The sequence below is a fragment of the Bifidobacterium intestinale genome (assembly GCF_023656765.1).
GTDB lineage: Bacteria > Actinomycetota > Actinomycetes > Actinomycetales > Bifidobacteriaceae > Bifidobacterium > Bifidobacterium hominis.
The window spans coordinates 57,672-115,342 of record NZ_JAMOKR010000003.1; the positions used below are offsets into that span (position 1 = coordinate 57,672).

General features: G+C 53.7%; 52 protein-coding genes and 1 pseudogene (2 of these 53 cut by a window edge). 16 read left to right on the top strand and 37 right to left on the bottom strand.

What is annotated here, in order from left to right; genetic code table 11:
* The 5 genes from NBH13_RS04925 to NBH13_RS04945 form a co-directional block, all read right to left on the bottom strand.
* A protein-coding gene (locus NBH13_RS04925) for an ABC transporter permease (protein WP_012578329.1) crosses the window boundary here: on the bottom strand, positions 1–736 show its 5' portion. It extends 236 nt beyond the left edge of the window; only the first 736 of its 972 coding nucleotides appear in the window; it begins with the start codon at positions 734–736; the stop codon falls past the left edge of the window.
* A gap of 106 nt (positions 737–842) precedes the next feature.
* Positions 843–2,450: a type 2 periplasmic-binding domain-containing protein gene (locus NBH13_RS04930; protein WP_039199152.1), complete on the bottom strand. Its 1,608-nt coding sequence runs from the start codon at positions 2,448–2,450 to the stop codon at positions 843–845.
* Between the two features lie 616 nt (positions 2,451–3,066).
* Complete coding sequence (gene galK, locus NBH13_RS04935; protein WP_250779158.1) at positions 3,067–4,317, bottom strand: galactokinase; 1,251 nt, start codon at positions 4,315–4,317, stop codon at positions 3,067–3,069.
* 31 nt (positions 4,318–4,348) lie between these two features.
* Positions 4,349–5,599 (bottom strand): galactose-1-phosphate uridylyltransferase, encoded by a 1,251-nt coding sequence (galT, locus tag NBH13_RS04940; RefSeq protein ID WP_022245380.1) that lies wholly within the window; start codon positions 5,597–5,599, stop codon positions 4,349–4,351.
* Between the two features lie 5 nt (positions 5,600–5,604).
* The gene (locus NBH13_RS04945; RefSeq protein ID WP_039199155.1) at positions 5,605–6,408 is read right to left on the bottom strand and encodes a DeoR/GlpR family DNA-binding transcription regulator; all 804 of its coding nucleotides are present in this window, start codon (positions 6,406–6,408) and stop codon (positions 5,605–5,607) included.
* Positions 6,409–6,598: 190 nt separating this feature from the next.
* On the opposite strand from NBH13_RS04945, the gene NBH13_RS04950 reads away from it, so the two are divergent.
* Positions 6,599–7,747 carry a quinone-dependent dihydroorotate dehydrogenase gene (locus NBH13_RS04950; protein WP_099571708.1) on the top strand — a complete coding sequence of 383 codons (1,149 nt, stop codon included), beginning with the start codon at positions 6,599–6,601 and terminating at the stop codon, positions 7,745–7,747.
* A gap of 149 nt (positions 7,748–7,896) precedes the next feature.
* Here NBH13_RS04950 and NBH13_RS04955 read toward each other — a convergent pair whose 3' ends face one another.
* The 12 genes from NBH13_RS04955 to NBH13_RS05010 form a co-directional block, all read right to left on the bottom strand.
* Positions 7,897–9,033: an NADH:flavin oxidoreductase/NADH oxidase gene (locus NBH13_RS04955; protein ID WP_250779159.1), complete on the bottom strand. Its 1,137-nt coding sequence runs from the start codon at positions 9,031–9,033 to the stop codon at positions 7,897–7,899.
* 194 nt (positions 9,034–9,227) lie between these two features.
* A complete protein-coding gene (locus NBH13_RS04960) occupies positions 9,228–11,552 on the bottom strand; it encodes a transglycosylase domain-containing protein (protein WP_099595005.1) in 2,325 nt (774 codons plus the stop codon).
* A 100-nt stretch (positions 11,553–11,652) separates the two neighbouring features.
* The gene (locus NBH13_RS04965) at positions 11,653–12,378 is read right to left on the bottom strand and encodes a Crp/Fnr family transcriptional regulator (RefSeq protein WP_099571711.1); all 726 of its coding nucleotides are present in this window, start codon (positions 12,376–12,378) and stop codon (positions 11,653–11,655) included.
* 173 nt (positions 12,379–12,551) lie between these two features.
* Entirely contained in the window at positions 12,552–13,694 is a 1,143-nt protein-coding gene (locus NBH13_RS04970; protein ID WP_099571712.1) for a lipoate--protein ligase family protein, read from the bottom strand.
* The gene (locus NBH13_RS04975; RefSeq protein WP_099571713.1) at positions 13,694–14,428 is read right to left on the bottom strand and encodes a TM2 domain-containing protein; all 735 of its coding nucleotides are present in this window, start codon (positions 14,426–14,428) and stop codon (positions 13,694–13,696) included. Before NBH13_RS04975 ends, NBH13_RS04970 begins: the two co-directional genes overlap by 1 nt.
* 173 nt (positions 14,429–14,601) lie before the next feature.
* Positions 14,602–15,642, bottom strand: coding sequence for a 3-isopropylmalate dehydrogenase (locus NBH13_RS04980; RefSeq protein WP_003835420.1), 1,041 nt, complete (start codon positions 15,640–15,642; stop codon positions 14,602–14,604).
* A 206-nt stretch (positions 15,643–15,848) separates the two neighbouring features.
* On the bottom strand, positions 15,849–18,299 hold the full coding sequence (locus NBH13_RS04985; protein WP_250779271.1) for a S9 family peptidase: 2,451 nt from the start codon (positions 18,297–18,299) through the stop codon (positions 15,849–15,851).
* 162 nt (positions 18,300–18,461) lie between these two features.
* The gene (locus tag NBH13_RS04990; RefSeq protein WP_250779160.1) at positions 18,462–19,697 is read right to left on the bottom strand and encodes an App1 family protein phosphatidate phosphatase; all 1,236 of its coding nucleotides are present in this window, start codon (positions 19,695–19,697) and stop codon (positions 18,462–18,464) included.
* Positions 19,698–19,832: 135 nt separating this feature from the next.
* Positions 19,833–20,237 (bottom strand): glycine cleavage system protein GcvH, encoded by a 405-nt coding sequence (gcvH, locus tag NBH13_RS04995; protein ID WP_039199161.1) that lies wholly within the window; start codon positions 20,235–20,237, stop codon positions 19,833–19,835.
* Positions 20,238–20,293: 56 nt separating this feature from the next.
* Positions 20,294–21,382 carry an NAD(+) diphosphatase gene (gene nudC, locus NBH13_RS05000; protein WP_250779161.1) on the bottom strand — a complete coding sequence of 363 codons (1,089 nt, stop codon included), beginning with the start codon at positions 21,380–21,382 and terminating at the stop codon, positions 20,294–20,296.
* A 115-nt stretch (positions 21,383–21,497) separates the two neighbouring features.
* On the bottom strand, positions 21,498–22,346 hold the full coding sequence (locus tag NBH13_RS05005) for an alpha/beta fold hydrolase (protein ID WP_250779162.1): 849 nt from the start codon (positions 22,344–22,346) through the stop codon (positions 21,498–21,500).
* A gap of 45 nt (positions 22,347–22,391) precedes the next feature.
* Positions 22,392–23,012, bottom strand: a complete 621-nt coding sequence (locus tag NBH13_RS05010) for an NUDIX hydrolase family protein (protein ID WP_039199164.1) — start codon at positions 23,010–23,012, stop codon at positions 22,392–22,394.
* Positions 23,013–23,202: 190 nt separating this feature from the next.
* On the opposite strand from NBH13_RS05010, the gene trxA reads away from it, so the two are divergent.
* Positions 23,203–23,568, top strand: coding sequence for a thioredoxin (gene trxA / locus NBH13_RS05015; RefSeq protein ID WP_039199165.1), 366 nt, complete (start codon positions 23,203–23,205; stop codon positions 23,566–23,568).
* Between the two features lie 246 nt (positions 23,569–23,814).
* The gene (locus tag NBH13_RS05020) at positions 23,815–24,813 is read left to right on the top strand and encodes a resuscitation-promoting factor (RefSeq protein WP_250779163.1); all 999 of its coding nucleotides are present in this window, start codon (positions 23,815–23,817) and stop codon (positions 24,811–24,813) included.
* 184 nt (positions 24,814–24,997) lie between these two features.
* On the opposite strand, the gene NBH13_RS05025 is transcribed toward NBH13_RS05020, so the two are convergent.
* Positions 24,998–25,498 carry a hypothetical protein gene (locus tag NBH13_RS05025; RefSeq protein WP_003835436.1) on the bottom strand — a complete coding sequence of 167 codons (501 nt, stop codon included), beginning with the start codon at positions 25,496–25,498 and terminating at the stop codon, positions 24,998–25,000.
* A 362-nt stretch (positions 25,499–25,860) separates the two neighbouring features.
* Between NBH13_RS05025 and NBH13_RS05030 the strand changes: the two genes are divergently transcribed.
* From NBH13_RS05030 to NBH13_RS05050, 5 genes are all read left to right on the top strand, one after another.
* Complete coding sequence (locus NBH13_RS05030; protein WP_250779164.1) at positions 25,861–26,247, top strand: hypothetical protein; 387 nt, start codon at positions 25,861–25,863, stop codon at positions 26,245–26,247.
* Entirely contained in the window at positions 26,237–26,437 is a 201-nt protein-coding gene (locus NBH13_RS05035) for a helix-turn-helix transcriptional regulator (protein ID WP_004221231.1), read from the top strand. The genes NBH13_RS05030 and NBH13_RS05035 overlap by 11 nt, the downstream gene beginning before the upstream one ends.
* Before the next feature lie 249 nt (positions 26,438–26,686).
* On the top strand, positions 26,687–27,184 hold the full coding sequence (locus NBH13_RS05040) for a hypothetical protein (protein ID WP_250779165.1): 498 nt from the start codon (positions 26,687–26,689) through the stop codon (positions 27,182–27,184).
* Between the two features lie 126 nt (positions 27,185–27,310).
* Complete coding sequence (locus NBH13_RS05045; protein WP_250779166.1) at positions 27,311–27,844, top strand: arsenate reductase/protein-tyrosine-phosphatase family protein; 534 nt, start codon at positions 27,311–27,313, stop codon at positions 27,842–27,844.
* A gap of 115 nt (positions 27,845–27,959) precedes the next feature.
* Complete coding sequence (locus tag NBH13_RS05050; RefSeq protein ID WP_250779167.1) at positions 27,960–29,459, top strand: tyrosine-protein kinase domain-containing protein; 1,500 nt, start codon at positions 27,960–27,962, stop codon at positions 29,457–29,459.
* Positions 29,460–29,701: 242 nt separating this feature from the next.
* Here NBH13_RS05050 and NBH13_RS05055 read toward each other — a convergent pair whose 3' ends face one another.
* The 4 genes from NBH13_RS05055 to NBH13_RS05070 all read right to left on the bottom strand — a co-directional run bounded on the left by NBH13_RS05055 (position 29,702) and on the right by NBH13_RS05070 (position 35,521).
* Positions 29,702–32,242: a glycoside hydrolase family 31 protein gene (locus NBH13_RS05055; RefSeq protein WP_250779168.1), complete on the bottom strand. Its 2,541-nt coding sequence runs from the start codon at positions 32,240–32,242 to the stop codon at positions 29,702–29,704.
* A gap of 12 nt (positions 32,243–32,254) precedes the next feature.
* Complete coding sequence (locus tag NBH13_RS05060) at positions 32,255–33,076, bottom strand: carbohydrate ABC transporter permease (protein ID WP_004221224.1); 822 nt, start codon at positions 33,074–33,076, stop codon at positions 32,255–32,257.
* Positions 33,073–33,960 carry a carbohydrate ABC transporter permease gene (locus NBH13_RS05065; RefSeq protein ID WP_033501658.1) on the bottom strand — a complete coding sequence of 296 codons (888 nt, stop codon included), beginning with the start codon at positions 33,958–33,960 and terminating at the stop codon, positions 33,073–33,075. Before NBH13_RS05065 ends, NBH13_RS05060 begins: the two co-directional genes overlap by 4 nt.
* A 172-nt stretch (positions 33,961–34,132) precedes the next feature.
* The gene (locus NBH13_RS05070; RefSeq protein ID WP_250779169.1) at positions 34,133–35,521 is read right to left on the bottom strand and encodes an extracellular solute-binding protein; all 1,389 of its coding nucleotides are present in this window, start codon (positions 35,519–35,521) and stop codon (positions 34,133–34,135) included.
* Positions 35,522–35,792: 271 nt separating this feature from the next.
* Here NBH13_RS05070 and NBH13_RS05075 point away from each other — a divergent pair, with 271 nt between their 5' ends.
* A complete protein-coding gene (locus tag NBH13_RS05075; protein ID WP_250779170.1) occupies positions 35,793–36,809 on the top strand; it encodes a LacI family DNA-binding transcriptional regulator in 1,017 nt (338 codons plus the stop codon).
* Positions 36,810–37,120: 311 nt separating this feature from the next.
* On the opposite strand, the gene NBH13_RS05080 is transcribed toward NBH13_RS05075, so the two are convergent.
* The 3 genes from NBH13_RS05080 to NBH13_RS05090 form a co-directional block, all read right to left on the bottom strand.
* Entirely contained in the window at positions 37,121–38,515 is a 1,395-nt protein-coding gene (locus tag NBH13_RS05080; protein WP_250779171.1) for a hypothetical protein, read from the bottom strand.
* 199 nt (positions 38,516–38,714) lie between these two features.
* Positions 38,715–39,206, bottom strand: coding sequence for a type II toxin-antitoxin system death-on-curing family toxin (locus NBH13_RS05085; RefSeq protein ID WP_250779172.1), 492 nt, complete (start codon positions 39,204–39,206; stop codon positions 38,715–38,717).
* Positions 39,199–39,705: a Panacea domain-containing protein gene (locus NBH13_RS05090; RefSeq protein ID WP_134863246.1), complete on the bottom strand. Its 507-nt coding sequence runs from the start codon at positions 39,703–39,705 to the stop codon at positions 39,199–39,201. Before NBH13_RS05090 ends, NBH13_RS05085 begins: the two co-directional genes overlap by 8 nt.
* Before the next feature lie 371 nt (positions 39,706–40,076).
* On the opposite strand from NBH13_RS05090, the pseudogene NBH13_RS05095 reads away from it, so the two are divergent.
* A pseudogene (locus NBH13_RS05095) lies at positions 40,077–40,383 on the top strand (transposase); the annotation flags it as partial.
* A 195-nt stretch (positions 40,384–40,578) separates the two neighbouring features.
* A complete protein-coding gene (locus NBH13_RS05100) occupies positions 40,579–41,055 on the top strand; it encodes a hypothetical protein (protein WP_250779174.1) in 477 nt (158 codons plus the stop codon).
* 222 nt (positions 41,056–41,277) lie between these two features.
* Here the strand turns inward: NBH13_RS05100 and NBH13_RS05105 are convergent, their stop codons facing one another.
* Together NBH13_RS05105 and NBH13_RS05110 are read right to left on the bottom strand one after the other, a co-directional pair.
* Positions 41,278–42,465 (bottom strand): IS30 family transposase, encoded by a 1,188-nt coding sequence (locus NBH13_RS05105; protein ID WP_502801760.1) that lies wholly within the window; start codon positions 42,463–42,465, stop codon positions 41,278–41,280.
* Positions 42,466–42,690: 225 nt separating this feature from the next.
* The gene (locus NBH13_RS05110) at positions 42,691–42,885 is read right to left on the bottom strand and encodes a hypothetical protein (protein WP_250779175.1); all 195 of its coding nucleotides are present in this window, start codon (positions 42,883–42,885) and stop codon (positions 42,691–42,693) included.
* A gap of 315 nt (positions 42,886–43,200) precedes the next feature.
* On the opposite strand from NBH13_RS05110, the gene NBH13_RS05115 reads away from it, so the two are divergent.
* From NBH13_RS05115 to NBH13_RS05130, 4 genes are all read left to right on the top strand, one after another.
* Positions 43,201–43,359 (top strand): hypothetical protein, encoded by a 159-nt coding sequence (locus NBH13_RS05115; RefSeq protein WP_250779176.1) that lies wholly within the window; start codon positions 43,201–43,203, stop codon positions 43,357–43,359.
* Between the two features lie 415 nt (positions 43,360–43,774).
* Entirely contained in the window at positions 43,775–43,969 is a 195-nt protein-coding gene (locus NBH13_RS05120) for a hypothetical protein (protein ID WP_250779177.1), read from the top strand.
* Positions 43,970–44,377: 408 nt separating this feature from the next.
* Positions 44,378–44,674: an acyltransferase family protein gene (locus NBH13_RS05125; RefSeq protein WP_250779178.1), complete on the top strand. Its 297-nt coding sequence runs from the start codon at positions 44,378–44,380 to the stop codon at positions 44,672–44,674.
* A 5-nt stretch (positions 44,675–44,679) separates the two neighbouring features.
* Positions 44,680–45,159 carry a hypothetical protein gene (locus tag NBH13_RS05130; protein WP_250779179.1) on the top strand — a complete coding sequence of 160 codons (480 nt, stop codon included), beginning with the start codon at positions 44,680–44,682 and terminating at the stop codon, positions 45,157–45,159.
* Here the strand turns inward: NBH13_RS05130 and NBH13_RS05135 are convergent.
* Positions 45,109–47,913, bottom strand: coding sequence for a DUF4365 domain-containing protein (locus NBH13_RS05135; protein WP_284703016.1), 2,805 nt, complete (start codon positions 47,911–47,913; stop codon positions 45,109–45,111). The genes NBH13_RS05130 and NBH13_RS05135 overlap by 51 nt on opposite strands.
* Before the next feature lie 604 nt (positions 47,914–48,517).
* Between NBH13_RS05135 and NBH13_RS05140 the strand changes: the two genes are divergently transcribed.
* Positions 48,518–49,669 carry an NAD-dependent epimerase/dehydratase family protein gene (locus NBH13_RS05140; RefSeq protein WP_047379648.1) on the top strand — a complete coding sequence of 384 codons (1,152 nt, stop codon included), beginning with the start codon at positions 48,518–48,520 and terminating at the stop codon, positions 49,667–49,669.
* A gap of 79 nt (positions 49,670–49,748) precedes the next feature.
* Here NBH13_RS05140 and NBH13_RS05145 read toward each other — a convergent pair whose 3' ends face one another.
* The 9 genes from NBH13_RS05145 to NBH13_RS05185 form a co-directional block, all read right to left on the bottom strand.
* Positions 49,749–50,129 carry an acyltransferase gene (locus NBH13_RS05145; protein ID WP_250779181.1) on the bottom strand — a complete coding sequence of 127 codons (381 nt, stop codon included), beginning with the start codon at positions 50,127–50,129 and terminating at the stop codon, positions 49,749–49,751.
* A gap of 147 nt (positions 50,130–50,276) precedes the next feature.
* Entirely contained in the window at positions 50,277–51,722 is a 1,446-nt protein-coding gene (locus NBH13_RS05150) for a lipopolysaccharide biosynthesis protein (RefSeq protein ID WP_250779182.1), read from the bottom strand.
* 15 nt (positions 51,723–51,737) lie between these two features.
* Positions 51,738–52,670, bottom strand: coding sequence for a WaaS/CpsH family glycosyltransferase (locus NBH13_RS05155; RefSeq protein ID WP_250779183.1), 933 nt, complete (start codon positions 52,668–52,670; stop codon positions 51,738–51,740).
* Positions 52,671–53,963, bottom strand: a complete 1,293-nt coding sequence (locus NBH13_RS05160; protein WP_250779184.1) for a hypothetical protein — start codon at positions 53,961–53,963, stop codon at positions 52,671–52,673. It abuts the gene before it with no gap.
* A 68-nt stretch (positions 53,964–54,031) separates the two neighbouring features.
* Positions 54,032–55,117, bottom strand: a complete 1,086-nt coding sequence (locus tag NBH13_RS05165; protein ID WP_250779185.1) for a capsular polysaccharide synthesis protein — start codon at positions 55,115–55,117, stop codon at positions 54,032–54,034.
* A complete protein-coding gene (locus NBH13_RS05170; protein ID WP_250779186.1) occupies positions 55,080–55,589 on the bottom strand; it encodes a serine acetyltransferase in 510 nt (169 codons plus the stop codon). Before NBH13_RS05170 ends, NBH13_RS05165 begins: the two co-directional genes overlap by 38 nt.
* A gap of 34 nt (positions 55,590–55,623) precedes the next feature.
* Positions 55,624–56,454: an NAD-dependent epimerase/dehydratase family protein gene (locus NBH13_RS05175; protein ID WP_008783645.1), complete on the bottom strand. Its 831-nt coding sequence runs from the start codon at positions 56,452–56,454 to the stop codon at positions 55,624–55,626.
* A gap of 27 nt (positions 56,455–56,481) precedes the next feature.
* Entirely contained in the window at positions 56,482–57,546 is a 1,065-nt protein-coding gene (locus NBH13_RS05180; RefSeq protein ID WP_250779187.1) for a glycosyltransferase, read from the bottom strand.
* Between the two features lie 37 nt (positions 57,547–57,583).
* Positions 57,584–57,671: the end of a nucleotide sugar dehydrogenase gene (locus NBH13_RS05185; protein ID WP_250779273.1), read on the bottom strand. 1,145 nt of this gene lie beyond the right edge of the window; 88 of the gene's 1,233 nt are visible here — the last part of the coding sequence; the start codon falls outside the window, past its right edge; its stop codon occupies positions 57,584–57,586.

Here is a 57,671-nt window from a genome sequence, read left to right on the forward strand (position 1 = left end):
TGAGCAGGATCGCACATGTCGGCATGATCGCAGGAATATCGACGTAGCGAATCAACTGCAGACGGCCTGCACCGTCGATCTTCGCCGCCTCGTACAGCGATGTGTTCACACCGGCGAGCGCAGCCAGGTAGATGATGGAGTTCCAACCAACATGCTGCCAGACTTCGGAGATCCAATAGACCGCGGTGATGGCGCTGGTGGAGCCCATCAGTGATTCATCACCGAAGAAGCGACCGAGAATGCCGGTACCAGGAGTCAGGAAGATGTTGAGCATGGAGACGATGACCACCACGGAGATGAAGTGGGGCATGTAGGTGATCGTTTGTACGAAACCCTTGATTTTCTTAGAACCGATCTGATTGATCAGCAGGGCCAGAATAATCGGAAAAATGAAGCCCATGACCAGTGTCCAAAGGGAAATGCGGATGGTGTTGGTCATGATCTCGCCAAACAGCGGGTTGTGGAAGAATTCCAGGAAGTATTTGAAACCGACGAATTTGCCGCCGGTCAGGCCTTTGGTCGGATCGAACTCGCGGAAGGCGAGCTGGATGCCCCACATCGGCACGTAGGAGAACAGTCCCACGAAGAACAATGCCGGAGCGGAAAGAATCCACAACTGCCAGTAGCGACGTAAATGGTCGGCGATGCGATCGAGCAGACCTGGTTTCTTGCGGTCGGGAGCCGCTTCCATCGCCACGGTCCGTGCAGCAACGCCTTGCGATGTTTGTGCACTCATGTTGGTCTCCAATTTAGGATGATTGCTAGGGAACAAAAATGCGGGGTCCGGCGGCAGTCACGGGAGAGAAACGAACCCGTGCGATGGACCCCGCGGTATTACTTGGCTACTTGGTGTACTTGTCGTACCACTTCTGCCAAATCTTGATGTTGGCGTCGAGGCCGAGGGTCGGTTCGGACACCTTTTTCACGTAGGCATCCCATTCCTTGTCGATGCCGCCCTTCTGGACCCACTTCGCGATCTGGTTGTTCGCGTAGTTGGAGATGGCGGTGTTGTTGTTTTGCAGGGTGTTGGAGTCCTCGGTATCCGGGCGCACGTAAATCGGTACGACATCCTTGACGCCGTCGACGCGGTTGCGCGCCTCACGAATGGCCAAATCGGACGCAGTGACCTGGTCGGCGTTGGTGTCGTTGACCATCTTCACGTCATCGCGAATCCAGCCACCGAAGCGGTCCTGCAGGGCGACGGCGCGGGTATCAGGATATTCGGCGTAGGCTTTAGCCTTGTCGATGGTGTACTGGTGGTCGCCGTCATCGGAGACGATATCTGGAATAGAGCCGAAGAATCCAGCCACGGAAAGCTTCTCGCCATACATGGCGTCGATCACCTTGTAGATGGCGTCCTGGTTGGCTGCGTTCGGGTTGACGGTCAGGCCGGAACCGGAGTAGGCCCAGCGGCAGGCGTCCTGGGAATAATCCCACTTGACCTGGGAGTCGGGCGTGGAGGCGTCCTTCTTCAGCGGCGGCAGGGTGACGTACTGGTCGCCAAGCGCGTTGCCGTATTCGGCGTAGTTGGACCAACCGAAGGAGACGCCGGTCAGCGCGGTCTTGCCGTCACTGACGGTCTGCGAAGTGTATTGCGAGGCGTCGCGGGTGAGCACATCCTTCGGGATAAGGCCCTTGGCCATGAGTCCGTGCAGGTAGGAGACGACGTCCTTGAGCGCGTCGGAGGTGTAATAGCTCTTAACCTTGCCGTTGTCCACATAATAGCCCTGTTCGGAAGCGCCACCGCCCATGAAGGAGGTGACCACGCCTTCGGAGTTCATCAGCGCCAGAGGGCTCCACAGGCCGAAGCCGAGGCTGCGGATATTCATCGGCACCTCATCAGCCTTGCCGTTGCCGTTCGGATCCTGGGTCTTGAATGCATCGAGCACGTTCTCGAGCTCGTCCCAAGTGGTCGGCATCTGGAGTCCCAGCTTGTCCAGCCAGGTCTTGTTGATGAACATGTGAGTGCCGGAAACCTCGTAACCCTTGCCGCGGTCGGAGGGCAGCATGGCGATCTTGGTGCCATCGGTAACGTACTTCGCGGCGCCCGGCTGGGCCTTGAGGAACTTCTTGACGTTCGGCATCTTGTCCAGATGCGGCTTGAGATCCTCGAAATAGGTGCTGTACTTGGCCGCATCCACCATGCTGAACAAGCTCAAGCCAATGTCCGGGAATTCACCGGCGGCCATCTTGGCGCTCTTCTGCTGACCCCAAGCGTTGTCGGAGACTTCCTGCCACTTGATGGTGCAATCGCAGGCGGCTTCCAGATCCTTGGTGTACTGGGTGTCCTGCATCGGATGGTCGGTCACGTTGCGACGAACCAGAATATTGACGATTGGCTTGCCGTTCTCGTCTGTGGTGGCCTGCTTGTTGCCGCAGGCGGCAAACGTCGTGACCATAGTCGCGACTGCAGCTATTGATGCCAACAGGCGAACACTTCTTCGTGCCATGATTAGGCTCCTTCTTCCTTGATGTTTCCTCCCCGTACCGATGTAAGACGCACCGGTACGACCCCGTCAGCCACTTGCTTTGTGGTTGTTTCCTTGCGGTGGTTAACACTATAAATCGTTAATCGTTTAATGTCAAACGTTAATCGTTTATCTCAATAGTTAACACTCTCATCGACCAGTCCCCCCAGCGTCGCAAACGTAAACTTCGGCTCTATACTGCCGTTCTTGCAGAACACCGGAATCACCCACATCGCGACACGCCGTTAATCGTATAACGTATCGTTTTCATCAAATACACGTACCGCCCATCCACTGCACGCACAAAAACGTAGCCGAACAGGACGGCCACCAAGTCGACACGTCGCTACTTACGAAAGATGCTCCCCTCCTTCAGGAAGAAGGAGGGGAGCACGAATACGATCACAGACGGCACCAGGCCAAACACGTAGCCGCACCGGGAGCCGGGATGAAGCATTCGGCATCGTACCTGCTGGTCATCACCGTGGGATACGCTGTGCGCCATCTGGTCCACAAGTAGATCGTGCAAAAACGCGCGTTGGCGCACGTCCTTTTCATGGGCGTGCGCCAACGCGCGTTTTTGCATCGGCTTCTGCGATCAAGCCTCGCGGCTCGCGGAAGCCGCAGCGAACGCCGGCAAAGCGCGAGGTGCGTTGAAACCTTCCTTTTCGAAGCGGTCAGCAATCTTCTGTGCGATTTCGTGGCCCTGGCCCTTGTCCACCAGCGCGATGATGGAGCCACCAAAGCCGCCGCCGGTCATACGTGCGCCGTACGCGCCGTTGACACGAGCCACATCCACGGCAATATCCAACTCGGGCACAGTCACTTCATAATCCGCTGCGAGCGAATCATGAGACGCGTTGAACAGTCGTCCGGCTTCGTCGATCTTGCCGTTGGCGAAGGCACGTACGAAGGAGTTGACGCGCGCAATCTCAGTGATCACATGACGCACGCGCTTCTTCATCGTGTCGTCTTCCAGCTTGTCGAGCGTTTCCTTGAGCGCCTGGAACGGATCGTCGGACTTGGCGATGCTGTCGGCAACCACACGCAGGTTGGCCACGCCGAGGATTTCGGCGGCCTTCTCGCAGGTGGCGCGGCGCTGGGCATACTGGCCGTCGTTGAGCTGGTGCGGAGCCTGAGTGTCGAGCACCATCAGCTCCAGACCGTACTTGTCGAGATCGAACTCCTGCTGGGAGACATTCTCCAGCGGGCTCAGCTCCGGGCGGCAGTCCAGGCGCAGCGCATGGCCGAACGTGCAGCGCATGGAGGCGTTCTGGTCGAGGCCGCCGGTGGAGGCGCCGGCCATGTCGTTCTCGGACTTGATGGCGGCGTTGATCAGCGTCACACGACCGGCGTCGGAAGCGCCGTAGCCCAAGCCGTACACGTCATCCAGGGCCAGCGCGGTCGAGCAGGTCATGGCGGCGGACGAGCTCAGGCCCGATCCGAGCGGCACGCAGGAAGAGAATGCCGCATCGAAGCCCTGCACCGCATCGAAGCCGGCTTCGCGCAATGCCCAGGCCACACCCACCGGGTAAGCGGCCCAGCCTTCCACACCACCGGCCTGCAGGCCGTCGAGGTCGGCTTCGGCGACGTTTTCGGAGTCAACGTCGGAAACCACGCGCACCTTGGTGTCTTCACGCGGCTTGAGCGCGATGAACGTGCGGTGCGGCAGTGCGATCGGCAGGCACAGGCCCGCGTTGTAGTCGGTGTGTTCGCCGATCAGGTTCACACGGCCCGGTGCGGCCCATACGCCAGCCGGTTCCTCACCGTAGGTGGCACGGAACAGATCGGTCGCGTTCTTCACACCCTCGTCGTGCGAGAGCGGCTCAATGAATTCAACAGCAGTCATTGGTGTTTTGTCCTTTGGGTTTTATTGGCTTTCAGCCTTCGATATCGATTGGTCCGAGCTCGTGGAAGCGCTTGGCGATGAGTTCCGGCGTGGTGTCGGAAACCCATGCGGCCATGCCGGATTCGGATCCGGCCAGATACTTGATCTTGTTGGCTGCGCGGCGGAACGAGAAGAACTGCAGGTTCAGGCGGTAGTTTTCACGGCGTACGTCGTGGATCGGAGCCTGATGCCATGCTGCGATGTACGGCAGGTCCATACCCTTGCCGTCACCCTTGTCGAAGAACGCGTTGCCGCGCTTGAGCAGGGTGGAGTACATGACGGCCAGATCCCAACGTTCCTGGTCGTTGAGCTCGTCGAGGGTGAGCACGTCGCGCACCGGGGCCACATGCACCTCGAGGGGCCAGCGGGCTGCTGCTGGCACGTAAGCCACCCAGCTGTGGTTGCGCATGACGATGCGCTCCCCGGCCTCGATTTCGGAGTTCATGAGATCCTTGAGCAGGTTGCCGCCGGTCTTCTCATGGTAGGCTTCGGTCTGCTTGAGTTCGGCTTCCATCTTCGGCGCGATGAACGGGTAGCAGTAGACCTGTCCGTGAGGGTGCGCCAGGGAGACGCCGATTTCCTGTCCGTGGTTTTCGAACGGGAAGATCTGTTCGATGCCTTCCATCTTGGAGATTTCGGCGGTACGGAACGCCCATGCTTCCACAACGGTGCGCAGACGGGAGACCGGCAGATCCGCCGGCAGACCGTTTTCGTCCGGGTCGAAGCAGATCACTTCGCAGCGGCCTGCGGCGAGCTTCTTCTCCCACAGCGGGTTGCCGTTGACGTATTCCACGGCTTCGGAACGGCCCGGCACTCGAACCATCGACGGGAAGCGGTTTTCGAACACGACCACGTTGTAGTCGGTATCCGGCACTTCGCCGTCCTGGTACGGGTCGCCCGGCTTGCGTGCGGCCAGCGGGTTGCCTTTGGCGGTGGCACCCGGTCCTGCGGTGATCGGGCGGTTCATGCGTGCGGTCGCCATCGGAATCCAATCGCCGGTCAGTGGATCGCGACGCATTTCCGGAGCGGCGTACGGCACTTCCTCACCGGCTGCGTTGAGCTGGTTGGAGAAGCGGTATGCCAGCTGACGAGGATCGTTCAGTTCGCGCGTCTTCGCGCCGGAAACATATTCCGGATCATCGTCGAGGTAGAAGAACGCACGGCCATCGGCGAGCGTGGTCGGCGTGATGCGAATGTGTTCCTTCGCGTACTCTCCCGGAGTGTAGTTTGCGAATTCACTCATTATGGTTATTCACCTTCCTGAATAGGCTCGTTCTGGTGCGCCAGCACGAGCTCTTTAACCAAATCCCTTGTTTTCCCAACCGAATCGGGGTCTAGTCCATCATCGGTAATGACCGTGTCCACCTGGTCGAAGCGTGCGAAAAGCGACAATGATGTGCAGCTCCACTTGGTGTGATCGGTCAAAATTATGGTTCGATCGGCAATGTCCATCATTGCCATATCGGTTGCGGCCTCAAGCGAGTTCGGCATGAGGAAGCCGCGCGGAATGGACACGGAATGCGTGCCCAGGAAGACTGTGTTGACGCGCAGGGAGGACACCACCTTGTCGGCAATCGGCCCTACGAGCGAGTTGGATCGGGTGGTCACGCCGCCGGTCACGATGACTTCCACGTCTTTCGATTCCAGCGCCTGCACCAGTTCTGCCACCGGAATGGAGTTGGTGAGGATGGTTATGCCCGATGACTGCTGCGATTCAAGCAGATGTTGCGCGAACACGTATGCCGTGGTGCCGCCGCCGACGGCGATCACGTCGCCGGGCGCCACATATTTGATGGCTTCCTGTGCGATGGCGTCTTTGAGGCCGATGTCCATCTGCGACTTTACAGAGAACAACGGCTCGCTCAGCAGCGTGCTGGTGGTGACGGCGCCGCCGTGCACGCGTTTCAGCAAACCCTTGTCGGCCAGATCGGCGATATCGCGACGGATAGTCATGGCGGAAACACCCAATTCTTTGGACAATGCGGTGATACGCACCGCACCGCGGGTACGCAACCTGCTCAAAATCAAATGTTGACGTTGTGACGATATCATTCGAACATTATCGCACATGTTCACTCAAAATAAAAACTGAGATGAGCGTTTCGCGCGTTTTACTTGCAGAAAAGTGTACCTGAATATCACACAATCCTCCGAATCGCACAAAAACGAACGTCGACATACCGTCAACGAAACCGATCACCATGTTGCCTTCTTTCAGCAAACGATGCGAGAATGGTGAACCATGACGTATGTTTCTGAGAATTTCTGGCACGACGCGGTGAACAAAGCCACCACCGATCTCTTCACCTTCGGCTACAAGCACATCATCAAACCGTTTTTCGTTTTCAATCAAACGCCCGACGTGGCGCATGACCAGATGATCCAGTTCTGCAAGATCACCAAGAACATTCCTCCGCTGATGTGGGCGTGCCGTGAAATGCTCAACTACTCCGACCCGGTGCTGGAAACCAATGTTATGGGCATCGACTTTGTCAATCCGTTCGGTCTTTCCGCCGGTCTTGACAAGAACTGCGAGATGCCGGTCTTGCTCGACAATGCCGGTTTCGGCTTCGAAACGGTCGGTTCCACCACGTCCCGCCCATGCCCCGGCAATCCGAGGCCGTGGTTCCATCGCCTGCCTGAATATGATTCGATGATGGTGCACGTCGGTCTTGCCAATGAGGGATCGGAAATCGTGATTCCGCGTGCTGAGCAGGCTTGGACGAAAGCTCGCGACATGCAGATTTCCGTATCAATCGCGCGCACGAACGACACCAAAACCGGCGATTTGGAGGAGGGCATCGAGGATTACTGCACTTCGATGCGTCGCGCCGTCGGCCGCACCGCCATGGTCGAAGTGAACATCTCCTGCCCGAACACCATGGCCGGCGAACCGTTCAACGAAAGTCCGGAAGCGCTCGACAGGCTATTCACCGAACTCGACAAAATCGAACGCCCGCAGCCCACACTGGTAAAACTGCCGTTGAACAAGAGCTGGGAAGAGTTCAAGGAACTGCTTGACGTGCTTGCCGAGCACAACGTGCAGGGGCTATCGATCGCGAACCTGCAGAAGGATCGTACCGGCATGAACATCCCGCGTGATTGGGAGGGCGGATTGTCGGGCTCGCCTTGCTATGCGGCCAGCAACGAACGCATCAAGCAGGTGTACCGCGAATACGGCGACCGTTTCACAATCGCAGGCATCGGCGGCGTGTTCACACCGCAGCAGGCCTATGAGAAGATCCGTTCCGGCTCGTCGTTGGTGATGTTCATCAGCTCGCTGATGTACCGCGGTCCGCAGCAGATCACCGTTTTGAAGCGCGGCCTCGCCGAACTGCTCAAGCGCGACGGTTTCGACCACGTCAGCCAGGCCGTCGGCATCGACGCCTGATTTCAGCCGGCTTCCCGATAGATGAAAGCAGCAAAATAATGCGTCCCGCAACCAATACTATGGTGCGGGACGCTATTTTATTGCGATTACCAATACTGCCTGTTTTTATCTGATATTTATCTGACGATAATCCAATCTATCGGTTCCATTTAATACGCGCCACGCACGTATTGCGGCTGATAGGGCGCATTTTCGGTCGGAATATCGAGCTTGGCTGCGGCACGCAATGGCCAGTTCGGATCACGCAATGCCACACGTCCGATTTCGATGGCGTCGGCAGCACCGGATTTGAGAATCTTCTTGGCCTGCTTCGGTTTGGTGATCAGACCGACCGCCGTGGTTGGGATTCCGGCACGCGAACGCACCTGCTCCGCGAACGGAACCTGATAGCCGGGCTTGACCGGAATGGTCACGCCCGGAATCATGCCTCCGGTGGAAACATCCACCAGATCGACGCCATGCTCCTTCAATACTTTGGCAAGGTCGACGGTCTGGTCGAGATCCCAACCGCCGGCAGCCCAGTCGGTTGCGGAAACGCGCACCAGCACCGGCATGGTGTCGGGCACGACGGAACGCACGGCGTCCACGACCTCGACCAGCATGCGGATGCGGTTTTCGAACGATCCGCCATACTCATCCTCACGCTCGTTAATCAGCGGGTCGAGGAACTGCGACAGCAGATAGCCGTGGGCCGCATGAATTTCCACCGCGTCAAAACCGATATCATAAGCACGCCAAGCGGCATCGCGGAACTGGTCGACAATGGCATGGATCTCGTCAACGGTCAACGCGCGAGGCTTGGTCAGCGAGCCGAACGCGTTGGCGCTTGGCCCCACGGTCTTCCAACCGCCCTGTTCCTCCGGCACGCTCTCATGCTCGAAACCGATGGAGAAGCAACCGGTGGAGGCTTTGCGTCCGGCATGGTTGAGCTGCACCGCCATGGTGGCGCCGGCGGCCTTCGTATCGGCAACGATCCAACGCCATGCATCCATCTGCTCGTCGGCCCACAATCCCAAGTCGCATGGCGAAATACGACCCTCCGGCGCCACTGCGGTAGCTTCCACGATAATCATGCCGAAACCGCCCATGGCACGCGACACATAATGCTGGTAGTGGAATGGCGTGGGCAGACCATCCTGGGCCAACGCGGAATACGTGTCCATCGGCGGCAGCCAGATACGGTTGCGCACGGCCACTCCACGCAAAGTCATAGGATCGAACAGGCCAACCGTGCCATTGGTTTTGGCCTTCTTCGACTGCTTCGTCTTCTTTTCATCTTCGCTCATCGTAGTAGCTCCCCCTCCGGTCGCACCTACCGGCTTCATGCCGATCAGCTGAACCTTCTTTTCGTATTCCCCTTGAGCTTCTCTGGAGATTTCGTGCCGTAGAACCGGCACTATCTGCATTCTACGCAGAACGCCCGCCGAGCATGGCGGGCGTTCATTGATTGTTCACTTCCATTCACTGAATTGCGGAAGCGTCACTCATCTTCGGTCTGCTGCTGATCCTGATCAGCCTGCTGGTCGTTCTGCTGGCTTTGCTGCTGAAGCGACTGGCTTTGCTGCTGAAGTGACTGGTTCTGCTGCTGGATGATTGTGCTTTGCTGCTGTGTGGCATTCTGCTTTCCACCGCCGATCCTGGTGACCGCGCCGGATGTTGCGGAATACTTGGCCGCAGGCTGCCCATAATCGTTATCAATCGGCAGCTGTTTGCGTTCCGCATAAGCATTCATAAAGTCACGCCATGCCGGGGCCGCGATGGTGGAACCATCCCAATAGCCGTGGTATTGGCCGTTGATAGCGATATTCGCAATCGGGTGTCCAACCGGATTCTGCACGTCACCGACGAGCACGAATGTAGCGATCTGGTTCGGAATGAAACCACCTGTCGTAACTAGCTGATCCTCGTGGGTACCGGTCTTGGCGAAGGTCTTACGTCCATTGGCTAACTGTGCCACACCGCCTGCGCCGTCAGGACGAACAACGCCTTGATTCATGGCCCAAGCAAGCGTTTGAATGATTTCCGGATCAACCGCCTGATGGCAGTTCGCGGAAGGCACCTTAATATCATTGCCATCCACATCAGTCACCTGCTTCAGCGCGATCGGATTGCATTGCACGCCATTGGACGCATATACAGCGAAGATGCTTGCCATCGTCAGCGGGGACACGTTGACGTTACCGACCATCATGGCAGGCACGAATGATGAGGTCTTGTCGAGCGTCTCACCGGTATTCGCATCATGATAGCCAAGTTCAGTTGCGGTATCGGCAATCTTGCACAAACCGATGATGGATCCCATGGAAGCCTGCGTGGTGTTATGAGACCTTGCCAAAGCCAATGCCGGCGTTTCCGGGTTCACCGTTCCATTGGTTATTGCGTTGGTGACGTTCCACGAATCGGTGCCGCCGGTATAACGATCGCATGCGAACAACGAGGTCGAATACCTCGTGGACGTCTGCAGGTTCTCGTTGACGGAATGCCCTGCTTCCATCCATGCCACCAGATTGATAGGCTTCCACGACGAGCCGATGGAGAAGCCCATGCCGCCGCCGTCTTCTCGGTCCACGGCATAGTTCATGGAATCCCTGGTCTGGTCGTTCTGCGCCGCTTCGGTGGCATCATACGTTCGATTCAGACCGAAGCCCAACACTTCTCCGGTACCCGGTTTGACGGACGCCATCACGATTTCCATGCCGGAGGAATCTTCCGGCGGAATGGTGTTGCGCGCGGTTTCGTTCAACAAGGTGTTGGCGTCGATATCCAACGTGGTGACAATCTTCAGACCACCCTCTTTCAGCAGTCTTTCCCTGTCCTCGCTGGTCTTGCCGAATTCCTTGGAATTCAAAATCTTATGCACCACGTAATCGCAGAAATAGCCTGCATCATAATCCGCTGCCATGCAACCGGTGGAAATAGGCTGGACATTAAGCGTATCCACGAGCGGAGTATTGACCGCTTCCTGATATTCCGCATCCGAAATATAGCCCTGCTCGTGCATCAGCTGCAGCACGATGTTGCGTTGCTTCTCGGATTCCGGCTGGTTCGATTCGACGGAAGGATCGTACGCGTTCGGATTCTTGGTGATTGCCGCAATGGTGGCGGACTGCACGATGTTCAGCTGATCGGCGGTGGTATTGAAATACCGTTTCGCAGCCGCCTGCACACCATAGAGGCTATTGCCGCCGAACTGTGCGATATTGAGATATCCCTGCAAAATTTCAGGCTTGGAATACTGCTTTTCCATTTGCACGGAAATCAGCATTTCTCTCAATTTTCGTGCGATGGTATCTTCCGACGCATGGTATTGCGCAATCGGATCGTCATCCTGCTGCGCCTGCAGAATCAGCACGTTTTTGACATACTGCTGGGTAAGGGAGGAACCGCCCTGATGGTCGCCCTTCACGTATGTTTGGACGAATGCACGGAACACACCCTGCACATCAACGCCGCCGTGAGTGAAGAATCGCCTGTCTTCACGCGAGACCACGGCCTGCTGCATGTATTTGGAAATCTTCTTCAACGGCACGACTTCACGATTCTGATCCCAGAATTCGGTGATTTTCGTGGTGCCATCGGAAGCGTACATGGTCGACTTCTGCGGCAAGCTGGTCACATCAAAATCAATACCTTCGACCGACAGCGACGGAATAACCGCCTTGGCGACGCTGTTCGCGCCGAAAACCGCCGGTAGGAGGAACAAACTGGCGGCCACGCCGCCACCCACACTCAGCGTGATGTAGGCAATCACGAGCGCGAGCACACGTTGAACGGTCAAAGTCTTCTTTTCGGGCATGGTGCCCATTCTAAAGTGGTGGGTCTACTAATCAACCGCTCGCCCACAGGCGTCACGGATTTCTCACAAACAACCGTAAAACTTGAAAAACACTGGAAAATAGCCGAAATTATCGTCTCGCCCGCCGAATAAGCATACCCGGCTGATAGATGACGATGGAACGGCCCTCACGCGCAATCCATCCACGGTTGGCGAAATCCATCAGCGCCTTGTTCACCGTCTCACGCGACGAACCGACCAGCTGCGCCATTTCCTCCTGCGTCAGATCGTGTGGCACCTTCAGCCCCGCCTCGACCGGCTCACCGAAACGTGACGCCAGATTCAGCAGCGTTTTTGCCAAACGTCCCGGCACGTCCATGAACACAAGTTCCGAAATGCGCTCGTTGTTGTCACGCATGCGATGCGCGAGCACCTGAAGCATGTCGACGGCCACGCGCGGATGCTCGTCAAGCCATGCGAACAGGGCGTCATGTTCAAGCCACACGACTTTCGTGTCATTGGTCATGGCCACGGCGGACGCGGTGCGCGGCCCACCGTGCGGATCGAACACCGGAATCTCACCCAGCACTTCGCCGTACGCATGAATGCTCAACAACTGCACACGTCTGTCGGACGATTGCCGGATTAGTTTGACGCGCCCGCGTTCCAGCAGATACATGCGATGATCGGTGTCGCCTTCACGGAAAATATAGTCGCCCTTGTTGTATTCGGCATGTTGCAGATGCGGCAGCAGTTCCTCCGCCTCTTCGGAAGAAACCTGCTTGAACAACGCGGTATGCAGCAACATTGCACTTTCGCCACTGGGTCCACTATTTGTCTCGTTTGGCGTAGCCATTTGTCACACCTCCGTGTTCATAGGCGCATCCTCTGGGCACGGCCACCAGACGTGTTGTCGGGCGCGCTGCTGCGGCTTCGAAAGCTTGCTGCGATTCCGCATGCCCTCGTGGAACACCAAGCCTTCGTAGCGTTCTCATCGCCCTTGACATTCGGGCGGCTTCTATCGTCGGGCTACATTGTAACTCGCTTGGCGGCATCGAGCAGCCGTTCAACCACGTCTTCGCGGCTCATGCCCGTCTGCGAGCGCATCGGATCGACTCGTTTTACCGCCGATCTCACTGCTTTGTCCGACATTTTTTCGCGTGAGGTGTTCAGCACCCGTCCCATTTTTTCCGCGTCGATATCGTAGGCGAGGGTCACATGGTGCAGTACGGCGCCAGGCCCTCCTCCTACTGGCGTGAAGCGGCGTTGCGCGGCTCCGCCGAGTTTGCCATATTGCGTGGCGATGTCGTTGAGACCGGCGAATCGTACGTCGAGACCGAGTTCCTTAAGCGCGCGCACCAGCCAGAAATCGCAGAGCCGGTATGATTCCTCGACGCCTATGCTTTGGGTGAAATCGAGCGGCGCGTATAGCGAGTAGGTGATGGTGTTGCCCGGTTCGATGAACATTGCCCCGCCGCCGGTGCAACGTCGGACCACGGTAAATCCTTCCCTCTGCGCGACCGCCGTGTTGACTTCGTCTTCGAGTGATTGGAATTTGCCGATGACCACCGCCGGCGCGGCCCATTCCCAGATACGCAGCGTGGGTTCGCGTTTTCCTGCCGCCACTTCGCGCGCCCATGCGATGTCGGTTTCCATTTGTTCGTTTGGATTTCGCGGTTTGTCATGGATGACGGTCGGTTTCAGGGCCCGCCAACGTTCCAGATATTCCTCTTGCGTCAGCGCATTATGCGTTTCCAGTTGTTCCCCGGAATATTGTTTCGCGGACCGCACGATATTCCCGTTGTTCGTTGCATCTTCCGCATTGCGCGATTCGCTTCCTGTGATTGCGCGGAGGAAAGCGATGGCGATGCCCTCTTCCGTCATGCCCACCAATCGCACGTTCGGATAGTTCGCGGTAATCGCTTGCAATCGTCGCGTAATATCGCGTGCGGGCGCGCTTTGCTGGCTTTGCAGCAAGTTTTCCAAATCCTGCAATAGTCGGCGGGAATCCTTGTCATTGCCGTCAAGAAAGAAATCGCCGTCGATCCGGCATTGTTCTACGGATTGGGTGGAGCTTGCGCATTCGCGGGAATATGCTGGAACGGCATCAGAAAGCCGGACGGAAACCCCTACGAGTTTTCCACCCGGCTGCTTGTACAGGCCTCTGCGCATCAATCTTGGAGCTCTTGGCCACGCCCGTCGCGGTGCCAGCTGGATCCGTAGCTGGAACACAGGATGAGGACGGCTTCGATCAGAGCCCAGATTCCGGAAATGATCGGTCCGACAAGGATGATCCATCCGATCAGGGTCAGCAACAGCTGGGCCACGGCCTTGCCGGTGTAGCCCAGATAGAAGTTGTGTATGCCTAGGGTGCCGAGGAACAGGCCAAGAAGGCCGGCGACGATCTTCGACTTCTGCGCGTAGCCGTAGCCTGGCTGCTGTTGGGCCGCCTGATAGTAGGCCTGTTGCGCGTAGATTGGCGGCTGATTGTATGCGGGCTGCGTGTATTGGGGCTGCGCCGGCTGCTGATCATAGGGGGTCTGCGCCGATTGTGCGTAATCCGCCGGTCCATACATCGGCTGGCCGTAGCTAGGCTGAGCTGGCTGCGTAGGCTGCGCGTAAGCGGGAGCGGCCAAGCCATCTGCGGGCACGGACGAACCGTAGGCAGCCGGCTGACCATATGGCTGGGCATTGCCATACGTACCGTCGGGAATGTTGTTGCCCTGCGCGTCCGGGGCATGTCCCTGCACAGGCTGCTGCGATGCATACTGGTTGGGATTGTACGGTTGCGCTGCAGGCTGATTGCAGCCATCCTGGAATTGTCCGAAATCAGCTTGGGTCGAATCATTCGACGCGTAATAGTTGTCTTGTCCGGAATTGTTGTAGCCGGCATTGTTGTCACTCATGTTTCCAACAATATCCCATAATTTGCCTTATCTCTTTCATCTACCCTGAAAGCAATCCCTGAAATCCCCCTGAATATACGTGAAGCCCGTCGAACCAAGCATGAAGCTCGATTCGACGGGCGTTTCAACAGGCGAATGGATCCGGCAAAATCATATAATCCGGATCATGCCCGTCACATGCGGGCCAGAATGTCGCGTCCGACCTCGTCGGTGGAGCGGGTGGTGGATCCCAGTTCCTCAATGTCGGCTTCGACGGCCGCATCGATCTTGGCTGCGGCTTCGTCGAATCCAAGGTGGCGCAGCAGCATGGCTGCGGAAAGAATCGCGGCGGTCGGATTGGCCTTGTTCTGACCTGCGATATCTGGAGCGGAACCGTGGATCGGCTCGAACATGGACGGGTATTCGTCGGAAGCGTTGATGCATCCGGAAGCGGAATAGCCAACGCCACCGACCACGGCGCCGGCCTCGTCGGTGATGATGTCGCCGAACAGGTTGTCGGTGAGGATCACGTCGAAACGGGACGGATTGGACACCATGAAGATGGTGGTCGCGTCAATGTGCAGATAGTCATGGGAGACTTCCGGATATTCCTCGGCGACCTTGTCAACGATGCGCTGCCACATGTCGCCCGCGTTGACGAGCACGTTCTTCTTGTGCACGAGGGTCACATGCTTCCTGCGCTTCATGGCCAGCTGGAAGGCGTAACGTACCACGCGCTCCACACCGTAGGCGGTGTTGATGGAGACTTCGGTGGCCACCTCGTTCGGGGTGCCGCGACGCACCGCTCCGCCGGCGCCGCAGTACAGGCCTTCGGTGCCTTCACGCACTACAACGAAGTCGATGTCGCCCGGGTTGGCGAGCGGGGAGGTCACGCCCTTGTACAGCTTGGAAGGACGCAGGTTGACGTACTGGTCGAGATCGAAGCGGAGCTTGAGCAGCAGACCACGTTCCAGAATGCCGGCCTTGATGCGCGGATCGCCTACGGCGCCCAGCAGAATCGCATCGGTCTTCTTGATGCGCTCCTCTTCCTCTTCCGGAAGAATCGCACCGTCGCGCAGGTAACGCTCGGCACCAAGATCGAAATTCTCGTAATCGAATTCGGCGACGCCCTCGGCCGCCTTCTCCAGCGCCTTCTGGGCCCACGGAGTCACTTCCTTGCCAATGCCATCGCCCGGAATGACGGCGATGGTGTACTTCTTTGCAGAATCACTCATAGCACGCGACTCTAGTCAACGGATCAGCACGTGGACACGTAACGCTCAACTAGTGGACACTCCATATGGCGTCGTCGGCGGCCACGAACGTGTCACCTTCATTGATTTTGACGTCGTATGGCACTTTCCAATGCAGTTCGGTGTAGGACCCTCAAATCGGGGGCCCTACAAGAAACGCCGAACATACACGGTCGGACACAAACGAATTAATGCGTAATACCCATCATCGCAAGGCACCAAGCATTCTCATAGGAAATCTCCTCCCACTGCTTATACCTTCCGGACGTACCCCCATGACCGGCCTCAACCTCAATCTTCGCCACGGCATCCACACCAGCGCGCTGCAGGCGAGCCAACCATTTCATCGGCTCCACATACAGCACACGCGTGTCATTCATCGACGTGGTGATGAAAATCTTCGGGAAAACCACAACCCGATCATCATCGGCATCAGCCGGCGCATTCTCATACGGCGTATATTCCTTCATATACCGATACACGTCCGCATTATGCAACGGGTCGCCCCACTCGTCCCACTCCGTAACCGTCAACGGCAACGACGGGTCAAGAATCGACGTCAACGCATCCACAAAAGGCACATCCGCCTCAATACCGGCAAAACATTCAGGAGCCAGATTCGCCACGGCACCCATCAACAGGCCACCGGCGGAACCACCATCGGCCACCGTGCGAACAGGAGACGCCAAACCGGCACGTTGCAACGCACGCACGGCATCAACGAAATCCTCAAACGAATGCTTCTTATTGAGCAGATGCCCCTGCTCATACCAGGCACGACCCATCTCACCGCCGCCGCGAATGTGCGGCACCGCATAAAGCACGCCACGATCAAGCATACTGATGCGAGACACCGAGAATCCCGGATCCGAACTGATCTCATACGCGCCATAACCAGTAACGAACATCGCCGAATCACAAGCAGGCACGTCCCGACGCCACACCAAGGAAACGGGAATACGCTCGCCATCGCGGGCGGTGACCCACACTCGGCGTTCCATATATTCGCGCGGCTCAAATCCACCAAGCACGGTGGCACGCTTCAACAGGCGATCCTCACCGGTTGCCGGATCGACATCATGCAGCTCGCCAGGGCGCGTATAGCTGGCGAACGAGTAGCGTATACGGGGCGCATCATATGAAGGATTATCTCCCGTACTAATCGAATACAGGCGCCGGGTCTCCCCCGGCATCGCATCGGCAGTCGCGCCATCCGACGAAGTCATCGCCTTACGGGAAATCCCATGCACGGCCGATCCTTCGCCTTGCGCAGCGGCCAACTGGTCGAGCGCACCCCACACTTCGGCACGCTCCACGTTGATCTCGTCCACCGACTCATCAACATCCCAATCGCCTTCCAACGCGTGCGGAACCAGCTCGGTGAACCGCCATGGGCGACCTGCAAGAAAATCCTCCGCGGCCGCATCCTTCGTCATCACCGCAATATGCGGCAGACTTTCCGCACGGTACTGCAACGCCACGTAATGCCGATGAATCGAAATTCCCTCGATGCCAAGACCATGCGCACCCTGCAAAATGGCGGGATTGCAAGGATTCGAATACGGCGTGCCGATCGGCATCGAAGAAGCGCCCGGTTCAACATCGTCGCCATGCTCGCATCCGTACGGCGAGCCGACGGCCACACGCACACCCTCACCCAAACGATACGGGGGCTCATGCGAACGCATGTCAATCACATCGATTTCGAAATTCGGGTTCAACGCATTGTGGTAAACCACGGCGAGCGGAATGTCCTCGCCATGCTCGCCGGCACCTTCGAAACGGCTGAAGCTCACGTCATATTCCACATCCGGCTCGCGCGGAATGAACGCACGGAATTCACCTTCCGGATCGTCAGTGGAAAGCAGCAGCACTTCGGTGGTGGTTTTCGATCCGGTGCCGATCACCAGATTGCGTTCGTCGAACGACAGGCCGATGCCCACCCAGAATCGTTCGTCCTGTTCGCGATACACTTCCACATCGTCGGTGACGGGGGTACCAACGCGGTGTCGCATCACCGCATATGGACGCCATGCGTCGTCGAGCAGCACGTAGAACACCCATTGCGCGTCCGGCGTGAAGCAGGCGCCGCCGATGCCTTCGAACACTTCCGGCAGTTCATCGCCGGTTTCGATATTGCGAATACGGAAATTGTAACGTTCGTCGCCGCTGGTATCAGTGCCGTACAGCATCCAACGTCCGTCTTTGGAAACATCCATGCCACCAATGCGGAAGAAATCGTAGCCTTGCGCTTCGGCATTCGTGTCGAACACCACTTGTTCGCCGTCGAGGGGAACGCCGATCTCAATGGTCGGCGGATCCCAATCGTCTGCGCTTCGAATCGGCACACGGCATTGCACCGCATACTGCTGGCCTTCCTTGGTGCGTGTGAAATACCAGTAGCCGTCCATGCGCGTTGGCACGGACATGTCGGTTTCCTGCACATGCGATTTGAACTCGTTGAACAATGTGGTGCGTAGGTTTTTCAACGCTTCCATGCGCTGTTCGCAATACTGGTTCTGTGCGGCGACGTAATCCTGCACGTCCTGCGATTCCTTGTCGCGCAGCCATTCGTACTCATCGATGAAGGTGTCGCCGTGGAACACGCGCTCCGTCGGCACGCGTTTCGCGATCGGCATTCCGCATTCGCCCAGACGGCTCTGACGGCTCTTGTCGTTTTCCTGCGCGCCCGTTGCGTCCTGTTCACCCCGAAAATCAGTCATGCAGGCGATTATACCGGTATCGCGCTCCCAATCCAGCGCAACGCGCATCCCCCTTGCTGTAAGTGGAAAGAAAAAACGTCAGACACCCAGCTGTTGTTTCAGGAACGGCAGCATGGTTTTCATCAGATTCGAGCCAGTCGTTCCCGTAAATACAGGAACGTCGGTGACTGGAATCGGCTGCGTGGCCGCACGCCCCGCAACGGTGCCGAGATTACCGGCGGCCTCGCGTGGAGACAGTTGCCGTATGCCGATTGCAAGCACACGCCCCGGATACCGACGTGCGATCGTGGCGTACGTGGTCGGATCCTTCTGCCCATCATCGCCGATCAGAATGAACTTCATATCGGGAAAATCAGCCATTAATTGTTCGGCATACTCGAGTTTGTGCTGCACTCCGGAAGGAATGAACGTTTTCGGACGGGGATCGAGGTCACGCAGCAGCAGCGGCCCTTCCGGGAACCCATGGTCGGCAATGAAATGCCTAATCGAGCTTTCCACGTTCCACGGCGACGTCGACAGATAGAAGAACGGGGCATCCGGAAACATGTCCGCAATGCGGTTGAACAGCAGATTCATGCCCGCCACCGGCATTTTCTTCTTCGGATTGAGCAGCAGCAGATTGTAGGCCGCTTTCATCAGGCTTGGCGCCTGCGTGACCATGACGGTGTCATCCACGTCGGAGATTACACCGACTTTCGTGCCGCTGGGAATGGTGAACAGGTTGGCTTTGACCGGCTTGCGGCTACGCACCTTGTACGACACGTCATGCACGCCGGGTTCGAGCGAATGTTCGGCCACGAGATCGAGATAGCCTGCGGAATCGGATGCGGCGAATTCGCTGGAAACATTGCGCTGCGCATCCACTTCGTCATACACTTCCGACGCCCCCACCTGCACGGTTTCGAGGGGCACGCCGTCGATGGCGATGCGCACCTTCGTATGCGGCGAGGGGATAGTGAGCATGGCGCGGATGCCTCGGGTCAGGCGTCCCGCCTGGCGTTTGAATGGGCCGTACACGGTTCGGCAGATCAGGCGCGAGTAATGTTCGGTGCCATAGCCGACATACGGTTCCACGCGCGGATACCAATTGAGATTGCGTACCATATTTGTCGAGACCGTCACCCACCCGTTGAACGCTCTGGTGAGGGCACGGCGGAACAGCTGTGTCAGCGGAGGCTTGACTTCGATACGCTCATGTTTTGAAGCGGCATCGAAGGTGGTGACCACCTTGCGTGCGGGAATGGGCACGGTCGGCATGTCATCTTCGGATATGACATCCGGTTCACGCTGGGGCAACGGCTGTGGTTCGGTCATATCCCCACTATAAAGGCGATTGCCGAACTACTTAGTGCCCCAGCCATGAAAATCAGGGATTATTCAGGGAACGGTAACGATTTCATACCTGATTTCGCATGCGGTTCCCCGTTCCGAGACGTTTTGCCGAATCTTTTATTCCGCCACGATGTTGGCGTATTCCTCGGAGGAAAGCAGTCCCGGTTCGTCATCCTCAAGCTCGATTTTGAAAATCCAGCCTTCGCCATACGGATCGCCGGTAACGATGCCCGGATCGTCGGCCGCTTCGCTGTTCACATAGCGGATCACGCCAGCCACTGGAGTGACCAGCGGCGTGACGGCTTTGGAGGATTCCAATTCCGCCACTTCGTCGCCGGCCTGTACTTCGGTGCCGACTTCCGGCAGATCGATGTACACGAGTTCGCCAAGCTGGTCGGCCGCATATTCGGTGATGCCCACCATGGCCGGTTCGGTGGAGGCGTCCACCCACACATGCTCGTCGGAGTATTCGAGATGCTCGGGAACGTCCAGATTCGGCCTGTTTTCGTTTTCTTCACTCATGAAAACTCATTCTATGTCAATTGCGCGCATTTCCCATAGCGCGGTACCGAAACTTGTTACGGCAGATCGTGGCCGAGCCATTCTTCGATCATGTAGCGGGCGATGGTGGCCTTTCCGGGGGCTTCCATACGCCCTGCTACCAGCTCGTTCATATATTCGTCACGGGTCATCCAACGCGCTTGCAGGGTCTCGTCACCGTCCACATGCACGTCGGTGGTATTGGCCACGCCCTTGAACGCCATCATGAGCGAGGCTGGGAATGGCCATGGCTGCGATCCCAAATATTTGAGTTCGCCGAGGTCGATGCCGACCTCCTCTTTGGCTTCGCGCCGGCATGCGTGCTCCAGATTCTCGCCCGCCTCCACGAAGCCTGCGGACACGGAATACAGGCCGGTGTTGCGCCATGCGCTGTTGTGCTGCAGCAGCAGACGGTCCTCATGGTCCACGATCGCCGTGATAACGGCCGGCTCCACTCTGGGGAACAGCAGCCGTCTGCCATCCGCTTCGCTGGTGCACCGCTGCGCCCATCCGCCCAACGCCGGTTCGGTCGGAGCGCCGCACGTGGGGCAATGGCGTTGGCGCGCATGCCACACACCTAGCGAAATCGCCGTTGTGGCCTGGCCAGCCTCACGCGCGCTGGCATGTGGGGCGAATCCACGCAGGTCAACCCAGTCGAATCGTTCCGCTGCGTTTTCCAACAGCGATTTCGACGTCTTCGCTTCCGGCTCGCGCTGTTCGTCGAACGCGTCGTCCGCGCCCATATGCTCGCTGCTTGCGGCCACCGGCTCTGCAGCCTTCACACGAGACACGTCAACGGCCACCACATGCTCGTCACGCTTGCCGCCATATGAGCCGAGGAATATGGCGAGCGCCGTCGGATGCGTGTGCAATTCCGCCGCTACATAGGATCCGGGCAGCTGTGTCAAACGCATGTGCACGTTGGCGTAGTCCGCGATGGCGCCTTGTCCGCGTGGCACCGCCACCATGCCGTCTTTGACGAGAATGACTTTCGTAGCAGGTTCCAGCAGCACTGTGTCGAACAGGTCGGGTTCGTCGCGTCTTGAAACCTCATAGTCGATGTCGCCTTGCGCAAGTGGCAGGAACGGCAGTGCCTGAGTCAGCGCCAGTGGCGAGAACACGCTCATCGATTGCTTCTTTCTTTGAATACGATATATAGAAGATTTTTTCTATATAAATCGTATTTTCTTTATATTTTTGTATATCTGATTACGCTATTGACGGTAGTTGCGGGAATATCGGCTACTGCACTCTGCGCACCAATGCAAGCAGTGCGTCGGCAACCGCCTGCGGATGCTCATAGGCGCTGAAATGACCGCAATCAAATACCACCGTCATATCCGTGCTCGTAGCCGTCATCGCATCGGCGATCGGCGCCATCACGCTCGGCGGACTCGACGGATCCTTGTCGCCGCAGATCACCGCGACCGGCGCTGTAATCGACGACAGCACATCGTTCAGGTCCGGACGGCCAGCAGCCATGCGTTCACGCCAGGCGATGCCTTCGGCCGGCTGCTCGTTGATCCATGCAGTGAACTGTTCACGGTAAGCGTCCGACTGTTTGATGGTTGAATCCTCAGGCGTGGCGGCGGCGAATCCCATAACCGGCTCATGCGTGCCCGTCGATTCGCATTCCTCGGCGATCGCGATGCGTTTCGCACGCATCTGATCGGAATCAGCGGCGGCCTTCGTGTCGCATAAGGCCAGTGCGGCGACGGCTTCGGGGTGCAAACGCTGAATGTCGAGAATCAGGTAGCCGCCCATCGAAAGACCCACCCAAATCGCCTTGTCGTATCCGGCAGCGTGCAACAGGTCGACGTAAGCGTCGGCCATGCGGTCCAAACCGTTGGGGAAAGCGCCGTCCGTGTCTTTGCCACCGCTGTTCTCGTCGGAAGGAATCGGCCCTTCTCCCGCACCGGGCATGTCGGGAGCCCAAATCGGGAATTGTTTCACGCCATGTTCCGCAGCGGTCGTTTTCAACGCATCCGCGCATTCGTTCCACATACGGTGGTCCACGGGGAACCCGTGCACCAGCACCACGGGAAGCCCCGCCCCTTCGCAATACACATTGTTATGCAATTCAATCGTCATATGCGCTCCTCCATTACTCTCCCCTGTTGTTCATGCATTCGCAGCCTATTTGCCGGTCCAAGCAATCGCCTGACGCACAATCGTGCCATATCCGTTGCTCATCTGGTTGACGAAAGTGTCGAGAATCTCGCTGTTCGGATTGACCCATTCCACGTCGAGCGTCTCGTCCTGCGGCTTGCAATCGCCCGCGATCGGCACTACATAGCACAATGCGATCGCATGCTGGCGGGAATCGAAATAATCGGACAGTCCTGGCGTCGGGAAAAATTCAGCCACGGTGAATGGCTGCAGGCTCACTGGCAACTGCGGCAACGCGATATCTCCCAAATCCTTGGCGATATTGCGTGCCACGGCCTCACGCAACGATTCGTGGTAGAGCACGCGGCCGGCGATCAGCGTTCGTTCGATGCTGCCGTCGTCAGACACACGAAGCAGTGATCCGACCTGTGAGACACGTCCCAGATCATCGGTGCGCACCGGCACCACAAGCACGTACGGGATCGGCATTTCACCTCGCATACGGTTGATTTCGCCGGAAGCAAGCCATCCTGGAGGGTTTCCTATTCCGCGGATGAAATCCTCCGGCGTGATGTCGTCGAATTCTCCGCGACGGCGGCCTGCATCGAAATCGCCCTCGTCGGGCACTTCATCATTCATCACTGGCATAGTCCCATTATCACGCATCTTGTGTGAATTGGCTGGAAAAGCGTGCGATGGAAGACGATTCCTCTGATAGCGGATCTTGCGCATGCCGGGAATGCGTCGGGTTGGGGCACGGTTATATACTCCAAAGCAATCGCATACGAGGGGTGCAGCCCGTCACGCGCGTCGATGGAACGAACAGCAAGGAGCAATCATGGCAACGCATGCAGTCACTTCCGAGGATTTCAATCAGATTGTGGAATCCAACGATCTGGTATTCGTGGATTTTTGGGCGACCTGGTGCGGTCCGTGCCGCGCATTCGGTCCGACGTTCGAAAAGGCGAGCGAAGCGAATCCCGACGTTTATTTCGCCAAGGTCGATATCGACCAGAATCCGGATCTCGCTTCCGCGGCCAAGGTGCAGGCCGTGCCGACGTTGATGGTGGTCAAGAATCAGCAGATCGTGTTCCAGCAGGCCGGTGCGTTGCGTGCGTCGGATCTGGACGATCTGATCGCGCAGGCCAAGGCGTTGGACGTCAACGCGGCCGCTGCCGAAGAGGCTGAGGCGCAAGCGGAGTAGGCTGAAAATTACAACGATTTCAAAGGTGTCGTTCGATGGTAAACATCAACGGCACTTTTTGTTTTGCCCGCCTATTGCGTACGCTTGCTTTGCCCACCTGTTACATATGCGCCCGCTCGGTTTCCATGGCGTGAGGTAAACTGGCTCGTTAGATGTGCGCTTTCCGGCGAAGCCTCGTGTGGCAGCGCACAGCATGCCGAGCATGCGTGAATTCGCCGAGGATCTGAACGCGCGTTTAGGAGCAGAATGGCTAACCACAGCAAGCACGCCCAATCGTCTACCTTCACCATGCCGAGCAAGTCCTCGCTGGTGAAGATCGCCGCAACGGTTGCGGCGGTGGGCCTGTTGGCTACCGGCGGCATTGTGTCGCGCAATCTTTACACATCCGCGGAGCAGAATACGGCCAATCAGGTCACGGCTTTCTCCGTCACCGATTCCGCGGAGGCGTCCCGTGGCAATGCCCGCGAGCTGCTTAATGGAGACACCTCGTACGTCACCGTGAAAATCAACGGCAAGTCACGCGTGGTGCCCGGCACCAATTTCACCGACGTGAAGTCCGTGCTTGACGCGGGTGATATCACGCTCGAACCGGAAGACACGGTCTCCCCTTCGCTCACCACCAAGGTCGATGAGAAAACCGTGATCACCATTCAGCGTGCCGGCGCGAGCGTCGAGGTTTCCGACACCGCCATCGGCTTCAATGTCATCAAGAAGGAAACCTCAAGCCTGCCGGAAGGCCAGGAGAAGGTCGAGACGGAAGGCGAGGAAGGCGTGATGGAAACCACGAACCTCGTGACCAAGTCCGGTGACACCGTGGTTTCCTCCAACATGATCAGCTCGTACGTGAAGAAGGCTCCGGTCGACAAGGTCATTCTCGTTGGCACCGGCTCCACTTCGTCATCCTCCTCCAGCGCTTCCGCGTCGATCGGCACCACCGTGCCGGCGGGCGAAATGCAGCAGTGGGCGCACGATTATCTGCTGTCGAACGGCTACACCGAAGCCGATTTCACCGCCACCGTATACATCATTACCCATGAGTCCGGCTGGAGCGTCACTGCAACGAATCCAAGTTCGGGAGCCTATGGCCTGCCCCAAGCATTGCCTGGCAGCAAGATGGTGAGCGAGGGCGCCGATTGGGCTACCAATTACCAGACCCAGCTCAAGTGGTTCTGGGGCTATTGCGCACAGCGTTACGGTTCCATTCAGGGAGCCTATTCGTACTGGCTTGCCAACCACTGCTACTGATATGCGTTGCCATCTGATTTCAACCCGATCAGATGGCAAGATCGTATTGAAAGTTTATGCTGACTGGTGATTGATATTTAATTTTCGTAATTCAACGCATATAGTTTGAGCCTTGTAATATTTGAAGATATTACGAGGCTCAAACTATATTGTGATTCGATATACCACTAAGATACTATCGGTTTCACAGGGCGTTGTTGGCGCCGATCACCGTAGCTTCCTTGACGTCGTCGATCTTCCTGCGCTTGCGGCCACCATGGCCGGCCTTCGGACCGCGCTTGCCGACGGTGCCGCTACGAACCCCGTTCTTGGCGTCGAAGAGGATCACGCGCTCATCGCTGTGATATTCACCTTCCAAAGCAAAGTAGGCGATCTTGTCTGCAGGCACTTCCGGGAAAGTGAAGAACTTCTGCGTTGCAACAAGCAGGTCAAGATTGCGAGTGGTCACGGAAGCCGGACGATCAGCGTTCGGATTGTTGAACTGAACCGCGAAATCGTCGTTCTCGTCGCACACCTGGATTGCGAACTTGCCGCGCTCGTAATTCACCAGCAGCTTGACGAATTCCGGACGACCGAGCACTTCGGAAACACCCTTGGAAAAACGAACGGATTCAAGCATGACCGTCATGGTCAACTTGCCACCAGTTCTTTCGCCAACTTCTTTGAAACCATCAAGAACGGACATGTAAATCCTTCCTTTACTGTAAATAACTACGTGAAATACTGTACCTCATTGTCAGTAATAAAACGAATCGAATCTTAGGGAATATATCCATATTTTCAAGAAAAAATGATTGCTTTTTCCGCAAACGCTTTCAGCAAGGCTTCCCCATCCCTCAGCCCCCCCTGATTATGAGGCACGCCCCGAAACAGCCGCATGCGAACGTTTCTGAAAATCGTTTCACCGCATGCACCCGCCAGCAGTCTCTCCCCGCAATCACACCCCTCTTCAGGGCAACGGGTACAATACGGAATCGTCGGAAAACACGAAGAAACACGGCAGGAAAGGACAGACCCGTGACCTTTAACCGCTACATCCTCTTCCGTATGGTCGTTGAATTTGTGGGAGCCATCGCCTGCGCCATCCAAATGTTCCAGCATCACACGTGGCCGGGCATCATCACCATGGGCGTGTTCGCGCTGGTGTGGGCCGTGGGTGAAATCTGGTTGAGCACGGTGTACAACCGCGCGCACCCCCGACGTGACGAGCTGTCCGACGAGCATCAGGCAACGGCCATCCGCTTCACGTTCTTCGTGCTTGTGGTGGCGCTGGTGATATTGGGGTTCGCGGGCATGATCGCCACGCTGTTCAGGCACACCTCATTCAGCGTTCCCGCCATGGCGTTGCCGACGTTGGGCATGCTGGCTCTTGCCATCGCAGATGCCCACTACCTGTGGCTTGAGCATGAGGGTGGGGACACCGATGAAGACTAGTTTGAAGTTCAAACGCATGGAGCGCGGTTTGAAACAGGCTGATCTTGCCGACTTGGTGAATGTGCGTCGAGAGACGATCGGACGCCTTGAACAGGGACAGTATTGTCCGTCGCTGCGCCTTGCCATGGATCTTGCGAAAGCGCTTGATACCACGGTCGAAGATCTGTTCAGTTTTGACGACGAGGAGTGACGCTTCGGCGTGTCGTTTTTGTAAATTCTTCTCAGAATGGTGGTTTTCCAACGAAAATCGCCATTTTTCACTTTCGGGGGCATGTGCGAATCTCATCACATGATGTGACAACGCCGTCACAAATGTGCGATTCGCCTCACATCCCCCGAAAGCGCGGTTCTCAACGGGGGCGTATAGTCAAGGCCGTAGCGGGAAGCCACTACGGCGAACCGCTGAAATGTCCGTTTTATTTAGAGAGGAATCACGATTATGAAGAAGAAGATCGTTGCAATTCTCGCCACCATCGCCGCCGTGTTCGGCTTTGGCTTCGCTGCAAACACCGCTATGGCTGTTGACTACGGCAGCATCAATGGCAATGCCACCGCATCCACCACTTCCGTCACCTTCACCTTCACCGGCCTGACTCCGAACGGCAAAGTGAAGGTCGAATACTTCGACCCGGTCATCGACGTCCGTCAGATCGCCGAGAAGACCTTCACCGCTGACCCCAACGGCACCCTGAAGCTTCAGTACATCCTGAAGGAAGGCACCCCGGCTGGCACCACCATCACCGCAACCGTGACCGACCTGACCACCGGCAAGACCGCTTCCGCATCCGCCACCACCCCGGCCACTGGCGAAGGCACCGCCAAGAAGAATGAGACCGCTTCCACCGGTGCTGCTATCGCTCCGTACGTTGTGGCCGTCGTGCTGCTGGCTGCCGCCGGCATCTCCCTGGTTGCCGTTCGCAAGAGCTCCGCTCGCTGAACAATAACCAAGTAGATACATACCATATCTATGTTTTAGGAAGGGGCTTGGGTTTTCCCAAGTCCCTTCGTTTATTCGAAAACAAACATCTCAGAACCGATCGTTTTCTTTTTTCAGGAGGAGATCATGAAAGTCCTGTTTATCTGCACCGGTAATATCTGCCGCTCTCCTATGGGAGAACTGCTCCTCCCCCAATTCATGCCCGATCTTGAATCAGACAGCGCGGGCACACGTGGACTTGAATCGCACGAAATCGCACCGAACAGCAAAAAATTGCTCGACCAGCATGACATCGATTCCAGCAGCTTCCGCGCGAAACGAGTCACCCCGCAAATCGCGCAAGGCAGTGATCTCATCCTCTGCTTCGAACATAAGCAGCGCAAGGAAATCGCGGTGATTGCACCAACCGCGGCCCGCAAAACCTTCCTTATCAACGATTTCGCCAATATGTGCGTCTACTGCAAGGAACAGGGGTATATGGAGGGTAATACCCGGCAGGAAAAACTCGAATCGGTAATCGACAATGCAAGCATGATCCGACCGATGATCCCCGATACCAACAATGTGGAGGATCCGATCGGCAAGGACTTCGCCGTATATCAGGCAGCATACGATGAAATCTGCAAGGCCTTGCAGACCATAGCAAGAGCCACTGCCTGAAAACGTTGAAATATCAACGAAACAAGCTAGAAAGGGTGAATACCTCCCTCCATGGGGGTGCTCTTTGCTAGTATAAAACCTGATCAATATGATGTGACAAATGTCGAGGGGAAACATGGCTGCAGCAGAAAGCAACGTGCCAGCAACCAATCAGGTGGTTGTCGAATCCAATGATACGGAAGACGACGGTATCACCTTGATGGACCTGTTCCGTATAGTCCATAAGCATCTTCTGGTGGGCATCATCACGTTCGTGGTGGTTTTCGCAGCGGTGTGCGCATACACATTCCTGGTACCCCCGAAGTATTCCGCGACCGCACAGGTATTCGCCACCTACAGTGATTCGTCGGTGCAAGACAACAATATCTCCAACATCAACAGCGCCAGCACGTACATCACCAACCAGATTCAGTCGTATCCGACGCTGGCCACTACGGAATCCGTGCTGAAGCCGGTTATCGACGATCTTGGCCTTGACACCACCGTTGCGAATCTGGCCGGGCAGCTGACCGTCACGAACCCGACGGACACCGCGTTCGTGAACATCACCGCCGAAACGGAAGACGCGAAGCAGGCTTCCGACATTGCCAACAGCGTGGCGGAATCTCTGAGCAATGTGGTGGAAAAGTCGCTGTACGCTTCCGGCAAGGAGTCGCCGGTGAAGCTTTCCGTGGTACAGCGCGCCGCGGAGCCCGTAGCCCCCAGCTCCCCGAAGGTGGCCTTGTACCTGGCCGTTGGTCTGGTAGCTGGTCTGATTCTCGGCGTTTTCGCCACGCTGATCCGCGATCTTATGGCAACCCGTGTGGAGGAAGCCAGCGATCTGCAAGACATTATCAACGCGCCGATCATGGGTCGTATCCCCACCGACGAAAGCCTGCAGGGCAACAAGCCGATCATCGTATCGAACCCGGCGGGCCGTATCGCCGAGGAATTCCGCCGTATTCGCACCAACCTTTCCTTCATGTCGAAGGTTGAAGGCAGCGATGCGCGCATGATCGTCATTTCTTCCGTCGGACCTTCCGAAGGCAAGACCACTGTTTCCGTGAACGTGGCTGCAGCTCTCGCTGAAAACGGTGCAAAAGTACTGCTGATCGACGCTGATTTGCGTCATCCGTCCGTCGCCGAACGACTTAGCCTGGAAGGCGGCGCCGGCTTGGCGCACGTGCTTTCCGGTCAGGCCACCGTGAAGGATGTGGTGCAGCGCTATTGGAGGCCGAACCTGCATATCATGCCGGCCGGCCCGAAGCCGCCGAACGCTTCCATGCTGCTTAATTCGAAGACCATGAGCGAATTGCTCGACGTGGCTTTGCAGACCTACGATTACGTGATCGTTGATACTTCCCCGATGGTGGTGGCCAATGATGCCGCTGTCTTCGGCGCGAAGAGCGATGGTATCGTGCTTGTTTCCGGTCGCGACGTGACCATGAAGCGCGATCTGAAAGACATCGCCGTGCAGCTCGACAACCTCAACGTGCCGGTGGTGGGCTTCGTGTTCAACTTCGAGAAGGAACGCAAGGCCTCCTCGAATGATTACTACTACTATTACTACGATGAGAACGGCAAGAAGAGCAAGCACTCTCACAAGAACAGCCGCAAGAAGAAGTCCAAGCACTGAGCTTGTGACTTCTCAACCAAAAGGGGTTGTGAGTGAATCTTGATGATTCACTCACAACCCCTTTTCCATGCCACCTGCATATTGGCTTATATATCTGGCCTACATATGGCAGATTTCACGTCTCGACATGAGACATCTCGCTTATATATGGCACATCCCCTGCGAAAACAGCCACTTCGGGGGTACGTTTCTGAGGGTTTCGCCACATGTGTCTGCCATATATAAGCGAGATACTCACCCAATCAGCTGCGAAGGAGGATTTCCTCTAGGGCGCTGATCACCGAATCGGGCATGCCGGAGGTGCCGAACAGCTCGTTGCTGAAACGGGGCGCGGTATCGAAGGTGCGCAGAGCCCCGAGCGCACGCACTCCTTGCTCACGAATCGTCTGCATCGCATGCTCTTTGGAAATGTACGGCATTTGCGCATGCAAGAGCACGTCAAGCACGTCCTGTTCGACTGAATTCTCGGCAATCTGCAGTCCGTCTGAAATCGTAACGTTCAAGCATGCAGTAGACGGCACGTCGCGCACAACGACCGACAGACTCAACGTCTGCTGATCGTATGTAATTTCTGCAGTATCGCAAGCTTTACCGTCAATTTCGATACGAACGTTCTGCATGTCTGGCTGCGCAACCCCACGGAACACAACCTCCCAGTTACGCTGTGCCGGAATGGCAACAGCACAGCCTTCCACCGGACTGACGGTGAACTGCGTGGCATTGTCCGTATTCTTCCAGTCGAAGCTCATGCGCGTATCGGCAACATGGGTTTGATCTTCGCCTGACTCCGCAGAGCCGTCGTCTTCCTTGAGTGTGAACGAACCGTTCGCACCGGGGAACACCAGCACCTGCAGGGACTCCGGATTGCCCAGATCATTCACCTTATTACCCTCGCCAAGCTGCTGTAACGGCACGATACCGCCAGCCTTGGCAAACACCGGCATACGGTCGATCGCACGCCACACTTCCAGACGGCGTCCGGACTCCCCTGCCGAAACGTAACGGCGCCCGTCGAAGAAGTCATACCATTCGCCTTGCGGCAGCCAAGCTTCCGTACTACCCAGCTGCGCGGAATCGTCATTGTCGGAAACGATGGGTGCAACCAGCAGCTCAGTGCCGAAACGGAATTCGTCCGGCACCTCGTACGCCTGCGGATTGTTCGGATCCGCCCAATACATCGGCTCCACCAATGGCATGCCTTCGAACGCGGCACGATAGTTCATGGTGTATAGGTATGGCAGCATCATGTGACGCAAACGAAGCGAGCTCACCATAGAATCGCGCACTTCCGCGGAAAAATTCCACGGTTCCTTACCCATGAACTGCGAATTGCTGGAATGCAGTCGGTTGATCGGGCTGAACGTGCCAAGCTGGTACCAGCGGGCTTCCAAATGTTCGTTGCGGTATCCACACATGTGACCGCCGATATCGTGACTCCACCATCCGTAGCCGATATTCGAAGCGGTAGCAGTGAAATACGGCTGGAATTGCAAGGATTCCCACGTAACAATGGTGTCTCCCGAGAAGCCGACCGGATAGCGGTGCGAGCCCGGTCCCGCATACCGCGAGAAGGTAAGCGCCCAATTCCCGTCACGCCCGGAATCCAGGTAGTGCAAGTGGTTGAGCACCCACAGCGGGTCGAGTCCCGGCTGACGGGTCACACCGCCCTGCTGCCAGTCGAGCCACCAGAAGTCAACGCCTTCGGCTTCCATACGATGATGCATGTCGAAGTAGGCGCTTACGAAATCCGGATTCGTCAGGTCGAATTCCACCGCCTCTTCGGTTGCGGGATCGATGCCGACGCGCTTGGCCACTGCCTCATAATCGTCTTCGAACGCGCGAACGCCATCTCGCGGATGCACGTTCAATGTGGCTTTCAGGCCGCGCTCATGCAGGTCGTGCAAAAACGCCTTATGGTCCGGGAACAGCTGCTTGTTCCACGAATAGCCGGTCCAACCGGAACCGTATTTCGGGTCGATATCGTCCACGCGATGCCAGTCCATGTCGATCACGGATGTGGTGAATGGAATGCCTTCACGCTTGAACCGGTCCATGAGCTGCACGTACTCGTCTTGCGTGTAGCGGTAGTAGCGGCTCCACCAGTTGCCGAGTGTGAAGCGCGGCAGCAGCGGCGTTGGTCCGGCCAGCTTGTAGAAGTCTTGCACCGCTTCGGTGTAGCGGCGGCCGTAGCCGAAGAAGTAGAAGTCGGTTTCCTTGTGATCGCGCGGCATAACCCAAGCCCCCAGCGGATTCGGCTTGCCGTTCACTTCGTGGGCTTCCACGATCACGTTCGCGGCGGAATCGTCGAGCACCGCCCATCCGTCTCGCGAAATCACACCATCGTCCAGAGGAATTTCGCCGTTCGCCTCGTCGAGCGTGCGCGCGGTGCCTTTGAGATTATGCTTCGGCTCGTCGCCGTAATACCACGTATTGAACTGGGTGTCGGACATGCCCTTGACGACTACGCTCAAGCCTTCTTTGCTGAACGGCTTGCCATCATACGTAATATGCAATGCGGGAGTGTCAACAATGAGCAGTCCATCACGGTGCGTCACCGTGAACTGCGGGTCGGCGCCAAAATCGCGGTTGACCACCATCTGCGTGAGATTGTCTTCGAATTTGCCGGAGTCAGACCATTCGAAGCGGATCAGCGATTCCGTTAGAATGCCGATTCTCCAATGCTCCCCCTGCAGGGTCGATGCTTCGCGCATATTCGGCCGCGCCTTGCGCACATAGTCGGAGAACACCGTACTGGTTGCGTTATCTGATGCGTTGTTTGTCATACCGCTCCTACCTTACTTACCACTGCCAGTCGCAATGCCCGCAATGAACTGCTTCTGGAAAATCATATACACAATGATCACCGGAACAATTGCCAACGAAGTCGCTGCGAACAATCCGCCGTAATCGGTGCCGTATTGTCCGTTGAAGGCCTTCAGACCGACAGCGAGCAGCTGCTTGTTTTCGTCGGTAATCATCAAGAATGGCCACAGGTAGTCTTCCCAATTCCACAGGAAGGTGAAGATGGCGAGCGCCGCGATGGTGTTATGGCTCATTGGCAGAATGATGCTATGGAAGATTCTGGTTTCGGATGCGCCATCGAGTTTCGCCGCTTCAATGAGTTCGTCAGAAATTCCCGAGATGGATTGGCGGAACAGAAAGATGCCGAATGCGCTGATCATGCCAGGAAGCACGAGCGACGTGTAGGTGTCTTGCAGACCCCAGTTGGTGAACATTTCGTATTGCGGAATGATGGTCACTGCCCAAGGAATCATCATGGTGCTCATAACGATGCCGAAAAGCAGGTTGCGACCACGGAATCGCATTTTAGAGAACACGTAACCAAGCACCGCACTTGTGTAGATTGCAATACCGGTTTTCAGTACTGCTACGATTAGCGAGTTTGCGAACAATCGCAAGAAATTGAACTTTTCTTGGATGCTCACATAGTTGTCAATCGTGGATGGCTTAGGGAATAATCCTCCGGTCACTTTGACGATTTCGCTATTTGGCGCGAATGATGAAATGAACATCCAAACAAATGGAACAATGGTGATGATGGCGGCGATGAAGAGCAGAATCGTAAGAATGATGCCGCCAATTTTACGTGATTTCATGCCAGTTCCTCCGAATCTCCAGAAACCTTGAACATGATGAGGGTGAGCACACCAGTGAACAGGAAGAGCACAACTGCCTGAGCTGATGCGACGCCGAAGTTGTATTTCTGGAATGCCTGATCAAAGATGAGATAGCTGATGGTGTAGGTTGACGTGCCCGGACCGCCTTCGGTCATGACGAGAATCTGCACGTATGCCTGCAGATAGCTGATCAGTGACGTGATGACAATGAACAAGGTGGTTGATTTAAGCAGCGGCAGGGTGATTTTGAAGAAAATCTGCACTGAGTTGGCACCGTCGATGGCGGCCGCCTCGTACACGTCTCGAGGAAGATTCATGAGACCGGCCAAATATAGAACGGTCGCGTAGCCGAAATCCTTCCAAATGGTCATGATGATGACTGCCGGCATGGCCCATTTGGTGTCGTGCAGCCAGTTGATGTCGAGTCCTGTGATTTTGTCTACCATGCCGAACTGCGGGTCGAACATCCACATCCACACGAAAGAGACTGCCACGAGCGGAGTGATAGTCGGCATGTAGAACAGACCTCGGAGGGTGTCTTTGCATTTGACGAGTTTGGCGCTGAGCAGCAGGGCCAAGCCGAGACCAAGCACAATGCGGAAGAGTGTGGAAACACCTGCGAATACCGCCGTGTTCCCCATGGAAGTCCAGAAGAGTTTGTCAGTGAGGATCTGTTTGAAGTTGTCGAGTCCGACCCAATCATAAGTGCCAATCAGAGGATTCCAGTTATGCAAACTGCCCGCGAAGGCTTTAAAAATTGGGTAGGCCAAGAAAATGGCGAAATAGACCACCAAGAAGGCAACGGCCATGTTGCGTAGGGTGAAAATTCTCGATACCAGAGATTCACCATTTTTGTTTTTCATTGAATCTCGCCTCTCTGTGAGCCGATTCGACCGTTTTGTTACGCAATACAGAATGTCAGATCGAATCGAATAAGAAGATTGAACGTATCTCGTAGATAAAAGGCAGCCACGGCGCGGAAGAAGAATCGTACCGCGACTGCCCGGATTGGAAAAGGGATTGGATATATCGGTATTACTTATGTTCGTCGAAGTAAGCGTACTTGCTTTCCATTGACGTGAAGTCAGAGCTCTTCATGTCGGTATCCATCTGACCCTGGGCCTCCTTGAGAGCCTTATCGATGGACATGCCGTTCTGGAAGACGTTCTGGAAAGCAGTGGTGCCGCTGGATTCAACGGTGGACGGTGCCGGTCCCGGCCAGATCAGTCGGTCTACGCGTGGCTGGATGGCGGCCATGACCGGCTTGGAGAGAATGTCTTTGTCGTTCTGCAGCGAGGTCTTGGCTGGGAAGGAATTCAGTTCGGATACCGCTTCACGAATATAATCATCGTTGGCGAGCAGGTACTTGATGAAGTCCTGAGCAACGGCCTGCTGCTCCTTGCTCTGGTTCTTGTTGACGCCCGGAGTGGATTCGCCGTTGTAACGGTCGTATGCAAACGGAGTGTCTTTGGAGAAGGTTGGGGTGGCAAACACGCCGTAGTCAATATCTGGATACTTTTCTTTCAGCGTGCCTTCCATGTGGCCCCAAGCGTAGATCATCGCAGACTGGCCGTTACCGAAGCTTTGGGTGTAATCGTTACCGAAGTCAACGGATCCGACCTTGTGCTTGTCATACAAATCCTTGAGGAACTGCATGTTTTCTTTGGTCACGTCGTTGTTGTAGTTGGCTTTCTTGCCATCTTCGCTGAAGAGCAGTTCACCCTTCTGATAGTTCAGACCTTGGTAGATGGCGCTGTAGGCGTCGCCGTTGAAGTTGAAGCCGGCCTGCGTCATCTTGCTGCCGTCGGTCTTGGTGAGCTTTTGGGCGACCTGGATGAATTCGTCCCATGTGGTCGGAATGTCGGCATCGGTGAGGCCCGCTTCGCTCCACAATGTCTTGTTGTAGTAGATGTTGCCGGTGTTAATCACGGAGTCGATATACTTGACTTTACCGTTTTCATCTTCATGTACGGATGCGGTGGAGTAGTCGGATTCCAGAGACTTGGTGTCGATATCGTAATCCGCTGCGTATGGACGAATCAACGCATCGTAAGAGTTGTGGATGTTGAAAACGGCAGGACCGTTTTTGCCTTTCAGAGCCAACGGCAGCTTGGTCCAATAATCATCCCATGAAACATTCACCGTTTTGATGGTGACGTTCGGATACGTCTTCGTGTAGGACTCAATCATCTTGTAGACCGGATCCGTGCCCTTGCTGCCCCAGCTCCAGTACTCGAGCTGGATTGGCTTGCCGTCGTTAACGAGATGGTTAGGGTCGTAGGTGAGGTTATTGCCGATAACGTCAAGCCCTTTGTCGGCTTTCGTATCGGTTGTGCCGGAAGCGGTATTGCTGTTCCCGCACGCAGCCAAGCCGACGATGCTCAGGGCCGCCACTGCCGCTGCGATACCTTTGTTGATTTTCATATCTCTCCTTACGTCCTCGTAAGCCTTCATCCGCCCCTTGCGGACAAGCAATAGTATACGACAAGGGTTTCATATTGGCAATTCAAGGTTTTTTGAAATGTAACCGGTTTCATTTGAAACCCGTTTCACCCCACTGCTGTGAGCGTGCACACATTGTTTTTCATACGGCGTGTCGTATCGCAACCCTTTTCATTTATCTTTCAACTTTGTCACCACGAGGACGGCAATGATGGTAGGCTGAAACAAACAGTGAAAAACCTTCGGAGGCACCATGAAAGCGAGCATCGGAGATGTGGCACTCAAGGCAGGCGTGTCGAACGCTACAGTCTCACGCACTTTCGCACACCCTGAACAGGTGTCGGAAGCAACACGGTTGAAAGTGCAGGCCGCAGCCGATGCGTTGAATTTCAGCGTTTCCAGATCGGCAGGAATTCTTAAATCCGGTAGAACCTATCGCATAGCATTATTGGTTGGCAGCGGCATCATCGAATGGTTCACCGCCGAAATCATTGCCGGACTTAACGATGTTCTGCGTGACGCCGGGTACGATCTGGTCATCTACCCCATCGAGGGGTCGGAAGCGCGTGACGCATTCTTCGAGGAACTTCCCGTACGCAGCAATGCGGATGCCGTATTCGTTTCCTCATTTGGCATCAGCCCCGACGAGGTCAAACGTCTCGGAACCGCAAAAATTCCGATTATCGGCATCAATACCACCAGCGAAGGATTCGATGCAACTGTCGGTATCAACGACAAAGAAGGCATCAAACTCATCGTTCGACATCTCGCCAAGCTGGGACATCGTAACCTGCTGTATTTATATGAAAGCTTTTCCTCCACATTGGGATTCAGCTCATTTAACCGTATTTCCGGATTCCAAGAAGCCTGCGATGCAGTTGACGGACTGACCGCCCGCACACTGGCAGTGCAAAAAGGCGACAGCATTCTGGATGCGGCAATTTCCGAAATCATGGCGCAAGACAACCCACCCACCGCATTGTGTTTCCATCAGGACTCACAGGCAATTCCATTGTTCTTCCGCCTTCAACGCAGCGGCCTTTCCGTGCCTGGAGATATTTCCGTAACCGGATTTGACGACAGCACCTTCGCCAAAGAAGCTGAGCTAACCACCGTTCGACAGCGCCCATACGACATGGCCGTCGATGCGGCACAAAAGGCTCTGGCGCTAATCGAAGGACAACCCATCGAGGAACCATTCGAGACGTTCCCCGTTCAGCTGCAAGTACGCGGATCAACCGCCAAGCCACGTGCCACCCCTCTGCTGTAGGCCGCAGCTTGTAATCACTCCAGATCACTTCACTCAACATGGACGGCCATCGACTGCCGTCTTGCATATAAGTATCGAGGAGCTGCGGTCCGAACAGGCCGTGACCACTGTACCCTAAGCAACGAAACACGTCTCATTTCGCTTATGGCAGCTCCAGAGCGGCAAGGCTCAAAAAACTGAACAGTCGCATTACCTACCCAAATGATTGCTGATGCCAGCCGCCTTGTGGACAGGTTAAAGAATACTTGCGATAGCGGCTTCTCTAGCTGTACGTTATCTAGAAGAAGACATCCGTACCCCGTCAAATATGGTTACTTGCGCAGCTTGTTTGCCGCGAAGATAAACAATGGCAGCGCGGCGAATGCATAGTTCTCGCACTGGATATACAGGTACACGATCAGGACAAGCCAGCAGATAACAGTCTTGCTCCAAACACCATGCCCGGCAGCCGCCGTATCGAAGACACGCGTCATAGAAACTAAGGAAGCGATGACCAGCAGAACCAGGCCGACCAATCCGTATTCGGCGACAACACTGGTATACGCACACATCGTCCATACGGTGTCCGCATTCATGCCAGACGCGAATCCTACCGCAGCACTTCCATTCATGCCCAGGCCATTCAATAATCGTCCCGCATGCTTCGCGCCGGCCCATACCGCGTTGATGATATTGCCGGCGCCATATCCGGTAAACACCGTCCACGGATGGGCGAGCAACCCGCATATCGGGTCAAGACTCTGGTAGATTCGCGCGAAGAACGATCCGTCTCCTTCGACACCGTTTTCCGCAATCGAAGATAGTCGGGAATCTGCAAGCACGCCCAGCAGACCAAGCATAACCGCACCCAGCAACTGCGCAATACCACGCACGCGCTGTTTCTTGTCGCACCACGAATTATGCACAATAATGGCAACCAGCAACGCCACCACCGAGTCAAGGACGATCCGGGTGCCGGCCTGCATCAGCACAGCGCCAATCGCATACACAACGATGAGGTTGCGCAACCGCTTGGCATAAATACGGTCGCGCCCACGCATAAGCCACATAAGCGGCAGCAATACGCCGAACAGATGCATGCCGATATAGCTGGGCTCCGCGAACAGGAACTGCGAGCGACCACCACCCCACACCGAGCTTTCATTGATGTACTGCCGGTACATGAGGTGCGCGAAATAGTCGGTCAACGGCTTGATATGCAGATGGATGGATAGCCATTGCACCACGCCCACGCCGAAGGAGAACCAGTAAGAAGCGATGAGAATCCGCAATGGCGTACGCCACGGAATGCGTTTGATGTCGAACGCAAGGGCGATCGCACCCAAAGTGGCGAGCACGCCCAATAATCCGGTGATGCTCATGAACGCGGCGTTGAGGTGGATGCCGAACTTCAGCCATCCCGGGATGGACAGGATTATGCAGGCCACCGGCAGGAGGAACATTGGCAGGTACCGGTTGGCCACGATGCGCAGTTGCCGCCAATTGCATAGGCAGTACACGGCGAACAGCGCCGGACTGATTGGCGACCAGAACGGCGCGTACAGGCCGAGCGTGGTGCCGTCCGCCGGAAGAAAAGCGATGGCCAGCAGCAGCCAGATGATGTTGCGTTCCTGCGATGCCAGGAAATGCAGGAGCGACCGGTATTGCGGTCGGCCATGATAGTTGCCCGCGTCGATGGTGTCGTTGTGTACGCATGCCTGGTTCATGTGGTTCCCCCTCCCCGTCAACCTTACTCGTTCATCATGATGTATGAATGCCACCCGTTGTTCATTTGCAGGTGCAACGCCTTCGTCAGGCTTGTAGATCTGGCGGTTCGTCGGCGAATGGCTCGGCGGGCGTGCGGTAGCCGAACACTCGCATGGGCCGGTCGACCTTGTGCTGCAGCGGACAGGCGGCAGCCCGTCATCATTCATCGATTAAACGTCCACTTCTCCTCAGGCTTGCGGCAAATTGTTCTTCCGTGATTTCTTCCGTCACCAGCCTGGAAATGAGTTTAGATAGAGTATTTCGTTCTGGCTCTGGATCATCATCGATATCCAAATCAATTCTTTCCATTTTCAAGATGGCCAAGGATATGGCCATCGCGGTGCGCTTGTTGCCATCAGCGAAATAATGATTTTTGGCTAGGTGAAAGGTAAAATGCGCCATTTGTCGAAACAAATCTTCGAATCGTTCTTTCGGCGATTGACCGAATACCGGCAGAAATGTCGAATCTACAACGCCACTCACGGAACCGGCGTCATTGGCTCTTTCCACGGTAAATCCGCCGATGTCGTCAAGTTGCTTCCTGTGTACTCGGACGATTGCTTGTGTCATTGCTTCTGCGAAATCATCAGATGGAAAAACGAGTGGCGGCGCTTGGATATGCCACCACTCGTCAGTGTATTGCTCAGGCATTGCGCAGAATCCTGAAGGTGTTCTGCCATTTTGCATTTACTTCATCCAAACTAGATGCAAGAGTGTTTTTGGGGAAGGTCAGACCGTCGTCGGATGCGAGAATGGCATCGTTGGTGATCTCGACGTTTTCTCCTTCCCTGTAGACATTCTTCCAAGCGGAGTTCTTTCGATGGGAGAATCTCACAAGATCGAATGCCGTCAGAAAACCATATTTCTTTGCCGTCCCATCTACGACGGATAAGGCCTGTTCATCCTTTGCGGTTTCGCCCTCGGGCTTGAGAATCCTGTTGCGTCCGTATTTTTGGAAAGTGAAATAAACGTTCCTCTCAACCGGACCGTAAGGCCACGCTTCAATCTTGTCTTCGAACAATGGTTTCCCAGTTTCGCGCAGAGATTCGACTTGCGCGAAATAAACGAGCTTGTTCAGCACAAGATTCGTAATGTCGATATCAGAGCCATGGCGAAGAATGAAAGCATTCGCTACTTGTATTGACTTCATGCCCCTCCTCTGTCATGGAAATTTCTATGTTCAGATATATGAAGCTTGCTTTCGAAAGGATGTATACTACCAGTCCTTCTCTCAAAAAACAAAGGTAGCATTCAATAATGCATTTGTCAGACGCTGTAAGAAATCCTTCATTTTCAGTTTGGCAGCATTCCGCACGCTAGAGCTGTCGACAAGGATAAGGAAACCCCATATTGTTGCCGCAAAATCATGCGTCAAGGGATAGCTACAAAATACGTCGAATAGTCGTTTGGGATTTTCGATAACGCCCGAATTCTTGCGCACTTTCGGATTCCGGCCCTGACGTAAGAGGGCATGGCCCGCGTCCTGTGTACGATTTTCATTCGCCAAAACTAAAAACCGCGATTGGAAGCCAGGAGACGGAACCAAGACACTCGGACATCATACAGATCGACCAGAACCTGCTCGAGACCAGGCTCGACCGGCTGATCACCGAAAAGATGGCGCAGATCCTCAACGCGATGCCCGACGCTTCAGACCGACGAGATCACCGGGGCCGCCAGATACGAGTGCAACGGCGAGAGGAAGGCGTACAGGGTCGGCCACTACGAACGCAAGCTCACCGCCAAGGCCGGCAGGCTCGAGCTGAAGGTGCCGAAACTCAAGGGCACCCTGTTCGAGTCCGCGGTGATCGAATGCTACCGGCGGCGCATGGTGCATTTCATGCGCAACGTGCTCTCGAAGACGCCGCCCGCCCACAGGGAATGGGCGTCCGCCGCTACCTGAACATGTCCCAGCTCGATGACAACCTCGTGGAAGCGAACTGATCATCGTGCCATGGACGGCCATGATCCAAAGCGCGCAACTTTTCGGACACTACCCGCCCTCACGAGCTATCATGTAGATATGAATGAAGATATTAAATTAAATGACCTGCTCCACCTCACTGACGAGGAGATCAGCAAGACGAAAATCCGTTTCATGACCAACTACAATGGCACCGAACCCATCACGGTGTTCAGGAGAAAACCCGATGAGCTCAACACCGATTGGCTTCTGTCCCGAAAAAGGAACGACAACGGGAAAGATGCGGAACACCTGCACAAGGGGAATAACGTGATCGGCCTGGTACGTCTTCCAGAAAACAACGACCTCTGGGGGCTCACATGTCTCAAGCGTATCGGGGACCCATTGGAAAAGAGCGAAGACGACGACCCCCACTATGTCGGCTACGAGGGAGAGGAACTGACCGAATACCGCAAATTCTACGGCAGAGTCATCGTGCGCTACCACAAAAGCGCGCAACAGCCCATACAGCATGCGGAAGGACTTTTAGACGAAATCATTGTCGAGAAGGTCCTATCTCCCACAGAATCCCTATGATGACGCCTTCATAAGATACGGAAACAGCACCGCATTACGATTCAGGCATTAAAAAATCCGTGCGATCAACAGAGAATTATGAGAGAAAAACAGGACGCGGAGAAAGACAACCGCGTAAGCGCTAAGCACAGCACACTGGCACACTCGGCGGATTCTAGTGGTGGTTGCAACACCTGAGGTTTGAGCGGCCTTCCATGGCCACGTTGTCGGTTGTTGAGGTTATCACGCGTCGTCGAGCAGTTCGATGATCTTCTCGCTTGGTTTCATGAAGCCGAGGGTTTTGCGTGGCCGGTCGTTGAGTTCCTCGGCGACCGCGTCGAGGTAGTCCTCCGGGTAGACGGATAGGTCGGTGCCTTTGGGGAAGTACTGGCGCAGGAGCCCGTTGGTGTTCTCGTTAGTGCCGCGCTGCCACGGGGAGTGCGGGTCGCAGAAGTAGACGGCCATGTCCAGCGAGGCGCCGATCCGTTTGTGCAGGGCGAGTTCCGCCCCCTGGTCCCAGGTCAGCGAATTGCGCAGGAGTTTGGGCAGCGAGGCCATTTTGTCGATGATGGCCTGCTGGACGTGTTCGGCGTCGTGTCCGTCGGGCAGGTGCAGCAGGATCGTGAACCTGGTAGTGCGCTCGACGAGCGTGCCGATCGCGCTTTTGTTGCGGCTGCCGGTGATGAGGTCGCCCTCCCAGTGGCCCGGGACCGCCCGGTCCTCGATTTCCGGGGGCCGCTCCGAGATCATGACCATGGGTTCGCGGAAACGGGGTTTGCGGCCTTGGCCGCCTTGGGGTCTGCGGACGGTTCGCCCCTGCCTCATGGCGCGTTTCAGCTCCTGCTTGAGTTCACCCCTGGCCTGCAGGTAGATGGCCTGGTAGATGGTTTCGACGCTTGCGTGCATGTCACCATTATCCGGGAACATCGCCTTCAATCTGCCGGATATCTGCTCCGGGCTCCAATGCCTGCGCAACCCGGCCAGTATCTCCGCCCACAACGGCGTGCCGTCGGCCGCCTTGCGCGGTTTGGGGCGTTTGAGCCGGTCGGCCGCCTTCTGCTGGGCCTGGTAGGGTTCGTAATCGCCGAACTCGGGATTCCTGTTGCGCTCGGCCTCGCGGCTGACCGTGCCGGGGTCGCGTCCCAGCAGGCGCGCGATGGCGCGGATCGAATCGCCCAGGCGCAGCCGGTCGGCGATCAGGATGCGCTCCTCCTGATTGAGGTAGCGCGCGTGGATCCGTTTGGGTTTGTCCATGGTGGAACGATACCAGTCTATGCTTGCCTTTTCGTTCCTCCCGGTGGCGCGGGTGCGCCCGTTGCGCCATACCTTGCCGGTGCGCTTGGAGACCCCGACCGCATGGGCGGCTTGGGTGAAGTTCATGCCCTCCTCGTCCAGCAGACGCACGTACTCCTCGCGCCTCGCCGCGCACATCAGCTTCCTCGTCGGATATTCGACGCCGTTGAACGTCCAACGGCGTTCCCCGCCACGGTCTTCGTTTCAGTGGCTCCTGGTCACCTGACCCTCCTTGCGGTAGGTCAGGTGTTGCAACGATCACTAGAACCCGCCCATTCCAAGCTCGTGGGGGGGGGGATTCCAGGAATCGTATTCATACGTGCGGCACTACATGAAAAAATAGCACGATGACTGACGGATATCTCAAAACTCGACTGACACGCCAGCGTCATGCAGGTAGATTTCGGCGCGACCATCGTCACAATCGGCAGCGGCGACATCAAAAGTCCGCCCCCTAGCCGCCGCATTCTCGTATTCGAACATGCAGAACGTGGTCGCGATGCTGAGCGAAAAAGTGGAATGTGCGCGCGAAGGACTGGTCCCAATCTTCGACCACATCAGCATAGCGCCTCGCGCGTCTCAACACCATCAAATGGATCGAACACAAGGCTAATGAGGAAGACAGCATCCAGATCGACTCAATTCGCTACCTCGCGAGCCCGTCACGGCACAACTAGACTCTACTCTCGAGTCTACACACGTTCAAAATGAAAATTAACACCACTAACGGCAGACGCGTGGACTCCCTTCCCGCTCCTACACGAACGGCAGGGGCGACAGTCAGGAGCCCAGCAGTCCTGCTGCCGGTACTGGCCAAGAAGCCCCATACGGGGATAAGTCGCCGTTACACGGCAAGCAAGTTCGGACCATGGCATGATTGCGGAGCATGGCAGAACCTCTGATGATGCCAGTCTGTTCAACTTAGCCGGGCGGATCGCGCAGGACGGTACACCAGTCATGGACAACAAGGTCGGTACACTCGCCGTCTATGACGAGTTCAACAACCCCGGCAGGAAAGGAGAGAAATCGTGATGGGACATCACGAGTCATGTCCGGCACCAGACACAAACGCTCGTCGATGAGAGGGAAAGGGACGTGATTATGAAACTTGCCAAAAGCTGCCCCAGCGACCAAGCAGATACTCGCGAACAGCCTCGGGACCGCAAATCCCTGGCCCAAATCCCAGATAGAATTCAGGTTCTCGTGGATGAACGAGGAACTGACGTCTAGGGAATGATCGAAACGCGCATCTGCCCAAGCAGTCCAGCCTGCTGGCCATCAAGAAACTCGGCGGCTATAAGAGCAAGCGTATAAATGGGAGTACAGGACCCGCTGACCGGCAGGGCCACTACGTGGTTAAATCGCATCACTTGGAGGCAAACGTGTCACCTCAACAAACGGCGTATTCTTGTCAATAAGATTTCACGTGTCAAAAGGAGACATAAGGATGTGGAGTTATGCAGCATTATCCAAAGCGGCAAAAACGGTCGGAGGGCCAGCTGGACTTGTCATCACATTAGTTGCTGGTGGCGTTGCCATCGGAGCTGCAGGCGTGGTAGCCATTCAGAAAATGATTGAGAATAACACACATCAGGAAATAACCGACGGCACTAGTGACGACGACAGCAAAGACAAAGACTGAATCAAGAGGAATGATTCATACTGTGCTGGTGCGGTAAAAATCCAATACAGACATGAATTACATTAGGATGGTCGGTGCCAGCGCTATCGTGGCACGATAGCGCTGGCACCATTCTAAAGGACGAGTGGGAGGACACATTCAACTACGTGGAAGAAGATCACGAAGATGCTCTATAAAAACAACTCAATAAATAGTCAACATACCCGTCCGATATGGCCAACTCATTGTTCGACCGTGTTGGACAATTTCATTTCATTATCACTAGTTTTCGTAGTATTTCCCATACGAGACAGAATCGCGAACGGAAATATTCAAAATATGGGAATCAACATCGTGCATGTCAAGCATGTCGCTTCAGTCCACTTCTAAGCTCCAAAAGGCAAAGGGCGGAACTCCAGCATTGAACTGTTGCGCATCATCGCGATGTTCATGATCCTCACGCATCACTTCATCGTCCATAACGGCTATGACGTGCTGAAACTCCCCCTGGGACCGGAGCGGATCTTCTTCCAGCTCGTCATGGCCGGCGGCGGCAAGGTCGGCGTGGCCATCTTCTTCTCCATCTCCGCATGGTTCTTCCTCGACAGGGAACAGCCCATCAAATCCAACCTGAAACGCGTGTGGATCATGGAGCGCGAGCTGTTGTTCTGGAGCCTCGCATTCGTGGCGTTCTATCTCATGTTTGGCGGGCCGACCTCAGCATGAAACTCATGATGAAGAGCGTCATGCCGTTGAGCATGGGCGTGTGGTGGTACGCCACTGCCTACGCCATTTTCCTGGCGCCGCTCCCCTTCCTGGCCGAGGGATTGAAGGCGCTTGGCCGCGAATGCCACTTCTCGCTGGCCGCGACCGTGCTGGTCATATGGGGATTGACCAGCTTCATCCCCGGAATGATAGGAATCAACGACGGCTTCCTCGGATTCATCTACCTGTTCATTCTGATTGCTGCCTATAAGTGGTACATGGAACCGTTCACCACCAGACAGGTCTGGCTGATGATTGGCACAGGTCTCGGTTTTTTCCTGTTGTACACCTGCGCCTCCATAACATTGTCGCTGCTTGGGCACGACATAGGGATAACGCCACCAGCAAATGACAGTGAAGCCACCTCCAAAGAAACGTCTGCAGCCCTCTATCCACTAAGCGTCCAGTCTTTCTTTCAATGCTTTTCTCTTAGATGCACCTATTGAATCTTCCATAGCGATAAGTTGTTCTCTCATCTCGACAGGAATTTCTTCAGTGGATTCGACCACCACCTCAGCCACCCATTTTTTCTGAGCAAGGGTACCATTCCTCATTATGTCATCAACAATCTTGGATACAGTTGTACCGCCAAGATTGCATAACTCAAGTTTGGCCAATGCGCCAGCTACGGCATCACACATGTCAACGGATCCCATTTTCAGCATGGCAACCATCAACTGCACGTATTTCTCGGAAGGGAAACGTTGAACTATACGCGCAACCGCATCGAAGCGATTATTTGCCATCAAATAGTCAATAATGTTTTGACGTTCATCCTCACACAGTGATGCCATCGCCTCATACGCTAGCCAATAGACAATATTGGCCTTATCCTCAAAGCTTTTGACAAAACACGACAACATGCTGAAAAGTTCCTCTCGAATTCCATCAGGCAATTCATTACTGAAATGTATAAGGAATTTCAAAGGCCATCTTTTGTCTTGAAGCGCCTCAGCGTTGGACAACATAATCTTCGCGAATGAATCCCAATCAACTAATTCCGGATGAGCATATCCACAGAAGAGGAATGCGCTCAGCATGTGATCCACACCATGAACAGCAATAACTCCAGACTGTTCGTAGCTTGCTATTGCCTCAGCACAATATGCAGAAAAACAATCGGAGACTTTTTGAATCTCATCCTCAGAAAGTTTTTTCGCATCATCAATGCTCTTGATTACATCAACTTGACCGCTCTTCACCTTTACGTGCCATTGCGCTTCCGATTCCTCATCATGAGAGCTTTGCTTATATTCGTACCATTGCTGTAAAGACCCATCATCGCCTCGTTGCAGCAAGGTTGTCAAATTGCCATCACTCCAGAAAGAATCCGGAAATAAGATTGTTAAATTCTGCGCTTCTGAGGCAGAGCTTTCCCCTACGCAAGGCAACTCCAAGAACCATTGCTCAATCTTTTCCTGTACATCTCGATTTGCCGCCCTATAACAAGCTTTAAGCGTCTCGAACAGTTCACTTGGAATATCGAACGTTGCAGAAACCTTCTGAGAGTATTCCTGCCTAGATGCCATCGTCGTCAAGCACCAACGGCAAACTTCATCAGCCTTATCTGCAGAAAGATAATCACCTATGCACTGGAACAACGTCAGATCATTCAGTGCCGTTGAATGCGTGGACTCATTCAACGATACAGTTTCGGCATATTCAACAATCCTGGAGTCTGAAGCTCTCTGGATGGCGGACCGAAGTACTTTCCGATAATCGTCTTTGGAAGAACACCGCCGAAACATTTCAAGCACATTGACGATGTTCGCTCTCTCCCCATTATCATCCTCAATCTGAGCATACGCATTTTCTGCCTGCAAACAGCAATATCTTTTCCACGCATCTCTGTCACCGAGAAATGCCGTCTGAAGAATAAGGGAGATAAAACGTCGTCTTAGCGAATGGGTTTTCTCTGCTTCTCCAATGCTATGAAGCCACCGATTCGACACTGCGTTACCCGCAATGCTACGCTCTCCCAATTCGAGCCACCAGAAAATTGGATTGTCGGATGACTGAATCACCGCAGCTACATAAACCTGCTTTCCAGATGACTTAACGTTTCCCCAAATCCAATCGTATTGCCACAGCAACCTCATTGCCGCGCCACAGATTCCATTAGCGGTAATATCATCTGGATTCTGCAAGCAAAGACTCACTGCATTCGAACCGGCAGAAATAGCTTCATCCCTACGACCGAGTTCAAACATCACCCATGATTCGTGGACCAACAGCCACGCTTTATCTACAGGATAAAGATCATAAGTCATAACAGCTTCAATATGTTGAAGAGCGGCACTCCAATCATTATTATCTATATCAAAGGCAAATTGCATTACCGCCGATGCGGCTCGCTCTTCAGGAGATTTCGCAACCGAAAAAAGCCCATCCAAGCGTCCACCCCGTCCATCAAGGTAATCATAAAAAGCCGCGGCCGCCTTCCAACACCAATCAGATGAAGCCCATGCCTCATCTTTTCTCTTTCCTTTCTGCATGGCCGCGTCAGCCATGAAGCCACTTCCCGCCGCCCAGTATCGCTCTATGCCATTCTCATTCCCATATAGCAAGGAAGCCAAGGCCTCATGACCTTTTAAGTTATCTACATGTTTATTTGCATGTGGAGCAACTACACGAGGAACAAGCATTGCGAATCGAATGCGATCCTGTTTTTTAATGCTTGTCAGACCATTCCACACAGCTCCATTGAAGACAGACTTCTCATACGTGCTGCATGCGAACTCGGAGAGCTCCTCCTCGTCCGTCTTTTTCAGCACATGGTCCTTACGTACAAGAATTCTGGGCATCTGACAAGAGTGGTCGATCTGCGAAGATTCAATCTTGGACCAATACATTGTCCCTTCATCAGAAATCAAAACAACAATATGAGCAATTCTCCCATTAGTCCACGAAGCTTCATGATTGGCATCAAATCCGAACCACCAGCCAATCACATTACCTTGCTCATCCTTTTTAGGATGCCTGAAGTAGCTTACTCCTTTCTTTACTTGCACACCAAGAACCACAAATGAAGGAATTCCCTCATCGCTCACCGGCATCACCCATAAATCAGTGCCAAAATCAATGTCCTTAGACATTATGCACCATTGGAAAGTGTCAGAGAAAAAAGCCTTTACCTGATTTTCACCGCCCTCTCCCCTTCGAGCTTCCGGTGAGATTCTGACCCCAAATGTTCCAGGCATAACCACTATCTTTCACAAGTAACTTCGTCGTGTATTTTTCACTCGTTTTGCTCTGAATCTTACAGTACAAAGGACAAATGTTCGAGTCAGTTTAGATAACCCCGAGATTCTATGTGCTCTTAAGTTTCACCCTTGAGATAAAAATAACGCAATTTACATCTTATGCGCGACCTCGCTAACCGATAGGGGGCCGCCGACGCCATCCATATCAAACCGGGTACGATGCAGGCGAGAATGATAGTTGCGATGGTTCCACTGAGACGGCTGCGTCATTCCCCGTTACCAGCCGAGCCACGAACATTGACAACGGGAAGAACGCATGATCCGCTTCGGTTCAGTTGAACTATCCATATACGCTTTCTATCATCTCACCGAAAACAGCGTCACCAAGTACCCCGTCATCCAATTTTATCTCCGCCCAGATGCCAATCCCCGCCGTCGATGACGCCAACAGCACACCAACAATATTTTGTCTCGTCATTCCGACTCGAGGGATTGCCAATTATCGCCTATGAAGGTAAATACCAAATAAGATAGTTCGAACTATACTGAAAGCATACCCTCCTTCTAGGGCAAGTTTCTACAAAAGAACGGTTCAAGACATATGACAACGAAGATTCTGGTAACAGGCGGCGCAGGTTTTATTGGTAGCGAAATCGTAAAACAACTGAGCGCTCATGATGAATACGAAATTCGCGTTCTAGATGCATTGACCAAACAAATTCATGGCAACAATCCTGAAAAGTCATATCTTTTCCAATCCATAAAAGATTGTTGTGATTTCATCCGTGGAGACGTGCGTGATTTCACAACAGTCCAGAAAGCCCTTGAAGGGGTAGATGTTGTTTTGCACCTTGCGGCAGAAACCGGTACCGGGCAATCCATGTACATGATCAACCAGTACAACGAGGTCAATGTCATGGGTTTGTCAAATATTTTTCAAGCACTATCGCTCAAGGGGAAAAGCAACACTATACGCAAAGTTATCCTGTCGTCATCGCGTTCTGTGTATGGCGAAGGCGAGTATCAATGCCCAAACTGTGGCGTAGTCTACCCCCGTGGACGCAAAACTAAAGATATGATGCAAGGCGATTTCACTATGCATTGCGACAAGTGCAATACCGCCTTGACCTTAATGCCCACCACCGAAGACAGCAAAACCACCCCAAATTCTCTTTATGCGTTCACCAAGCTTTCACAAGAAATGATGATTCAGACAATGTGCCCTGCGATGGATATTGATTACACCATCTTCCGTTTCCAAAATGTGTACGGAGCAGGCCAATCATTGAAGAATCCTTACACTGGCATTCTTTCCATCTTCTCCTCATTGCTTTTGGACAATAAAGACATCAATATCTTTGAAGACGGCAAGGAAAGCCGCGACTTTATCCACGTAAAGGATGTTGCTTCCGCGGTCATCAAATCTATCAATACGGCCGCATCGAACGGAGAAATCATCAACCTAGGCAGCGGAATCGGAACAAGTGTCATCGAAATAGCTGAGACATTGAAACGAATCTATGGCAGTACCAGCAATCTGAACGTTACCGGTGATTTCCGCATCGGAGACATCGCACATAATGTCGCTGATACCCAAAAGGCACGAAAGCTGCTTGATTTCACTCCGTCGATTTCCTTGCAGGAAGGTTTGACCGAGTTTTGCAAATGGGTGCTGGGACAAGAGACCGACAACAGTCGTTACGAACAATCCCTTACAGAGATGGAACGTTCAGGAATGTTTATTCGAAAGTAAGCATCTAGAACCTTGGCCGAAGCATAATGCTATATTGCTTCGGCCAGTTCCAAGAACAATCTCATTAAAAATATTCCCATTATTTTAGATGGCCAAGTACGAAAGCTTTTTTCTCACCAGTAGCCATCTTTTTAGTATGCATAAAATCGTCATCATGTTTAGCCGCATATTCACCAACGGACTCGATCACCCTACCCGGCACACCCACTACGATGGAATTTGCAGGAATATCATGCGTAACAATAGTGCCGCATCCGATAATGCAATTATCTCCGATTGTTACCCCCGGCATAATAATGGCATTAAAACCAATATGCACGTTATTGCCAATTCGAATTTTCCCAAAGAGATCGATATCGGATAGCTCAGGATACTTATGACGCAATACCCACACGCCACCGTCATGAGTCACAAATCTAACACCAGATGTAATCCTGACATTATCGCCGATTTCAATCAACCACGGTTCACTTCCAAAATCCCAGCCATTGAGAATCTCGAAGCCCCCCCCCCAGCTTTAAACCCAGCTTTCGGTAATAAGCAGCATTTTTCTCAGCATTACGGAAATGATTCATTAATTTCTCAAACAATGCGGTTCCTTTCTATATCAGACAGATCTTTTGCTCTTTTTGTAGAGGAACAAGGAGGCAATCATCAGGACAAATGCTGCTATATAACGAATAATCGTGAAGTGATACAGAGGAATCGCAATGGCGGAAAGCACAATTACCAGCCATTGTATACCGATAATGGCTTTGTCATCATATACGGTTTCCTTGGTTCCTGTGATAGTGAAGTGCAGTTTTTTGGACACACGCATTTGCACATACGACAAGAATACGAATGCAATCAACATCGAATAGGCCGCTGCCTGATATCCAAATAGAGGAATCAGTACTGCATTCAGTACAATATTCAGTACTGCGCCACAAATAGAGGCAATCATTATGTATGAAGTTTTTTTGTGATACAACAACACGTTTGCATACATATTGGAAATAGCGTTCTGGAAAATGGCTGCAGAAATTGGCGGCATGATGTAGATCGCTGCCATATATTCATCAGTTGCGATTATCTTGACCACCTCAGGAGCTAGGAAAGTCATCAATACGCATACTGCAGCATAGGTGAGTAGCAGAATCGAAGCGAGGCTCCGAACTCTTTTCTTGCCTTCGGAATCATCAATATTCCGATAGAGGAATGGGATAAACGAAGAATTAATTGCCGACCATACGATTGCAGAAACGGTACTCACCGAGGAAAGTGTGCCATAAATGCCCACAGCGGAATTATCAACGAACCAACCAATCATCACGCGACCGGAATTATTCAGAATCTGCGTGGCGAACTGATTCGCAATAAGAGGCACACTCAGAGCAAGCGAGAATTTCCAATACCGCATGGAAATGAACTTGCGCCCTCGCACCATGATGTATACCCATAGCACAAGAGCAACAGCATATAGCACGGCATAATTCGCGAACAATCGTCCTTCGGCCGCTTTTCCGCTTCCTCGCATATACAATACAGCGACAATGGAAAGTGCTGATGCCACAATGGCGGAGCCAATCGTCACCAGTGTTGCTGCCTTGTACTTATACTCGTAACGCTGTCTTGCCAGCCAGAACTCCGTAGCCGGCAGCAATAGGAAACCAACTAGCATCAGCAGCAACAGCGATTTGTCTAGGCCAAGTATGCGACTCCAACAATTGGGAGCAACGGAATATACGGCAAAGAATACGATTGATGTGAACGTCGTGAGCGTCAGCACTGAAGATTCGTACCTATCGCGCTCATGCTCATATTCCTTCAACGCGACCATATATCCGCCGTAAGTCAACGAGAGCGTCGCCACGACCGTCAGTATCGACTGCCAAGAATTGTACAGATTGACTGTGCCCATCTCAGAAGTTGACATGATTCGGGTAAAAATTGGCACAGTAACAAAGGCCAAACCTTTAGAAAACAGCGATGCGAATGTGTATGCTACCGCCGATTTCATACCCTCGGATGGCCGCTTATTCCAAAAATGTTTTTTAATGTGTTTTGCCATTATTCGTCTGCACCATCATTGTTGAAAACGATTGATCCATGAGCCGACGGAATAGTAGTGTCTTGTCTCTTGAGAATATGGGTGAAACTCGGAACGCAGGAACACGGTAAGCGCTTCTTCATCAGGGTTCTGCAAATCAATGACCAGAATATTATTGGGATCATAAAAATTCGCTGACAATAGAGCCATGTTAGTCGAAACGAGTTTCTTGTTGAGGAAAATGGATTCCATCACGCGCATAGAGAATCCGTTCTGACCTTGCTGCGTGATATCCAAAATCGCCTTGCTTTGCGAAACCATATCGAGATAATCCGCATAATTAACATATGAGTGACGAATGGTGAATGGCAGATCTTCATGCTGATTACCGTTTTCAACAATTACGAATTCCGGTTTCATGCCAGCATCGGAGATAATTTGATGCAAAGCAAGCATTTTTGCCTTGCGATCCTTGAGAAAACCAAGAAACAGCATATCTGACGTCAGAGCACGTTCCGGGAGACGCAAGTTCTCGTCATACATGATGGTGTTGAAGCGGAATCCATATTGCTTGCAGTCATTTTCGTCATATGAATAATATGAGAAACCATATTTCCTGCACGCCGCAAGATGGCCAAGGACAACCTGCTTGTCGCGAACAATATTCCAGGAATATAGATAACATTTCGCGTCAGGATTTTTATGTCGATTAATGTTGCGCAATAACGCCGGATCCAGCCATGCCGTCAAATCAAAAACAATGATCTTGGAAAACGACTGCAAATCCTTGTACCAATCAGTATAGAACAGCGAGCTGGCAGCAAGCCTCAGCTTCCTCATTGCTTTCCAAACCATTTCGGACGCGCCATGAACTTCTCGAAACACAGGAGAAACCACCACATTAGGCAGTTTTAAACTGTTGAAATAATAGAAACTGTTGCTGGGAACAAGTATCAAAGTCTGTTCCATTTATATCACCTCTTTAGTATTCATCAGCCCGGAAGCCATCAGCATGTCACGAGAATTATGTCTAGCAATTGCATATCCAGCGGCACTGGACCGCTTATACGTCAAATAGGAGCTGAGATAAATCGGGAACATCATGAGACCCGGATAGAACAAATACGTCTCGCTAACCGTGGAATTGATAAACATAAAAGCAAATACGGCAATAAGTATTTTCTTTGGTTCCCGTTGAACCATTGGATAGAAAATCATAATCATCATCGCCAGCCAGAAAATCACTCCATACACCGCAGCATAGGTCGCAATGCTAGCGGCGACTGCTGCTGGGTCAAATGAGTCTCGTATCGCATAGAATGCGTCAAAACCGATACCGAACGGGTCCATGGAAAGAGCCTTCAAACTAGCCATCACTGTAATCCAACGATATTGTCCCGTGCTATCCTCTAAATTGATACCACCGCCAATGTTTCCACCAAATAGTTTGTTCAGCACTTGAACATAAAGGAGACTCTCTTCCCCGCGAAACAAATAATCAGTGATCAGCACCGCCGTAATGGCGACCACTAGCACTGCAAGCTTTTGTTTCAGCGTACGTATGCCTCGCTCTCTGCCACGCATAAAGAAGAAGCACAACAAGATGACCATCATAGAAAGATAACCGGTCGTCGACTGGCAAGTAATCAGTGTGAGCAAGACAATGACGGTCGCCGTACGATATTGCTTCTCGTTATCAAAATATAATTTCTTTTTCCAAAATAACAGGACGAATAAAACAGCATTGAGTACAATCTGATACACGCCAGGTTCAGTGTAGAAACCACAATTACGGGTTGCGTGTATTTCAAGATACGAGTAAAGCCAGAGTCCTTTTCCATGAAGCACAGTGGCCCATTGACCCGTCCCCAAGTTCTGCGTCCAGAATGATGTTGCAGGCCATGCATTCACCAGCGAAGGGTTAATGCAAAACGCCGCCCAAAATAACACACTGATGATGCCAAAGAAACAAACAATTCTTACGAATCGGGTAAGAAACATTCTCCGATCAATAGTCATTGCGATATAGGTGACAACCAGCATCGCTGCGTTAGAAAGAAAAGTTAGGGGCCCCACACCTCCTGTTTTCAATCGGATAACAATCGTTGCCAATGCAAGCAAAAGGCAAAACGACAGCACATAAACATTCCTATATTTTGCGCTCAACAACGCAAGCAGGGCATATATAGCAATAATCACGCCATACACCAATGTGGTATTCAGATAGCGTGACATCGCGCAGCTGCCCGGAATAAGTAACATAAGGTACAGCCACGCGTACTGGAATGTTTTGGTCTTCGTTATGCGAATCATCAACACCTCTGGAAAAACTAATTTCGACGCAAATTGCCGTTGAGTATTTTTCCATAATAAGTTTCGACACTATTGATTTCGGTGGGAAACTCTTGCTTCCATGTCAATTTGAACAATGATGTATCGGCGATTAATGACTCCTGATGACGCTCATTAAAGACATCACCTAAACACTTGAACAGGTCATCGCATTGTGGATTATTGGGCTCAATAGCCCCGAAGTCACGCCTAGCCTGCTCGTCATATCGCTGCGCGAGCGCAATCATGTAATCAACCATTAGATAATCGACCATGAAATTACTCGTCCTCCAGTATTCAAGGAAGAAGTCCCGAATGGCTCGGAAAATCCATCGATGCTCAACATCGCATGCCAGAGAATAACCGGCAAAATAACCTTGTGCGACCGAGCAATGCAGGTAATCAGGCCGTTTGATGGACCATAGCGGCTTGCTAAATACCATCTCTTCTAGCGGGCCTGAGCAATAGAAGGTGGAATCCAACCAGAGACCACCATGTTCCGCCAGCAGCGAGAGTCTCAGCAAATCCGAAAGGTTGGTTCTTGTGATGATACCAGCCTCCTGCTTGGCCTTCACCCAATCCGGAATATGCACATACTGTTCATAGTTCTCGTCAGTAATGACGATCACTTCACGATTACCGGCATTCCGCCTAATGGATTCCACGCATCGTTGCACAATCAACGGTGCATTATCCAATCCCTGCCACCAGCACACCCAGATTTTATTTTCCAAGGCCGGGTCACTTACAGGCATAGGGGCGTTGAAATCGTATTTCCCATAGAAGTCGCCGTAGCGCTTCTCAAAATACTTCATCAGGATCTCATGCTTGTGTATCAAGCGCTTGCGAACAGACGGCGGCTCCTTGAAACCGTTACGATTCATGACTTGAATATCCACCTTGGCCATGAAGGTCTCCAAGGCCTCCGGCCACGATGTGAAGCGGGCGATTTCTGCAGTCGATCTGCATTCCTCACCAATGCGATGCATGATACGTTTAATGCTATTGTGAGCTCCCATTTCATTCCCTGCTTTTTGCAATACCACGTCACTGACTTTTATGATTGATATATCCCTTGGTGGCATGATCCTTATGCTTGATAATGCAAGGATTGCCAATAACTACCGAGTGACTTGGCACGTCGCGATTCACAAAGGCCCCAGGAGCAATCATTACGTCGTTCCCGACCTTCACTCCTCCCACTATTGACGCATTGATTCCAATCCAAATGTCATCACCAAGCGTTGGAGCACCTTTTCTCTTTCCACGATTCTCCTGGCCAATAACAACCCCTCGATGGATATTGACATTCCGCCCAATAACGGCTTGAGGATTGATGGTGATGCAATAAGGATGTCCGATATACAGGCCACCACCGATAACCGTTTGATGGCTTAACTCGATGAAATTCCTCTGACGGCACCAGCGAAACAGCAGTCGATACACCAACTGCATAGGCTTGAACCTGCACTCTTGGCAACAACGAAATAACCGCTGGAATCTAGGCATTTTCTCAACGGCGTATCGATACTTATCCTGCTCGAGCAAAGTACCCATTGTTATCCTCAATCCTTTGCGAAAAAATGGAAAATCAATGTTCCGTATCGAGGATTCGGGTAATCTTCGAAGCATCGCCCCACACGGCTTTGGAGTCATAGGGCCGATCAGGGAATGCACCATATTTCAATTTGATGGAGAACCCATTCTCGGCAATAAACCGTTCCACCCTATCAGCAAGTTTTTCGGGCTTACCGGAACAGATATTGATAATCCCCAACACTTCATCCTGATTCACCGCCGCGGCAACTTGATGACAGAAATCGGGATAATCTAGAAAATCATACTGGTTCTGACCTGTGGTGAACGGGAACTCTTTCTTACCTTCGATTTCCGCCGCAACGATTTTTGAGAAAATGGAGCTGCCATATTGCGTATCGCTGACGATGTAATATCCACGAAGCCACTGGAACTTTACTTTGTTCTGCAACGCTATGGTCTGCAATGCGTTACGGAGCGCATCCTTGGCGATTCCATACATGCTCATCGGCCAGCATGGGGTGTGAGCGTTGATGCTGCCTTCATGGAATCCGATTTCATGCATCGATCCCATGCACGCCACTTGCTGGATTCCGGATTCGCACAGTTTTTTCAGGAATGCAACATGCTTAGGCAAATCCTCAAAGTGCGCATTCGAATTGTGTACAAAACCATCGCGCCAAGCCAGATGCAACACCACATCGGGCTCGCCGAAGTACGTATAGGGATCTTCAATCGAAAAGATGTCTCCGGGCACGCAATGAGCCGCAGAATTCACATGGTCACAGGCGAAGTCTGTGGCGATTACCTCGTTTCCACGCTTAAGCAACTCATCAACCACACCGCGCCCTAAATATCCATTAGCACCGGTAACCAAAATCTTCATGATTTTCTCCTTGATATTCTTGATGTCTTATTTCTCTTTAATGGCCGAAAGCCACTGCTTCGAAATAGAGTCAACCGACAAACGTTCACGCAACCGCACGCCAGCTTTGCTAAAGCGTTCCTGCACACCAGTATCGCCTGCAATACTGCACATAGCCGTAACCATGCGCTCCTTGTTCCGAACCGGAACAAGATATCCATTTACGCCATTGTCAATGACCATACGGGCCCCACCGATTGGGCAGTCCGTAGCAATCGTCGGAATTCCCAACGCAATAGCTTCAATCATTGAATTCGAGAGTCCCTCAAAATCCGAGGAAATAACAAACATGGCGGCATCGAAAATGCAGGCATGAACATCCTTCCGGAAGCCACAGAAATGGACGCTATCGCCAACCCCTCGGGAAACTGCATAACGCTTTAGCTCATTTTCCAGTGCGCCTTCGCCGTAAATCTCGAAGGTATAGTCGCGGAACCGTGTGCGGAATTCTGCAAACGCATCAATGGCGAGCGGCAAATTCTTCTGCTCATTCAAACGACAAACGGTAACCACTCGCTTGGATCGTTCACCTTCATAGCGTGGCAGCATGCTATTATTGAGAGGATTAAGAATCACACGGTACTTACCAGCTGCATATTTGGGGTAATACTCAAGTGCATCCTGTGTTTGGAATACCACGCAGTCCGCAAGAGCATATAGCCACGGATGAATAGCCCTAACCAGCCGACGCTTTCCAAAAGCACGGTGTGGATCATTACGCTGGGAGATAATTATGCGGTTCCGCATACCAATTCCCGCTATTAGAGTGAACAAATTTTGACTATCCATGAAGGAAATAAATACCGTATTCGGCATCGCTCTCATCTTCGCCCGAATAGCTTTAATCTGATCAAGGGAATTCGGGTTGCTTTCCGCGCAGGATGTATCGACATGGACGCGCTTGTCCAAAGCATACGCGGTATGAGTGCTGTTAGTTAAGAACAACGTCACATCACATCCACTACGAGCGAATTCGCCAGAGAGAATAGAGACCACTCGTTCGGCACCGCCACCGTCCATAGTTGGCATAATGAAACATATACTCTCACCCATATCGATACGTCCTTGCTTATATTGGTATATGTGCTGTTTAGTCCCTGCGGAACAGGTCGCGGGTGTAGACCTTGTTCTTTACGTCATCGAGGCAAGAGTCATAACGGTTCGCGACAATGGAGTGC

What these genes read in the sequence shown, in the direction of transcription:
- NBH13_RS04930 (WP_039199152.1), bottom strand. Translation starts at nt 2,450, where the DNA reads ATGGCACGAAGAAGTGTTCGCCTGTTGGCATCAATAGCTGCAGTCGCG.
- galK (WP_250779158.1), bottom strand. Translation starts at nt 4,317, where the DNA reads ATGACTGCTGTTGAATTCATTGAGCCGCTCTCGCACGACGAGGGTGTG.
- galT (WP_022245380.1), bottom strand. Translation starts at nt 5,599, where the DNA reads ATGAGTGAATTCGCAAACTACACTCCGGGAGAGTACGCGAAGGAACAC.
- NBH13_RS04945 (WP_039199155.1), bottom strand. Translation starts at nt 6,408, where the DNA reads ATGATATCGTCACAACGTCAACATTTGATTTTGAGCAGGTTGCGTACC.
- NBH13_RS04950 (WP_099571708.1), top strand. Translation starts at nt 6,599, where the DNA reads ATGACGTATGTTTCTGAGAATTTCTGGCACGACGCGGTGAACAAAGCC.
- NBH13_RS04955 (WP_250779159.1), bottom strand. Translation starts at nt 9,033, where the DNA reads ATGAGCGAAGATGAAAAGAAGACGAAGCAGTCGAAGAAGGCCAAAACC.
- NBH13_RS04960 (WP_099595005.1), bottom strand. Translation starts at nt 11,552, where the DNA reads ATGGGCACCATGCCCGAAAAGAAGACTTTGACCGTTCAACGTGTGCTC.
- NBH13_RS04965 (WP_099571711.1), bottom strand. Translation starts at nt 12,378, where the DNA reads ATGGCTACGCCAAACGAGACAAATAGTGGACCCAGTGGCGAAAGTGCA.
- NBH13_RS04970 (WP_099571712.1), bottom strand. Translation starts at nt 13,694, where the DNA reads ATGCGCAGAGGCCTGTACAAGCAGCCGGGTGGAAAACTCGTAGGGGTT.
- NBH13_RS04975 (WP_099571713.1), bottom strand. Translation starts at nt 14,428, where the DNA reads ATGAGTGACAACAATGCCGGCTACAACAATTCCGGACAAGACAACTAT.
- NBH13_RS04980 (WP_003835420.1), bottom strand. Translation starts at nt 15,642, where the DNA reads ATGAGTGATTCTGCAAAGAAGTACACCATCGCCGTCATTCCGGGCGAT.
- NBH13_RS04985 (WP_250779271.1), bottom strand. Translation starts at nt 18,299, where the DNA reads ATGCCGATCGCGAAACGCGTGCCGACGGAGCGCGTGTTCCACGGCGAC.
- NBH13_RS04990 (WP_250779160.1), bottom strand. Translation starts at nt 19,697, where the DNA reads ATGACCGAACCACAGCCGTTGCCCCAGCGTGAACCGGATGTCATATCC.
- gcvH (WP_039199161.1), bottom strand. Translation starts at nt 20,237, where the DNA reads ATGAGTGAAGAAAACGAAAACAGGCCGAATCTGGACGTTCCCGAGCAT.
- nudC (WP_250779161.1), bottom strand. Translation starts at nt 21,382, where the DNA reads ATGAGCGTGTTCTCGCCACTGGCGCTGACTCAGGCACTGCCGTTCCTG.
- NBH13_RS05005 (WP_250779162.1), bottom strand. Translation starts at nt 22,346, where the DNA reads ATGACGATTGAATTGCATAACAATGTGTATTGCGAAGGGGCGGGGCTT.
- NBH13_RS05010 (WP_039199164.1), bottom strand. Translation starts at nt 23,012, where the DNA reads ATGCCAGTGATGAATGATGAAGTGCCCGACGAGGGCGATTTCGATGCA.
- trxA (WP_039199165.1), top strand. Translation starts at nt 23,203, where the DNA reads ATGGCAACGCATGCAGTCACTTCCGAGGATTTCAATCAGATTGTGGAA.
- NBH13_RS05020 (WP_250779163.1), top strand. Translation starts at nt 23,815, where the DNA reads ATGGCTAACCACAGCAAGCACGCCCAATCGTCTACCTTCACCATGCCG.
- NBH13_RS05025 (WP_003835436.1), bottom strand. Translation starts at nt 25,498, where the DNA reads ATGTCCGTTCTTGATGGTTTCAAAGAAGTTGGCGAAAGAACTGGTGGC.
- NBH13_RS05030 (WP_250779164.1), top strand. Translation starts at nt 25,861, where the DNA reads ATGGTCGTTGAATTTGTGGGAGCCATCGCCTGCGCCATCCAAATGTTC.
- NBH13_RS05035 (WP_004221231.1), top strand. Translation starts at nt 26,237, where the DNA reads ATGAAGACTAGTTTGAAGTTCAAACGCATGGAGCGCGGTTTGAAACAG.
- NBH13_RS05040 (WP_250779165.1), top strand. Translation starts at nt 26,687, where the DNA reads ATGAAGAAGAAGATCGTTGCAATTCTCGCCACCATCGCCGCCGTGTTC.
- NBH13_RS05045 (WP_250779166.1), top strand. Translation starts at nt 27,311, where the DNA reads ATGAAAGTCCTGTTTATCTGCACCGGTAATATCTGCCGCTCTCCTATG.
- NBH13_RS05050 (WP_250779167.1), top strand. Translation starts at nt 27,960, where the DNA reads ATGGCTGCAGCAGAAAGCAACGTGCCAGCAACCAATCAGGTGGTTGTC.
- NBH13_RS05055 (WP_250779168.1), bottom strand. Translation starts at nt 32,242, where the DNA reads ATGACAAACAACGCATCAGATAACGCAACCAGTACGGTGTTCTCCGAC.
- NBH13_RS05060 (WP_004221224.1), bottom strand. Translation starts at nt 33,076, where the DNA reads ATGAAATCACGTAAAATTGGCGGCATCATTCTTACGATTCTGCTCTTC.
- NBH13_RS05065 (WP_033501658.1), bottom strand. Translation starts at nt 33,960, where the DNA reads ATGAAAAACAAAAATGGTGAATCTCTGGTATCGAGAATTTTCACCCTA.
- NBH13_RS05070 (WP_250779169.1), bottom strand. Translation starts at nt 35,521, where the DNA reads ATGAAAATCAACAAAGGTATCGCAGCGGCAGTGGCGGCCCTGAGCATC.
- NBH13_RS05075 (WP_250779170.1), top strand. Translation starts at nt 35,793, where the DNA reads ATGAAAGCGAGCATCGGAGATGTGGCACTCAAGGCAGGCGTGTCGAAC.
- NBH13_RS05080 (WP_250779171.1), bottom strand. Translation starts at nt 38,515, where the DNA reads ATGAACCAGGCATGCGTACACAACGACACCATCGACGCGGGCAACTAT.
- NBH13_RS05085 (WP_250779172.1), bottom strand. Translation starts at nt 39,206, where the DNA reads ATGCCTGAGCAATACACTGACGAGTGGTGGCATATCCAAGCGCCGCCA.
- NBH13_RS05090 (WP_134863246.1), bottom strand. Translation starts at nt 39,705, where the DNA reads ATGAAGTCAATACAAGTAGCGAATGCTTTCATTCTTCGCCATGGCTCT.
- NBH13_RS05100 (WP_250779174.1), top strand. Translation starts at nt 40,579, where the DNA reads ATGAATGAAGATATTAAATTAAATGACCTGCTCCACCTCACTGACGAG.
- NBH13_RS05105 (WP_502801760.1), bottom strand. Translation starts at nt 42,465, where the DNA reads ATGTGCGCGGCGAGGCGCGAGGAGTACGTGCGTCTGCTGGACGAGGAG.
- NBH13_RS05110 (WP_250779175.1), bottom strand. Translation starts at nt 42,885, where the DNA reads ATGTGGTCGAAGATTGGGACCAGTCCTTCGCGCGCACATTCCACTTTT.
- NBH13_RS05115 (WP_250779176.1), top strand. Translation starts at nt 43,201, where the DNA reads ATGATTGCGGAGCATGGCAGAACCTCTGATGATGCCAGTCTGTTCAAC.
- NBH13_RS05120 (WP_250779177.1), top strand. Translation starts at nt 43,775, where the DNA reads ATGTGGAGTTATGCAGCATTATCCAAAGCGGCAAAAACGGTCGGAGGG.
- NBH13_RS05130 (WP_250779179.1), top strand. Translation starts at nt 44,680, where the DNA reads ATGATGAAGAGCGTCATGCCGTTGAGCATGGGCGTGTGGTGGTACGCC.
- NBH13_RS05135 (WP_284703016.1), bottom strand. Translation starts at nt 47,913, where the DNA reads ATGCCTGGAACATTTGGGGTCAGAATCTCACCGGAAGCTCGAAGGGGA.
- NBH13_RS05140 (WP_047379648.1), top strand. Translation starts at nt 48,518, where the DNA reads ATGACAACGAAGATTCTGGTAACAGGCGGCGCAGGTTTTATTGGTAGC.
- NBH13_RS05150 (WP_250779182.1), bottom strand. Translation starts at nt 51,722, where the DNA reads ATGGCAAAACACATTAAAAAACATTTTTGGAATAAGCGGCCATCCGAG.
- NBH13_RS05155 (WP_250779183.1), bottom strand. Translation starts at nt 52,670, where the DNA reads ATGGAACAGACTTTGATACTTGTTCCCAGCAACAGTTTCTATTATTTC.
- NBH13_RS05160 (WP_250779184.1), bottom strand. Translation starts at nt 53,963, where the DNA reads ATGTTACTTATTCCGGGCAGCTGCGCGATGTCACGCTATCTGAATACC.
- NBH13_RS05165 (WP_250779185.1), bottom strand. Translation starts at nt 55,117, where the DNA reads ATGCCACCAAGGGATATATCAATCATAAAAGTCAGTGACGTGGTATTG.
- NBH13_RS05170 (WP_250779186.1), bottom strand. Translation starts at nt 55,589, where the DNA reads ATGGGTACTTTGCTCGAGCAGGATAAGTATCGATACGCCGTTGAGAAA.
- NBH13_RS05175 (WP_008783645.1), bottom strand. Translation starts at nt 56,454, where the DNA reads ATGAAGATTTTGGTTACCGGTGCTAATGGATATTTAGGGCGCGGTGTG.
- NBH13_RS05180 (WP_250779187.1), bottom strand. Translation starts at nt 57,546, where the DNA reads ATGGGTGAGAGTATATGTTTCATTATGCCAACTATGGACGGTGGCGGT.